Origin of the sequence: Flavobacterium cutihirudinis, assembly GCF_003385895.1 — a bacterium.
GTDB lineage: Bacteria > Bacteroidota > Bacteroidia > Flavobacteriales > Flavobacteriaceae > Flavobacterium > Flavobacterium cutihirudinis.
In genome coordinates this window covers 115,344-173,014 of sequence record NZ_QRDQ01000008.1, presented here as the reverse complement: position 1 = coordinate 173,014, position 57,671 = coordinate 115,344, and the positions used below count along the sequence as shown (strand labels likewise).

The 57,671-nt window shown below is 33.3% G+C and carries 61 protein-coding genes and 3 tRNA genes (2 of these 64 cut by a window edge); 48 read left to right on the top strand and 16 right to left on the bottom strand.

What is annotated here, in order from left to right; genetic code table 11:
- From BD847_RS06620 to BD847_RS06600, 5 genes are all read left to right on the top strand, one after another.
- On the top strand, positions 1–88 hold the end of the coding sequence (locus tag BD847_RS06620) for a GNAT family N-acetyltransferase (RefSeq protein ID WP_115887515.1). The gene continues 362 nt to the left of window position 1, outside the view; the window shows 88 of its 450 coding nt (coding positions 363–450); its start codon lies off the left edge, out of view; it ends in the stop codon at positions 86–88.
- Between the two features lie 16 nt (positions 89–104).
- Positions 105–845 (top strand): LytTR family DNA-binding domain-containing protein, encoded by a 741-nt coding sequence (locus BD847_RS06615; RefSeq protein ID WP_115887514.1) that lies wholly within the window; start codon positions 105–107, stop codon positions 843–845.
- Between the two features lie 101 nt (positions 846–946).
- Positions 947–1,501, top strand: a complete 555-nt coding sequence (locus BD847_RS06610) for a hypothetical protein (RefSeq protein WP_115887513.1) — start codon at positions 947–949, stop codon at positions 1,499–1,501.
- Between the two features lie 52 nt (positions 1,502–1,553).
- Positions 1,554–2,399: a tetratricopeptide repeat protein gene (locus BD847_RS06605; protein WP_115887512.1), complete on the top strand. Its 846-nt coding sequence runs from the start codon at positions 1,554–1,556 to the stop codon at positions 2,397–2,399.
- Positions 2,400–2,414: 15 nt separating this feature from the next.
- On the top strand, positions 2,415–2,786 hold the full coding sequence (locus BD847_RS06600; RefSeq protein ID WP_147298497.1) for a hypothetical protein: 372 nt from the start codon (positions 2,415–2,417) through the stop codon (positions 2,784–2,786).
- A 533-nt stretch (positions 2,787–3,319) separates the two neighbouring features.
- On the opposite strand, the gene BD847_RS06590 is transcribed toward BD847_RS06600, so the two are convergent.
- Complete coding sequence (locus tag BD847_RS06590; RefSeq protein ID WP_115887509.1) at positions 3,320–4,681, bottom strand: hydroxymethylglutaryl-CoA synthase family protein; 1,362 nt, start codon at positions 4,679–4,681, stop codon at positions 3,320–3,322.
- 334 nt (positions 4,682–5,015) lie between these two features.
- On the opposite strand from BD847_RS06590, the gene BD847_RS06585 reads away from it, so the two are divergent.
- From BD847_RS06585 to BD847_RS06565, 5 genes are all read left to right on the top strand, one after another.
- Positions 5,016–5,681 (top strand): succinate dehydrogenase cytochrome b subunit, encoded by a 666-nt coding sequence (locus BD847_RS06585; RefSeq protein ID WP_115887508.1) that lies wholly within the window; start codon positions 5,016–5,018, stop codon positions 5,679–5,681.
- An 11-nt stretch (positions 5,682–5,692) separates the two neighbouring features.
- The gene (locus BD847_RS06580) at positions 5,693–7,693 is read left to right on the top strand and encodes a fumarate reductase/succinate dehydrogenase flavoprotein subunit (protein ID WP_115887507.1); all 2,001 of its coding nucleotides are present in this window, start codon (positions 5,693–5,695) and stop codon (positions 7,691–7,693) included.
- Between the two features lie 95 nt (positions 7,694–7,788).
- Positions 7,789–8,535 (top strand): succinate dehydrogenase/fumarate reductase iron-sulfur subunit, encoded by a 747-nt coding sequence (locus BD847_RS06575; protein ID WP_115887506.1) that lies wholly within the window; start codon positions 7,789–7,791, stop codon positions 8,533–8,535.
- A 123-nt stretch (positions 8,536–8,658) separates the two neighbouring features.
- Positions 8,659–9,429 carry a DeoR/GlpR family DNA-binding transcription regulator gene (locus BD847_RS06570; RefSeq protein WP_115887505.1) on the top strand — a complete coding sequence of 257 codons (771 nt, stop codon included), beginning with the start codon at positions 8,659–8,661 and terminating at the stop codon, positions 9,427–9,429.
- 56 nt (positions 9,430–9,485) lie between these two features.
- On the top strand, positions 9,486–10,253 hold the full coding sequence (locus BD847_RS06565; RefSeq protein WP_115887504.1) for a nitrilase family protein: 768 nt from the start codon (positions 9,486–9,488) through the stop codon (positions 10,251–10,253).
- On the opposite strand, the gene BD847_RS06560 is transcribed toward BD847_RS06565, so the two are convergent.
- The gene (locus BD847_RS06560) at positions 10,250–11,938 is read right to left on the bottom strand and encodes an Ig-like domain-containing protein (RefSeq protein WP_115887503.1); all 1,689 of its coding nucleotides are present in this window, start codon (positions 11,936–11,938) and stop codon (positions 10,250–10,252) included. The genes BD847_RS06565 and BD847_RS06560 overlap by 4 nt on opposite strands.
- A 172-nt stretch (positions 11,939–12,110) precedes the next feature.
- Between BD847_RS06560 and BD847_RS06555 the strand changes: the two genes are divergently transcribed.
- The 14 genes from BD847_RS06555 to BD847_RS06490 all read left to right on the top strand — a co-directional run bounded on the left by BD847_RS06555 (position 12,111) and on the right by BD847_RS06490 (position 26,725).
- Positions 12,111–13,115, top strand: coding sequence for a hypothetical protein (locus tag BD847_RS06555; protein ID WP_115887502.1), 1,005 nt, complete (start codon positions 12,111–12,113; stop codon positions 13,113–13,115).
- A complete protein-coding gene (locus tag BD847_RS06550; protein WP_115887501.1) occupies positions 13,075–15,432 on the top strand; it encodes a hypothetical protein in 2,358 nt (785 codons plus the stop codon). The genes BD847_RS06555 and BD847_RS06550 overlap by 41 nt, the downstream gene beginning before the upstream one ends.
- A gap of 33 nt (positions 15,433–15,465) precedes the next feature.
- On the top strand, positions 15,466–15,870 hold the full coding sequence (gene mce / locus BD847_RS06545) for a methylmalonyl-CoA epimerase (protein WP_115887500.1): 405 nt from the start codon (positions 15,466–15,468) through the stop codon (positions 15,868–15,870).
- A 147-nt stretch (positions 15,871–16,017) separates the two neighbouring features.
- A tRNA-Ile gene (locus BD847_RS06540) sits at positions 16,018–16,091 on the top strand.
- Positions 16,092–16,522: 431 nt separating this feature from the next.
- Entirely contained in the window at positions 16,523–17,041 is a 519-nt protein-coding gene (locus BD847_RS20720; protein WP_167443831.1) for a hypothetical protein, read from the top strand.
- Between the two features lie 176 nt (positions 17,042–17,217).
- Entirely contained in the window at positions 17,218–17,553 is a 336-nt protein-coding gene (locus tag BD847_RS06530) for a helix-turn-helix domain-containing protein (protein ID WP_115887498.1), read from the top strand.
- 94 nt (positions 17,554–17,647) lie between these two features.
- Entirely contained in the window at positions 17,648–18,880 is a 1,233-nt protein-coding gene (locus tag BD847_RS06525) for a DUF5906 domain-containing protein (protein ID WP_115887497.1), read from the top strand.
- A gap of 255 nt (positions 18,881–19,135) precedes the next feature.
- Positions 19,136–20,068 carry a toprim domain-containing protein gene (locus tag BD847_RS06520; protein ID WP_115887496.1) on the top strand — a complete coding sequence of 311 codons (933 nt, stop codon included), beginning with the start codon at positions 19,136–19,138 and terminating at the stop codon, positions 20,066–20,068.
- Positions 20,069–20,191: 123 nt separating this feature from the next.
- A complete protein-coding gene (locus tag BD847_RS06515; protein ID WP_115887495.1) occupies positions 20,192–20,569 on the top strand; it encodes a plasmid mobilization protein in 378 nt (125 codons plus the stop codon).
- Positions 20,566–21,585 (top strand): relaxase/mobilization nuclease domain-containing protein, encoded by a 1,020-nt coding sequence (locus BD847_RS06510; protein ID WP_115887494.1) that lies wholly within the window; start codon positions 20,566–20,568, stop codon positions 21,583–21,585. Before BD847_RS06515 ends, BD847_RS06510 begins: the two co-directional genes overlap by 4 nt.
- Before the next feature lie 19 nt (positions 21,586–21,604).
- The gene (locus BD847_RS06505; RefSeq protein ID WP_115887493.1) at positions 21,605–22,156 is read left to right on the top strand and encodes a hypothetical protein; all 552 of its coding nucleotides are present in this window, start codon (positions 21,605–21,607) and stop codon (positions 22,154–22,156) included.
- 220 nt (positions 22,157–22,376) lie between these two features.
- Entirely contained in the window at positions 22,377–24,377 is a 2,001-nt protein-coding gene (locus BD847_RS06500) for an alkyl/aryl-sulfatase (RefSeq protein ID WP_115887492.1), read from the top strand.
- Positions 24,378–24,765: 388 nt separating this feature from the next.
- Entirely contained in the window at positions 24,766–25,608 is an 843-nt protein-coding gene (locus BD847_RS06495) for a hypothetical protein (RefSeq protein ID WP_208641790.1), read from the top strand.
- A gap of 331 nt (positions 25,609–25,939) precedes the next feature.
- Positions 25,940–26,725, top strand: a complete 786-nt coding sequence (locus BD847_RS06490) for a DUF2490 domain-containing protein (RefSeq protein WP_115887490.1) — start codon at positions 25,940–25,942, stop codon at positions 26,723–26,725.
- 88 nt (positions 26,726–26,813) lie between these two features.
- On the opposite strand, the gene BD847_RS06485 is transcribed toward BD847_RS06490, so the two are convergent.
- Positions 26,814–28,025 (bottom strand): tyrosine-type recombinase/integrase, encoded by a 1,212-nt coding sequence (locus tag BD847_RS06485; protein WP_115887489.1) that lies wholly within the window; start codon positions 28,023–28,025, stop codon positions 26,814–26,816.
- A gap of 118 nt (positions 28,026–28,143) precedes the next feature.
- Here BD847_RS06485 and BD847_RS20815 point away from each other — a divergent pair.
- A tRNA-OTHER gene (locus BD847_RS20815) sits at positions 28,144–28,226 on the top strand.
- A 170-nt stretch (positions 28,227–28,396) separates the two neighbouring features.
- Entirely contained in the window at positions 28,397–28,654 is a 258-nt protein-coding gene (locus tag BD847_RS06480) for a hypothetical protein (RefSeq protein ID WP_115887488.1), read from the top strand.
- Between the two features lie 32 nt (positions 28,655–28,686).
- On the opposite strand, the gene BD847_RS06475 is transcribed toward BD847_RS06480, so the two are convergent.
- Complete coding sequence (locus BD847_RS06475; RefSeq protein ID WP_115887487.1) at positions 28,687–29,277, bottom strand: riboflavin synthase; 591 nt, start codon at positions 29,275–29,277, stop codon at positions 28,687–28,689.
- A 57-nt stretch (positions 29,278–29,334) separates the two neighbouring features.
- Between BD847_RS06475 and pdxA the strand changes: the two genes are divergently transcribed.
- From pdxA to BD847_RS06410, 13 genes are all read left to right on the top strand, one after another.
- Positions 29,335–30,384: a 4-hydroxythreonine-4-phosphate dehydrogenase PdxA gene (pdxA, locus tag BD847_RS06470; RefSeq protein ID WP_115887486.1), complete on the top strand. Its 1,050-nt coding sequence runs from the start codon at positions 29,335–29,337 to the stop codon at positions 30,382–30,384.
- 105 nt (positions 30,385–30,489) lie between these two features.
- Positions 30,490–31,032, top strand: a complete 543-nt coding sequence (locus tag BD847_RS06465; protein ID WP_115887485.1) for a YceD family protein — start codon at positions 30,490–30,492, stop codon at positions 31,030–31,032.
- A gap of 9 nt (positions 31,033–31,041) precedes the next feature.
- A complete protein-coding gene (gene rpmF / locus BD847_RS06460; protein ID WP_008465217.1) occupies positions 31,042–31,236 on the top strand; it encodes a 50S ribosomal protein L32 in 195 nt (64 codons plus the stop codon).
- Positions 31,237–31,409: 173 nt separating this feature from the next.
- Positions 31,410–32,408, top strand: coding sequence for a beta-ketoacyl-ACP synthase III (locus tag BD847_RS06455; RefSeq protein ID WP_115887484.1), 999 nt, complete (start codon positions 31,410–31,412; stop codon positions 32,406–32,408).
- A gap of 23 nt (positions 32,409–32,431) precedes the next feature.
- Positions 32,432–32,917 (top strand): acetyl-CoA carboxylase biotin carboxyl carrier protein, encoded by a 486-nt coding sequence (gene accB, locus BD847_RS06450; RefSeq protein WP_115887483.1) that lies wholly within the window; start codon positions 32,432–32,434, stop codon positions 32,915–32,917.
- 99 nt (positions 32,918–33,016) lie between these two features.
- On the top strand, positions 33,017–34,363 hold the full coding sequence (gene accC / locus BD847_RS06445) for an acetyl-CoA carboxylase biotin carboxylase subunit (RefSeq protein WP_115887482.1): 1,347 nt from the start codon (positions 33,017–33,019) through the stop codon (positions 34,361–34,363).
- A 316-nt stretch (positions 34,364–34,679) separates the two neighbouring features.
- Positions 34,680–34,976: a hypothetical protein gene (locus BD847_RS06440; protein WP_115887481.1), complete on the top strand. Its 297-nt coding sequence runs from the start codon at positions 34,680–34,682 to the stop codon at positions 34,974–34,976.
- 73 nt (positions 34,977–35,049) lie between these two features.
- Positions 35,050–35,346 carry a hypothetical protein gene (locus BD847_RS06435; protein ID WP_115887480.1) on the top strand — a complete coding sequence of 99 codons (297 nt, stop codon included), beginning with the start codon at positions 35,050–35,052 and terminating at the stop codon, positions 35,344–35,346.
- 51 nt (positions 35,347–35,397) lie between these two features.
- Positions 35,398–35,694, top strand: a complete 297-nt coding sequence (locus BD847_RS06430; RefSeq protein WP_115887479.1) for a hypothetical protein — start codon at positions 35,398–35,400, stop codon at positions 35,692–35,694.
- Between the two features lie 27 nt (positions 35,695–35,721).
- The gene (locus tag BD847_RS06425) at positions 35,722–36,009 is read left to right on the top strand and encodes a hypothetical protein (RefSeq protein WP_115887478.1); all 288 of its coding nucleotides are present in this window, start codon (positions 35,722–35,724) and stop codon (positions 36,007–36,009) included.
- An 18-nt stretch (positions 36,010–36,027) separates the two neighbouring features.
- Positions 36,028–36,324, top strand: a complete 297-nt coding sequence (locus BD847_RS06420; RefSeq protein WP_115887477.1) for a PepSY-like domain-containing protein — start codon at positions 36,028–36,030, stop codon at positions 36,322–36,324.
- A gap of 17 nt (positions 36,325–36,341) precedes the next feature.
- Positions 36,342–36,638: a hypothetical protein gene (locus BD847_RS06415; RefSeq protein ID WP_115887476.1), complete on the top strand. Its 297-nt coding sequence runs from the start codon at positions 36,342–36,344 to the stop codon at positions 36,636–36,638.
- A 148-nt stretch (positions 36,639–36,786) separates the two neighbouring features.
- Positions 36,787–38,136 carry a sigma-54-dependent transcriptional regulator gene (locus tag BD847_RS06410; RefSeq protein WP_115887475.1) on the top strand — a complete coding sequence of 450 codons (1,350 nt, stop codon included), beginning with the start codon at positions 36,787–36,789 and terminating at the stop codon, positions 38,134–38,136.
- Here the strand turns inward: BD847_RS06410 and BD847_RS06405 are convergent.
- A complete protein-coding gene (locus tag BD847_RS06405) occupies positions 38,133–40,568 on the bottom strand; it encodes a hybrid sensor histidine kinase/response regulator (protein ID WP_115887474.1) in 2,436 nt (811 codons plus the stop codon). The genes BD847_RS06410 and BD847_RS06405 overlap by 4 nt on opposite strands.
- A gap of 182 nt (positions 40,569–40,750) precedes the next feature.
- Positions 40,751–42,652 (bottom strand): S9 family peptidase, encoded by a 1,902-nt coding sequence (locus tag BD847_RS06400; protein WP_115887473.1) that lies wholly within the window; start codon positions 42,650–42,652, stop codon positions 40,751–40,753.
- A 305-nt stretch (positions 42,653–42,957) separates the two neighbouring features.
- Here BD847_RS06400 and BD847_RS06395 point away from each other — a divergent pair, with 305 nt between their 5' ends.
- The 5 genes from BD847_RS06395 to BD847_RS20810 all read left to right on the top strand — a co-directional run bounded on the left by BD847_RS06395 (position 42,958) and on the right by BD847_RS20810 (position 47,414).
- Positions 42,958–44,070 carry an NAD(P)/FAD-dependent oxidoreductase gene (locus tag BD847_RS06395; RefSeq protein WP_115887472.1) on the top strand — a complete coding sequence of 371 codons (1,113 nt, stop codon included), beginning with the start codon at positions 42,958–42,960 and terminating at the stop codon, positions 44,068–44,070.
- Entirely contained in the window at positions 44,070–44,843 is a 774-nt protein-coding gene (gene mtgA / locus BD847_RS06390; protein WP_115887471.1) for a monofunctional biosynthetic peptidoglycan transglycosylase, read from the top strand. The genes BD847_RS06395 and mtgA overlap by 1 nt, the downstream gene beginning before the upstream one ends.
- Positions 44,833–45,789, top strand: coding sequence for a lipid A deacylase LpxR family protein (locus BD847_RS06385; RefSeq protein WP_115887470.1), 957 nt, complete (start codon positions 44,833–44,835; stop codon positions 45,787–45,789). Before mtgA ends, BD847_RS06385 begins: the two co-directional genes overlap by 11 nt.
- Before the next feature lie 215 nt (positions 45,790–46,004).
- Positions 46,005–47,021: a type I restriction enzyme HsdR N-terminal domain-containing protein gene (locus tag BD847_RS06380; RefSeq protein WP_115887469.1), complete on the top strand. Its 1,017-nt coding sequence runs from the start codon at positions 46,005–46,007 to the stop codon at positions 47,019–47,021.
- A gap of 216 nt (positions 47,022–47,237) precedes the next feature.
- Positions 47,238–47,414, top strand: coding sequence for a hypothetical protein (locus BD847_RS20810; protein ID WP_167443830.1), 177 nt, complete (start codon positions 47,238–47,240; stop codon positions 47,412–47,414).
- Between the two features lie 213 nt (positions 47,415–47,627).
- Here the strand turns inward: BD847_RS20810 and BD847_RS06375 are convergent.
- Positions 47,628–47,701, bottom strand: a tRNA-Ala gene (locus tag BD847_RS06375).
- 104 nt (positions 47,702–47,805) lie between these two features.
- Between BD847_RS06375 and BD847_RS06370 the strand changes: the two genes are divergently transcribed.
- From BD847_RS06370 to BD847_RS06360, 4 genes are all read left to right on the top strand, one after another.
- Entirely contained in the window at positions 47,806–48,570 is a 765-nt protein-coding gene (locus BD847_RS06370; protein ID WP_115887468.1) for an enoyl-CoA hydratase/isomerase family protein, read from the top strand.
- A 110-nt stretch (positions 48,571–48,680) separates the two neighbouring features.
- Positions 48,681–48,857, top strand: coding sequence for a hypothetical protein (locus BD847_RS20805; RefSeq protein ID WP_167443829.1), 177 nt, complete (start codon positions 48,681–48,683; stop codon positions 48,855–48,857).
- 33 nt (positions 48,858–48,890) lie between these two features.
- On the top strand, positions 48,891–49,343 hold the full coding sequence (locus BD847_RS06365) for a 6-pyruvoyl trahydropterin synthase family protein (RefSeq protein WP_115887467.1): 453 nt from the start codon (positions 48,891–48,893) through the stop codon (positions 49,341–49,343).
- Between the two features lie 79 nt (positions 49,344–49,422).
- Positions 49,423–50,166, top strand: coding sequence for a UDP-2,3-diacylglucosamine diphosphatase (locus BD847_RS06360; protein ID WP_115887466.1), 744 nt, complete (start codon positions 49,423–49,425; stop codon positions 50,164–50,166).
- On the opposite strand, the gene BD847_RS06355 is transcribed toward BD847_RS06360, so the two are convergent.
- The 9 genes from BD847_RS06355 to BD847_RS06315 form a co-directional block, all read right to left on the bottom strand.
- Positions 50,163–50,519 (bottom strand): hypothetical protein, encoded by a 357-nt coding sequence (locus tag BD847_RS06355; protein WP_115887465.1) that lies wholly within the window; start codon positions 50,517–50,519, stop codon positions 50,163–50,165. The two genes, BD847_RS06360 and BD847_RS06355, sit on opposite strands and share 4 nt — an antisense overlap.
- A gap of 150 nt (positions 50,520–50,669) precedes the next feature.
- Positions 50,670–51,026 (bottom strand): hypothetical protein, encoded by a 357-nt coding sequence (locus BD847_RS06350; protein WP_115887464.1) that lies wholly within the window; start codon positions 51,024–51,026, stop codon positions 50,670–50,672.
- A gap of 173 nt (positions 51,027–51,199) precedes the next feature.
- On the bottom strand, positions 51,200–52,114 hold the full coding sequence (locus tag BD847_RS06345) for an alpha/beta fold hydrolase (protein WP_115887463.1): 915 nt from the start codon (positions 52,112–52,114) through the stop codon (positions 51,200–51,202).
- Complete coding sequence (locus BD847_RS06340; RefSeq protein ID WP_115887462.1) at positions 52,111–53,394, bottom strand: MFS transporter; 1,284 nt, start codon at positions 53,392–53,394, stop codon at positions 52,111–52,113. The genes BD847_RS06345 and BD847_RS06340 overlap by 4 nt, the downstream gene beginning before the upstream one ends.
- Positions 53,384–55,084: a single-stranded-DNA-specific exonuclease RecJ gene (gene recJ / locus BD847_RS06335; protein ID WP_115887461.1), complete on the bottom strand. Its 1,701-nt coding sequence runs from the start codon at positions 55,082–55,084 to the stop codon at positions 53,384–53,386. The genes BD847_RS06340 and recJ overlap by 11 nt, the downstream gene beginning before the upstream one ends.
- A 298-nt stretch (positions 55,085–55,382) precedes the next feature.
- Positions 55,383–55,727 carry a HopJ type III effector protein gene (locus tag BD847_RS06330; protein WP_115887460.1) on the bottom strand — a complete coding sequence of 115 codons (345 nt, stop codon included), beginning with the start codon at positions 55,725–55,727 and terminating at the stop codon, positions 55,383–55,385.
- Positions 55,728–55,737: 10 nt separating this feature from the next.
- Positions 55,738–56,193 (bottom strand): hypothetical protein, encoded by a 456-nt coding sequence (locus BD847_RS06325; protein ID WP_115887459.1) that lies wholly within the window; start codon positions 56,191–56,193, stop codon positions 55,738–55,740.
- A gap of 27 nt (positions 56,194–56,220) precedes the next feature.
- The gene (rsmI, locus tag BD847_RS06320) at positions 56,221–56,943 is read right to left on the bottom strand and encodes a 16S rRNA (cytidine(1402)-2'-O)-methyltransferase (protein WP_115887458.1); all 723 of its coding nucleotides are present in this window, start codon (positions 56,941–56,943) and stop codon (positions 56,221–56,223) included.
- A 113-nt stretch (positions 56,944–57,056) separates the two neighbouring features.
- Positions 57,057–57,671: the 3' portion of a hypothetical protein gene (locus BD847_RS06315; RefSeq protein ID WP_115887457.1), read on the bottom strand. 387 nt of this gene lie beyond the right edge of the window; the window shows 615 of its 1,002 coding nt (coding positions 388–1,002); the start codon falls outside the window, past its right edge; its stop codon occupies positions 57,057–57,059.

The window sequence follows — 57,671 nt, the reverse complement described above, 5'->3', positions numbered from 1 at the left end:
TTACTCCAAAATGGGATTTATAAAAATTGGAGAGTTCGAAACTTCTATAAAAAATCGTTTCATGCCTATTATGGAAATGAAGCTTTAAAAATCAAATCGAAAAAATGAAACAGCTAAATATTTCCGTAAAACATAATCTTGTAATCGGTTTGTTGATTGGTTTCTGGCTTTTCATTTTTGCCTTCATCATAAAACCTTTTGACGACGGAACTATAAATTTCAAGGCTTGGTTTTTAATCAGTTTTGGCTTTAGTATAATGGCTTTTTTGTGTTATGTTCTTTTAGCTCTTATTCAGAAAAGCTTTCATGAAAGATTGGGGAAGTGGAATGTGAGTTTAGAAATAACAGCTATTTTTCTTTTCCATGTATTGTATTTAATTGGAGTTTACGCTTTTTATAAAAGCCCGATTTTAAATGGCGGATATAGTTTTTCAGAATTCTTTTCGACAATATTTATAAAAGTTGCTTTGATTTTGACTCCGATAATAATTCTCGCAAGAAGATATTTGATGAAATTTATTCCGGTAAAAGATGACGTTTTAATAATCAAAGGTGAGAATAAACTAGATATTCTAAAAATCAAGAAAGCCGATTTGGTTTGTATTTCGAATGCACAGAATTATGTTGAGATTTTTTATACAGAAAACGGAAAACTTCAATCGAAACTAATTCGGTCGTCGCTCAAAAAAGTGCAGGATGATTTCGATTTTTTAGTTCAAATTCATCGTTCACATTTAATAAATCCGATTCATTTTAAATCTTGGAGAAACTCAACCACAATTATTTTGACCCAAATAGAACTTCCGGTTTCCAGAAATTATAAAGACGTTTTATTAGCATTGTAATTTCATACCTAAAACAATGCATTTCGTACCTAAGTCAGTAAAATAAGGCTTTCCAATAAATTTTCATTCTAGTTTTGCTTCATCAATTTTAAAAATAAATTATGAAAACAAAACATCTTTGCCTTCTCGGATTATTATTTTTCCTAATTAGTTATCTATTCTTTTCTAAAATTTTGCCCAATTTTCAAAAACCAATTGACTTTGCGCATTGGTTTAATTTAATTGGCGCTTGTTTGTTATTGTCATTTAATGATGTTTTTCCGAAATCGGAATGGAGTTTTGTGGCTTCCATTGTAACATTTCTAGGTGTTGTTGGGCACATTGGTCTTTGTACCATCGATTTTATAATGTCGAGTTTTGGAAATGATGAAATAGCAAAAGAGGCTTTAAGTCATCAAATAAGTAATTCTGCAGAAATTTTTTATCCTTTTGTCGCAATTGGTCCGTCGTTGCTTTTTATTGGTTTAACCTTGCATGCTTTGCGTTTTGTTAAAACCGATTTTGTTATTGTTTTGCTGATTATTTTGAGTTCAGCATCAATTGGATTTTCATTTTTTGTTTTGAAAGATGGAATTTATATGTTTTTGAGTTGTTTGGTTTTTGTTTTTGGATTGGGATTTTTGCTTTGTAGGAATGATATTAAAAAAGTGAAATGAAATCTATATATTTGACTGGATTTTAATAATTTTATGCCAATCAAATTTAGATATGAATAAGATTTTTACGTTATTAGGTTTGCTTTTTGTATTCAATATTTCTGCACAAAATACTATTCAATTTGATAAAAAGTTTGTTCAAAGTGAAGATAAATGGGTTGCATTTCCGGCTGATAGTGTGGGTGCTTATCCTTATGGATTTATTTATATTGATGCGCAAGCTGGATTGACATTCGATTATGAAGGAACATTTAAAATAGATCTAACAGGTAAGTTTATCCCAAAAAGGAGAGAGATTGATGGGCAGATGAAAGTTCGTTTGCAACCTAATAATAATTTAGTAGCTTTTATTCCGGACTCTAAGTTTGAGGAATTGAAAATAGATAAAGTACCTGATTGGTTGAAGTTTTATAAAGAAGGAGAGAATTCAATTAAAAGGCTTTATGATTGGGGATACATGTATAATGGATGGAACGAATGTCAAAAAGCGCTCGAATATCTTGAAAAAGCTCAAAAAATAGATCCTGAATATAAAGGACTTCGAGTAGAGTTGGCCTATTCTTATAATTGTCTTAGACAATATCAAAAAGCGGTCGATATTTTGAAAATTGCATTAATAAAGGAGCCTCTTGATGCATACACAAATAAGGAATTAATTTATGCAGAGGTAAAGAATGACAATCTTAAGGATGCGGAAAATGTATGCCGTAAAGTTTTTAAAGAATGTCCGGATAAGACTTATAATGCTGAAAACGCATATAATATTTTGCAAGCTTATTATATCAAAAAGGATATTAAAAATTTCAACAATTGGTTTGCAGAAACAAATTCGTATTTAATGAGCAATCAAAAATTGAAGCCTTTGGCAGAACAAATGAAAACGGAACTAAAGCAATAAAATTAAAACCAAAAATTGAATAAACAATTAAAATACCTAATCGCACTCTTTCTCACTTTTGTCGTGATTGCGGGCGATGGTACGTTATATTCTCAATCTAAATCGGCAGAATATTACGAGTCTTCATTTGTAGTTTTAAGAAGAGAATTAAATCTTAAAAGTTCTCGTTTATACAAGTTTGGACAAGTTGTTTCTAGGAACGAAACAGAATTTTCAATTGTTTTGAATTTTCTCAAAACCAAAAATGTTTTTACTCTTCAAATTAAAAAGCTTCTGAAGCTGCAAAATCTGCTTCATCAAAAATTAACTTCATTTATAAATCAGTCGGTTTTTATAAATGAAATAATCACTTCAAAACACTTCGGGAAAAGTTTATACAATGCTTAAGAAATTATTTCTAAGTACAGATGATTCATAATGTCTAATCATTTATCATTTTTAAAATGTATAAACAAAATAAAAACTCTCGCTTGGAGCAATCTAAGCGACCACTTCTTCATTGGATAAAAAGAAAATTTATAATTATAATAACAGCCTTCATGCTAGGAATGGCAAACGGAATGAATGCTGAAGATCGTTCAATAAATGGAAGTTTTGTGCAAACAGAACAGCAGGATAAGAAGGATTGATTTTTTTAATTAGAAAATGTGTCAATTTGATAATTAGAAAATTCTTTTCTTGTCCTCAGACCTTTGTCAAAGTTTTAAACTTTGACAAAGGTTTTTGAGCGCAATCTTGTCATTTCGACTGAAAGGAGAAATCACACTAGAAACTCTACAAAGATTGGCGATTTTGCATATCGAATTACTAGTGTGATTTCTCCTTTCAGTCGAAATGACAAACTGTATGGTATGAAAACAAAAAACCGAAGCATTTGCTTCGGTTTTTTTATTGTTATTTGGGATTTCAAAATTGGAATTTTAATCCACCCATTTATAATATCTCGCTCCAATTAAAACAGGGATTTCTTTTTCGATTCTGTCTAAAACCCATTCGTTTTTTGGAGTTCTCACACTTTGTTTTTGTTCTTTTTTATGAAGGCTTTCATAAGTATTGAAATCAATTTCTACACTTTCGGCCAAATTTTCAAAAAGCTTTACATTTTCTAAAGCCGATTTCCATTCTGGCTGAATTGTTCCTTCGAATACTTTCGATTTCGATCCGCTTCCGTAAGCTAAGAAACCGAATTTAGTTCCGGCAACTTCTTTTTTCGTATCATAAAAATGAGCCAAAGTCGATAATAATCCCATGAAAATGGAACCCGTATACAGATTTCCAATTAATGAAGAAGCCAATTCAGCAGGCTGTAATTTCTCTGTTACAAAACTTCTGTAATTATCAGATTTTGCTACTTCTTTAATTTTTGTTTGATAATCTGCAGGTGCAATATCATCGGCAATAATTTTTTCGGCACTATCTAAAGCATAAATTTCAGACAACATTCTTCTTCCTTGGAAAGAATAAGGCAAGTGCATTACAATGCTGTGCCAAGTATTGTATAAAGTTTCGGTTGTATTTTTTAATTTCTTGAATGAAAAGTAAGCATTTCGTGTACGATCCATATAACATTGGTTTGAATATTGTCCGTCAAAAACCGGTTGATCTTTATGGATTTCGATTTCAGCTTCTAAATTGTCAAACCAAGAATCGTTGTTGGTATTTTTTGTGATTTCTTCTTTAGAAATAGTTCTGTATGGTTTAAAGAAGTCGAAAACACCTTTTGTACTTGTTGCCCAATTTTCATCAAAAGCAATAATTTTAGGATTTACAGTTACCAACATCGCAACAGCTCCGGCACCTTGCGTATATTCTCCACCTGAATTTAAATCGTATTTCGCAAAATCAGTCGCAACAACAATTGCTTTTTTGGTTGGATTCAATTTTACAAAATCAAGGCAGTTTTGCAAAGCGTCAACACCGCCAATACAAGCAAAAGTAAAATCGACAACATCGCATTCTGTTAATGAATCTTCGCCAAATTTTTGCTCCATTAAATTAATTAAATAAGAAGCAATTGGTTTTGAACTGTCGATCCCGCTTTCGGTACCAACATAAATTCGGCTTATTTCTTTTAAGTCAATTTTATTATCAGTGATAAGCTTGGTTAAAGCATTTGCGCCAAAAACAACAGCATCCTGATGAACGTCCGGGAAAGTCATTTTTAGCAATCCAAGACCTTTTTCTAATTTTTCTGGTTCAATATTTCTGGCAAGAGCCAAAGTTTTTATGGGTAAATGTATGTTTGCTACATCAAAAGAGATAGCATCAATTCCTGTTTTCATTCTTATTTTTTTGAGCCGCTAAAGGTAAAACTATGTTATGGAATGACAATTTTTTGCTTTGATAAAATTAAGTACAGTTGGCACTTTTGAAGAAAACAAATCAAAACTTTGAATAAAATAACAATATGATAAATTTTTAGTAATCTGAATACCTACTAAACCAAAGGGAAAGAGACTGTAAAGCAATTTCTTAGATTTTCTATACTGAATTATACGTAAAAATACGTATACGTAGTCTATTTTAAAATGATTATAAATAACAACGAAATGGTTGTAGTTCTTTTGTATTTGAGTTATTTTTGTGTAATTTTTTAAAACAAACTACTTAACACTTATGGCACAATCTGCACAGTTGAATGCTTCCATCTTAAAGAAAGTGGCTATGGCTCTTTCGGGAATATTCTTAATCACGTTTTTAGCGCTGCATGTTTCCTTAAATTTTATTTCTATTATTAGTGAAGATGTTTTCAATGAAGCTTCTCACTTTATGGGATACAATCCGCTGATTCAGTATGTAATGCAGCCAGTTTTGGCATTTGGGGTAATTTTCCACTTTGTAATGGGATTTGTACTTACAGCTCAAAATAGCGCAGCACGACCAATTGCGTATGCAAAATACAATGGAGCGGCAAATGCTTCATGGAGTTCTAGAAATATGATTATTTCTGGATTAGTTATTTTAGCATTCTTAGGATTGCATTTTTATGATTTTTGGTTTCCTGAAGTTACCTATAAGTACATTGCAGGAACGGCGCCAGATGCTACAAGGTATTATGGAGAGTTAGTTCATAAATTCCACGATCCAATTCGTACAGGATTGTATTGTGTGGCTTTTGTGCTTTTAGGATTCCACTTATGGCACGGGTTTGCATCTTCTCTTCAATCTGTAGGGATGCACAATAAATACTCTAGATTTTTAAGTAAAGTTGGTTACTGGTTTGCAGTTGTTGTGCCAGGGCTTTTCATAATTATCGCTTTATTTCATCATTTCAATAATTAATATCAATTATAATGGCATTAGATTCAAAAATTCCAAATGGTCCTATAGCGGACAAATGGACAAATTATAAAGATCATATTAATTTAGTAAACCCTGCTAACAAACGTAATTTAGATATTATCGTAGTTGGTACAGGTTTAGCTGGAGGTTCTGCAGCTGCTACTTTAGCTGAGTTAGGATATAACGTAAAAGCATTCTGCTTCCAAGATTCTCCACGTCGTGCGCACTCTATTGCAGCACAAGGAGGTATCAACGCAGCAAAAAACTATAAAGGTGATGGTGACTCTACTTACAGATTATTTTATGATACTGTAAAAGGTGGTGATTACCGCGCACGTGAGGCAAACGTTTATCGTTTGGCTGAAGTTTCTGCAAATATTATTGACCAATGTGTGGCTCAAGGTGTACCGTTGGCTCGTGAATATGGCGGACTTTTAGATAACCGTTCTTTTGGAGGAACTTTGGTTTCTCGTACATTCTACGCACAAGGACAAACTGGACAGCAATTATTGTTGGGAGCTTATTCTGCAATGAACCGTCAGATTGGTCGTGGAAAAATCAAAATGTACAACCGTCACGAAATGCTTGACATTGTAATCGTGAACGGAAAAGCGAGAGGTATTATCGCTCGTAACTTAATAACTGGAGAAATAGAAAGACATTCTGCTCACGCCGTAGTAGTTGGTTCTGGAGGATACGGAAACGTATTTTTCCTTTCAACAAATGCTATGGGAAGTAACGCAACAGCAGCTTGGAAAATTCATAAAAAAGGAGCGTTTTTTGCAAATCCTTGTTATACACAAATTCACCCAACATGTATTCCGGTTTCAGGAGATCACCAGTCAAAATTGACTTTGATGTCTGAATCTTTACGTAATGACGGTCGTATTTGGGTTCCAAAAAATTTGGAAGATGCAAAAGCAATCCGTGAAGGAAAGAAAAAAGCAATTGATTTATCTGAAGCAGAAAGAGATTATTTCTTAGAAAGAAGATATCCTGCTTTTGGTAACTTAGTGCCTCGTGACGTTGCGTCTCGTGCAGCTAAAGAAAGATGTGATGCTGGTTTTGGTGTTAATAAAACGGGCGAAGCAGTTTATCTTGATTTTGCGGCCGCTATCGAACGTTACGGAAAAGAAGCTGCTCACGTAAAAGGATTGAATGAAAATGACAAAGCTTTAGTTACTAAATTAGGAACTGATATCGTAAAAAGTAAATACGGAAACTTATTCCAAATGTACTTGAAAATTGTTGACGAAGATCCTTATGTAACACCAATGATGATTTACCCTGCAGTTCACTACACAATGGGTGGAACTTGGGTTGATTATAACTTAATGACTACAATTCCTGGATGTTTCTCAATTGGAGAATCTAACTTCTCTGATCACGGAGCAAACAGACTTGGAGCTTCTGCTTTGATGCAAGGTTTAGCTGATGGATATTTTGTATTGCCATATACTATCGGAGATTATTTAGCTCCGGATATTAAAATGGGACCAATTTCTACAGACTTACCAGAATTCGTTGAAGCTGAAAAAGCAGTTGTAGATCAAATCAATAAATTTATCAATAATAACGGAACACATTCTGTAGATTATTTCCACAAAAAACTTGGAAAAATCATGTGGGATAAAGTAGGTATGGCTCGTAATGCTAAAGGTTTAACTGAAGCTATCGAAGAAATTGCTGCTTTACGTGAAGAGTTTTATAAAGATGTAAAAGTTCCTGGAAGTGCTAACGAATTTAATCAGGAATTAGAAAAAGCAACTCGTGTTGCCGATTTCTTAGAATTAGGAGAATTGTTCGCGAAAGATGCTTTACACCGTAACGAATCTTGTGGAGGTCACTTCCGTGAGGAGTACCAAACAGAAGAAGGAGAAGCGCTTCGTGATGATGATAACTTTGCATACGTTGCAGCTTGGGAATACAAAGGAAAACCAAGTGATGCCGTATTACACAAAGAACCTCTTAATTACGAAAACATTAAATTAGTTCAAAGAAGTTATAAATAAGAATTTGGTCGAAAGCCCAAAGTCTTAAAGTCAAAAGGCAAAATGTGCCAAGCGACTTTCGACTTTCGACTTTATGACTTTCAAACGAAAAAGGTATGAAACTTACATTAAAAATATGGCGTCAAAAAAACGCTCAAGATAAAGGAGGGATTGTAGAATATCCTATCGATGGAATCGAACCAGATATGTCTTTCCTTGAAATGTTAGACGTTCTTAACGAAGGTTTAATCAATAAAGGAGAAGAGCCTGTAGCATTTGATCACGATTGTCGTGAAGGAATCTGCGGAATGTGTTCTTTATTCATCAACGGTGAAGCGCACGGACCAGACAGAGGTGTTACAACTTGTCAGTTACACATGCGTATGTTTAAAGATGGTGATACGATTTTTATCGAGCCATTTAGAGCAAAAGCTTTCCCTGTAATTAAAGATTTAGTTGTTGACAGAAGTTCTTTTGACAGAATTCAACACGCTGGAGGATTTATCTCGGTAAATACTTCAGGAAATACAATCGATGCGAATACTATTCCAATCAACAAAGACGACGCAGACAAATCATTTGATGCTGCTGCTTGTATTGGTTGTGGAGCTTGTGTTGCAACTTGTAAAAACTCTTCAGCAATGTTATTCGTTTCTGCAAAAGTTTCTCAATATGCATTATTGCCTCAAGGTAAAGTTGAAGCAGTTGACCGTGTATTAAACATGGTTCACCAAATGGATTTGGAAGGTTTTGGAAACTGTACAAATACTGGAGCTTGCGAAGTAGAGTGTCCTAAAGGAATTTCTCTTGAAAATATTGCACGCATGAACCGTGAGTATTTAGCGGCAAGTTTAAAAGGATAATAAAATCTGAATATAGGTAAAAAAAAGCATTCATTAATTTGGATGCTTTTTTTTGTCTTATACTTGCTATTTAATTGTTTTGTACGAATTACGTACATTTGTGATAACTAAAATGCATTTTACATGGACAATGGTAATGAAGTACTAAATTATACAAAGGAAGAGCGTAAAAATCATATTTTAAAGGAAATTAATCTTCATACTCGCGTCAGTTTTGAAACTTTGTCTGCCAAACTTGGTGTTTCTGAAGATACTGTAAGACGTGATATTAATGAGCTGGAATCTGAATCCCTTTTGATTAAAGTAAAAGGAGGTGCAATGACAAAAGGATATCATTACTCTTCTTCGAATCAAACGTATGCTGTCGAAGCAAAACAGGTCATTGCTGAGAAAACGGCCGGTCTTCTTCATGACGGAATGGTATTGTTAATTGACGGAGGAACTACTATCAGAGAGTTTATACGTTTAATCCCGAATGATTTAAATCTTACTGTTTTTACTATTACTGCCCTTTCGGCTGTTCAGCTTTTGGATAAGCCAAATATAAAAACGATTATGATTGGTGGTAGTATTTCTTCTTACAGTCAAATGTGTGTTAGTGGAGATGTATTCCATCAGTTAGCAAACATCAAAGCTGATTTGTTGGTTTTTGGTACAAATGCACTTGATGTTGAAGGTGGATATTCGGATTCGGATTGGGAAACGGTTCAGGTAAAAAAAGCAATGATAAAAGCCTCAAGAAAGACCGCTATTTTAACGATTTCAGAAAAGCTGAATACTGTCTTGAAAATGAAAATCGCAAACCTTTCTGAAGTCGATTATATTATTACCGAATTAAATCCAGACGATAAAAAACTTCAGCCTTATAAAACGCCTGACTTGGTTATTATCTAAGATTGTCTCTTTAAGCTTAATTCAATATTTGGTAGCAAAATTTTAATTCCTGAAATATGAAAATTGCATTAATACAATCGGATCTTTATTGGGAAAACCCTTCGGAAAACAGAAAACAATTTGAATTAAAGATAAATCAGATTGAGGCGGATGTAAACTTAATTGTACTTCCGGAAATGTTTTCAACCGGATTTACGATGAATGCAGCTGCAGTTGCAGAGGAAATGCAAGGCGAAACAATCCAGTGGATGCAGTCTGTTGCCAAAAACAGAAAATGTGCGCTTACAGGTAGCTTAATAATCGCAGAAAACGGAAAATTCTATAATAGAATGGTTTTTGTTTTTCCTACGGGAGAATTAAAATGGTACAATAAGCGTCATTTGTTTTCATTAGCGGGAGAAAATGAATTTTACACTGCTGGAACTGAAAAAGTAATTGTTGATTATCTAGAGTGGAAAATATGCCTTCAAATTTGTTATGACTTGAGGTTTCCGGTTTTTGTTCGCAATGTCGAAAACTATGATTTGCTTTTGTATGTTGCCAATTGGCCAAAAGTGCGCACCAATGCCTGGGATGCTTTGCTAAAAGCACGCGCGATTGAAAATTTGAGTTTTGTTGTTGGTGTAAATAGAATTGGCCAGGATGATAATAATTATGAGCATATTGGTCACTCGCAAGTAATTGATTTTTTAGGCAATTACGTTCTTGAACCACAAGAAATAGAAGCTATTTTTGTGGTTGAATTGGACAAACAAAAAATGTTGGAAACCCGAAAGAAACTCGATTTTCTAAGTGATAAAGATACTTTCGAAATTAAAATTTAAAACGCTTTCCGGTTTTTCTCCGCGTCTTTTTTCTTCTTTAAATCTGCTTTCTTTTCTACTTCGGGATTATACGGAATGCTTAAATCAATAGGTTGGTCAACATCCCAGTTTTCCCGTACATCAACAGGTTTTTGAAAATAAAAGACTTCCTCAGAGTAGGTTTTACTTAAATAATTACCTGTGTCGTAAATCTTGTTTTTATTATCGTCATAAATAATACGAACACTAAATTCTTCTGGTACGAGTAAATTGAACTCAATTTTTGTTTTTCCTTCGGAATATTCTGTTGCTAGAACATTGTCTCCTTTTTTATTGGTTATTTCTACAATGATCGGAAATCGTTTTACATTTTGTAAATTAAGGACTAAGTTACCGTAATTCTCAAGTTCTTTGGTGTTTAACTTATAGATTAAAGTATCATTTACCTTATCGTAAAAATCGGTTAAAGCACCTGGAAAAAAGGTGACTTTGTATTTTTCAGAAGGTTCTTTTTTGAAATCAAGATAAAACTTTTGCTCAAATTCATTATAATCTGTAGTAAAATCTACAGCAACTGAATCTTTGTTGATTAACCTTATTTTAGATTTGTCAAATTTAACCAACGGTGTTGCTGATTCTAATGTAAGTTTGTCTCTGAAATTAAGCACGCCGTTTTGAAGTGCAGTAATGTTTAACGTGTCCTTTTTTTGGTCTTTAATTTTAACAGTATACTTTTTATCGTAATTTGGAGCATTCACTTCCAGTGACAAAGAATCAACTTTTATTGGTTTAAACCAAACCTGCAAAGAATCTTTCTTAGGGAACTGTGTAACAATTGTTTCTAAAACTTCAGAATTGTTTTTGAGTGTTATTTTGGGTTTAGAAAGCTTGAAATTTTGTTTCCCATCATAAGGCAAATAAAGTCTGTTACCTGAAGCTTGTATTGGCTTGAATGTTTTTAAAGGCAAAATTTCCTTGAACAATTCCAATTCGAAAATAGTGTCATTTGGTATTGTGATAGGATGTTTGATAAAACCGATTTTATCTTCTTTAGGATTGAATCTGTTATTGTTATTTTTGTCTTTTAAGGCAACCAAAAGATATTTTCCGGCTTTTAGATTTTCAAGTTTAAAAGTTCGCAAACTGTCCAAAGTGTTGGTGATGTATCTTGGAGATTCTTTTAAAATTACAGAATCCTTGAATTTTTCATTCACTTCATACAACATTACAGATACGAAATTATCAACGTTTTTCTCGTATGAATCTTTTATAGTTCCACTAATAGACAACGAATCTATATACGAACCTGTCGAGAATATATATTTAAATTGATTAATAGGATTTCCTTCATTATTGTCGGCAATACTTTGACCAAAATTTAAACTGTAAGTAGTATTTGGCTGCAATGTATCTTTAATTTTTATGCTGATAAATTTGCTTGCAGTAGTTGGTAATATCAACGGCTCATATTTCATTGGAGGCGAAATAATAAGTTGCTTACGAATATCTTTTAGTTTTACGTATTCATCAAATGTCAAAATAATTTCATTTGCCTTAAAGTCTGTACTAAAATTTTTAGGAACGGCTGATCTTAAAACCGGAGCCAGAGTGTCTTTTAATCCGCCAGTGATACTGCCTCTTTTGGCGCAGCTCATCATTAGTAATGCTAATAAAAATGAAATGTATTTTAGTTTGCTTTTGAACATAGCGGTCTTTAAATTTGATTGCACAAAATAACAATTATATTTGCTTTAATTGAAACTTTTTATCCATTTATTAGGAATTTCTAATTTGATGTTTTTGTTGTTTTTTATGAGTGAGAGCAATAAATGCGATATAAATTCTTACTTTTGGATTCAAATGTAATTTCTTCAGGTTTTGATTAAGCGAATTTTTGTGGGCTTGTTTTTTGTTCTGCTGGTTGCCTGCAGTAAAAATAGCGATGTACATACTTCTTTTTATTATTGGAAAACAAATGTGAAATTTTCTCAAAGGGAAAGAGAAACTTTAAAAGAAAATAATGTTCATAAGCTTTATATCAGATATTTTGATATTGGCCTGCATCCTGAAAATGAGGAACCTTTTCCGATAAGCAAAGTACATTTTGCTGAAAAACTCAACGAATTTGAAATCGTTCCGGTAGTTTTTATTCAAAACAAAGTCATGCTTAAGGCCAACGTTGATATTGAGGATTTGGCTGAAAGAACATATCATTTAATTAATGACATTAACGGCAAAAATCAAATTTCCTGCTCTGAAGTTCAAATTGACTGCGACTGGACACTTAAAAGCAAAGATCATTATTTGAAGTTTATAGAATGTTTTAAAAAGCTTTCAAAAAAGAAACTTTCAGCGACAATAAGACTGCATCAAGTGAAGTATTTCGAAAAAACCAAAATCCCAAATGTAGATTCCGGCGTATTGATGTTTTATAACATGGGAAATATAGCTCCCGATTCATTAAACTCAATTTATAGTAGAAAAATTTCAGAACGATATCTCAAAAGTTTAAAGAAATACCCATTGCATCTCGATTTTGCATTGCCAATTTATTCTTGGGCAATTCATATTCGAAATCAAAAAGTTTTGGGGCTTCGCTCTAAATTAAACTTATCCGAGCTGAAAAAAGATAAGAATTTCGAACAAATCAATGCAACTTTTTTTAAAGTCAGACAATCCAATTATAAAAATGGAGTTTTCTATGAAGAAGATGATTTGCTGAAAATCGAAGCGATTTCTTCTTCAGATTTAGTAGAAATGGCAAAAGATTTGAATGAAAATTCAGTTCAGAAACCAAACGAAATTATATTTTACGATTTAGACGAATTCAATATAAATAATTATGAAAAGAATATTTTTGAACAAGTTGTTTCTTGTTTCTAGTGTTGCATTATTTTCTGTTTACGGAATAATTTACGCTTGTGCTGGCGGAGATGATTGGGATTTTTTCGGATACAATTCAAATTTTACACCAGAAACTTTTGCAGATAAATCATACTCTCCGCTTTTTTTGTCGGGTTCTATTTTTTATGGAATTGGTTTTGATACAGAACACAATTCCCGATTTAATAATAACATAAAAGAAGACTGGGCTTCCTACTTAAAGGGAAAAGTAGATACAACATCTGTGAATTATTTTCTAATTGGAAATGAAAGCCGAAGATATTATTCTGATGATAAAAATGTGATTAAGAATAAAGAAGAAATTGAAGATCTTCATGTTTTTTATAAGAATAAAAAGGAGAATAAAACCTCTCAAAAATGGAGCAAAAAGCTTAATTTGAAAGATGAGAAAATTAAAAACTTTGTCGAGTTTTTGTATTTGGCACAAAAAATAGAAACCGTTTCAATTGGTGAAGAGAATTGGAGCTACGAGCCAGTTATAGCAAAAACTTTCAAAGATGCAAAAATGATTCAGTCAATCGAAAATGTGTACAATACTTTGTCAGATCCATTTTTGAAAAACCGTTATTGGTTTCTTACCATGAAAGCTCGCTTTTATAGTAATGATAAACAAAAAGCGATTGATTTTTTTAATAAAACAGAAAGTTCAGTTCCTAAAAACACATTGTATTACAGAGCGCTTTCGTATGTTGCGGGAATTAATTACAAGCAAAAGAAATATGCGGTTTCTAATTATTTATACGCCAAAGTTTTTGATAAATGCCCAGAATTAAGAGTTGTAACAGCTTACAGTTTTCGCCCAAAAAATGATACTGATTGGAACAAGGCGCTATTGATGGCCAAGAATAATGATGAAAAAGCTGCGCTTTGGGCAATTCACGGTTATTATAAAGATGAAAAACAGGCAATTGAAAAAATTTATGAATTAAATCCGAAAAGCGAACATTTAAATTATCTCGCAACCAGATTAGTGAATGGACTTGAGCAGTCTATAAATAATTCATTTCAGCAGGATACAGGGGATAATCAGCCAAGAAAAAAACTTACTTTAGCAGAAAGCAAAACCGAAAATCAAGCTAAAGTTGATAAAAAAGCATTGGATTTAATCGCTAAAATTTCGGCAGCTGGAAACACAGACAGACCTTATCTTTGGGATTTATCTTTAGGGTATTTGCAGACTTTAAAAGGAGATTATGCAAATGCTGACAAGAATTTTGACAAAGCTGTAAAAACACTTCCAAAAACGGAATTGGCAGGAATGCAGCTTCGTTTATTGCGTTTTGTAAATAACTTGAGTAAAATTGATAAACTTACAGACAAGAACGAAAAAACAATTCTGGCTGATTTGAATTGGCTGTATTATGAGCTTCCTAAAACTTATAAAGGACAGGAATTTCGTTATCAAAATGCTTCTTCATGGAGTAAAAGTTATTTGTCGACTCTTTATCGTGAAAAAGGAGATTTGGTAATGACTGAAATTTTTGGTGAATCACGTTATAGTTATTGGAACGACGGAAATTCGTTTTATGACAATGAAAAAGTTTTATTAGACATGAAAGCTTTTTTAGAGAAGTCAAACAAAACCGAAATTGAGAAAATTGGAGCTGGGATTTATAGTCTGAAGCTAAAAGATATAAATAATTTTCAGGCAGTTCAGTCAACTTTCAAAAATAAAATTCCGGAAGCTATCGCTTTTATGCAGCAAACAGATTCGGTTCAGTATTATAAATTTTTAGGAAATCCGTTTAACGGAAATATTAAAGATTGCCATGATTGTGAGCATGCTGCTTATCAAAAAAAGAAATACACGCAGCTTGATTTTTTAAACACAATTAAAGCAATGCAGGACAAGCTGGCGCAAAAAGAAGATGTTTATACGAACAGTTTGTTGCTTGGAAATGCTTTTTATAATATTACTCATTTTGGAAACGGGCGTACATTCTATGAAATCAGTATTATAGGTTACGGTTCAAGTCCATATTCGTTTAGGGACACAATGAAAAAGATGATTACGAATTGTGATGTTTCTAAAATGTATTATCAAAAAGCATTAGAAGCAGCTAGTACTAGAGAGCAAAAAGCAAAATGTATTTATCTGATTTCAAAGTGCGAGCGAAATGAATATTATAATAGTAAATACAATAATGTAAATAGCTGGTGGGAGATTCAGGATGATAAAATTAATTTTATTGCCTGGAACGGATTTAAAACATTGAAAAAGGATTATTCGGATACAAAATATTATCAGGATGTAATTGCGGAGTGTGGTTATTTTAGGACTTATGTAAATCAGTAGTTTTAATATCTTTGTAATGTATAAAATAAGACAATGGTAAATAAAATTGAGCACATAGGAATTGCGGTGAAAAACATGGAAGATGCTAATATTTTGTTCGAAAAACTATTAGGAGTTCCTTCATACAAGTCTGAAGAAGTAGAAAGCGAAGGGGTTTTGACTTCATTTTTTCAAACAGGAGAAAGCAAAATAGAGCTTTTAATGGCGACTAAAGAAGAAAGTCCGATTGCAAAGTTTATAGAGAAAAAAGGAGAAGGAATTCATCATATTGCTTTTGACGTTGATGATATTCAGGTTGAGATTTCGCGTTTGAAAGCAGAAGGTTTTGTATTGATTAATGAAGCTCCCAAAAAAGGTGCGGATAATAAATTGGTTGTTTTCTTGCATCCAAAAGGAACAAATGGAGTTTTGGTAGAGCTTTGTCAGGAAATTAAATAAAAAAAGTTCTGTTTTTCTTTTTAGATAATCTGTTGAAAATCAATCGCAACCCTTATAGCAACAGTACTTAATTTGAATTTAATAGAAATCAGGTCATAAAATATTTGGAGTGAACGAAATTAAGTAGTAATATTGCATCCTCAAACCGGTCCTATAGCTCAGCTGGTTAGAGCACCTGACTCATAATCAGGTGGTCCCTGGTTCGAGCCCAGGTGGGACCACTAGTAAAATCAAGCCTTTGCAGAAATGTAAAGGCTTTTTTATTTTTTCTGACGAACATTTGACGAACATCAAAGGTTTTATAATCAATTAGTTTTGTTTACTTTTATATGAATTAATTGATTGTAATATGACTATTTATATCTACATTTTGTCATGTATTCTAATTTTTGCAAAAATTGTTGTACCTCTATATCTTCTTTTTAGATTGTTTTTCATAGTTAAACCTTTATTTGTAAATCTATATTTTGAGGAGAAATTTAATTATTATAAAGGAATAAGCAAAAACAGATTATTAATTTTATTACTGCTTTGTTTTTTATCATTTTTTATTGGAACCTTTCTAGGTAAAGAAGTTTTGAGTTTTTCAAATACTTATAAAATCATACTTTATATTTTTTTACTTGTTCTTACCCAATTTGTCTTGTTTTATATGTTTGAGGTGAAAACTCCAAGAAGTATATTTAAAATAGTACGAGATTGTATTGAAAACCCTAAGGAAATATTTAAGCAAAGAGAAGTCGTTTTTGAAGAAAGTAAAGTAATAGGATCAATAAATACAAATGGCGTGAATTTTAAGGATGCCGTAAATTTGACAAATGGAGATATTATTAAACAGATTAATCGAAGAGAATTCGATCTGGTTATAGAGAAATACCGTAATGTCTTTCGAGATAATTCCTCAATCGAAAATCTTTATAAGTTAAGCAATGGGATGGAAATAAAAGACAGATCGATTTCAATAAAAATAGACAATAAAAGACATTCAAAACAGAACATAATTGAAATATTGACGTCCCTTTTCAATATTCAAAAAAATTGGAATTCTCAGATTAAAGATAAAACAAATACCAAAATAATTGATTTTTTGAATAAATATATCATAATAAATGATGGAGATAAATCTCTACACATTAATGATTTTACACGATTATTTGAAAAACTGACTTGATCGCTATGTAAAATTCGATTACTCAAATATGTTTTTAAAAGATAAAATAAACTAAAGTGATTTATTCCTTCCGATAATTCTTATTCTCAATTATTTTAAATGTGTAAATTGTTTTTACACGATTTTTTACATAACCAAACCTCCGTAAACTTGTTTCATAATTTAAAATTAGAAACATGGATACAAATAATTTTACTTCCAAAATTGATCGATTGGAGTTGATCGTAATGGAACTAGCAAAGAAACAAGATGCGTTTATTAAAAAGGCATTAATGAAACTATCTTTAAATAGTAAAGATGTTTATTCCTCTGAAGAAGCTGCTGAGTTTTTATCTATAGAGGTCAAATACATTTATCAGCTTACCCACCAACGAAAAATTAGATATTCCAAGAAAAAAGGTCAAAAGAAAATCTATTTTAGAAAAGCAGATCTTCTTGATTATTTAAACGGAGAGATTATTAGTACTACTGAAGATCTTGAGAACACAAATGCTACTTTGTGGAAAAAATAAGGCGTTTAACTTCCGTAAAATGAACGCATAAAAATCCTTTTTTTTTTTAATCAAATTCTTATGACAAGATTGTAAGGATTATAATTTGAATCTTATGGACTTAGATATTCCTTATATCAGAGTAGGAACTTCCTATTTCAAAATTATTGATAAACCTTTAATATCTGGCGATAAAGTAAAAGTAATGGTTCGGTGGAATCGTGAAACAATCATTTCAGATCATGGAAAATCGTTTTTAAACGATATATCCAAATTAGATGGTTTTTGCTGTATTCCGAATCATTTTGGTTACCAGCAAATTGTAGATGATTTCTATAATACCTATCATGAACTGCCTAACCAACCAATAGCTAAGGATTTTTCAATTCATGAGCTCGAAAAATTGATTCCAAATTCATTGCAATTTATTCAACATATTTTTGGAGACCAAACGCAATTAGGCTTAGACTATATAAAACTTTTATATGAAAAACCTACGCAAACATTGCCAATTCTTTGTTTGGTAAGCAAAGAGCGATCGACCGGAAAAAGCTCTTTTATAAAGTGGTTGAAAGCAATTTTTGGAATGAATATGACTTACATAAAAGGCGATTCATTTGGGTCGCAGTTTAATTCTGATTGGGCGAGTATGTTACTTGTAGCGATTGATGAAGTGTTTTTTGATAAAAAAGAAATTACAGAACGTTTAAAGTACCTTTCTACGACTGACAAAGATAAAGTAGAAGCAAAAGGAAAGGATCGACAAGAAATTGAATTCTTTGCAAAATTTATTCTTTGTTCTAATAATGAAGATAATTTTATTCAAATAGACGAGGAGGAAATCCGTTTTTGGATTCGTAAAATTCGCACTATAAATACAGAAGATGTATTCTTTCTTAAAAAACTGAACAAAGAAATTCCGTATTTCTTAAAGTACCTGCAAGTGAGAAATTATTTTTCCGAGCAAAAAACCAGAATGTGGTTTAAACCCGAACAAATTATGACGGCTTCCTTGTTAAAGCTTGTAAATCGAAATAAAGAAGAAATTCTGATGGTTGAATTGATACATGAGTGTTTTGAAAAAATGGAAGAGGATGAGTTGAAATTAGCTCCTAATGATATTTATATTTTACTGAGGAAACAAAATAACAGAATAAATATTTCTGCTAGTGAAATAAGAAATATCCTAAAGCGATGGGGTTTTACACCCGAAGACAATACAAAGTCTTATTGTGGAATTGAATTATTGTCGCACGGTGAATATGTGAAAGTCGATAGAAGAGGACGTTTCTATACTATCAAAAAGATTTTGTTTTATAAAGTATTTGATGCTTTGATGCAAAATTAGTGTAAAGTCTTGTAATTGAAGTAAACAGATCTGCATCAAACCTTGCATCAAACTAAAAAACAATCTTTTTTGATGCAAAACTGATGCAGGGCAAAAATAAAGTGATGCACTGATGTAGCTATTGATGCAATGTAATACTAAGTTAATCAATGTGTTATACTGGATTTGCATCAAAACATCAAAAAAATATTTTTTTTTCATCAGCAAATGAACAGACTTGTGCCAAATAAAATAGAAGATTAAAAAAAAATAATTATGGAAAAGTTCAATTGTAAAATTGCAAATCAAATTGATTTAGTCAATTATCTTGAAACATTAGGGCATGAGCCATCAAAAATAAAAAATCAGGATTATTGGTATCTATCGCCATTTCGAAATGAAAACACACCTTCTTTTAAAGTGAATCAGAAATTAAATTTTTGGTATGACCATGGATTAGGCAAGGGAGGAAATGTAGTTGATTTTGGAATTGAATATTTTAGATGTACTGTTTCGGAATTTTTACAACTTTTAAATGGTAATAGTATTTCCTCCAGGATAAGTTTATCACTTAAAAATGACAATCAACAGTCTTCAAATCTAATAATTGCAAATGAAAAGAAAGATAATCCACTTGATAAAATTGTCATTGTTGATATACGCACATTGGAAAATAAATCCCTTCTTCATTATTTAGAAAACAGGAGCATTCCAGAAGAACTGGCAAAAGAACACTGCAAAGAAATTGATTTTTCATTGAAAGGCAGAAAACACACTGCAATTGGATTTCAAAATATTTCAGGAGGATACGAACTCCGAAATGAAAATTTTAAGGGCAGCAGCTCACCAAAAGATATCACTTTCATAGATGCCCAAGCAAAATCAGTAGTTGTTTTTGAAGGCTTTTTTGACTACCTCTCTTATAAAATGATGAATCAAAAATCGGTTAACCTACAAACAAATTCCTTGATACTTAATTCACTATCTTTTTTTAACAAGTCGGTACAGTTAATGGAAAAACACGAGAGGGTAGATCTCTATTTAGACAGAGATATAGGAGGCATAAAATGTACTTATGAAGCCCTGCAAAGAGATTCTGCAAAATATACCGATCAGAGTTTTTTATATGAGCAAAAGAAAGATTTAAATGAATGGTTAAACCAGGTACAGCAAGTTAAACAAGGTCGTAGTTTTAGGCGATCTATATAACGTCTCGGTGGTAGCCAGCTATGTTTTGGTAAAACCAAAACGCTGGCTCCCCTCATGCATCCGCATTCGATGAGAAGAATTTTTTTCATGCATCCGCATTCAAAAAATAAATGATAAGAGACAATGGAAGAGAAAGAAATAAAAAAGAACAGGGGAGGAAGACCCAAAAAGGCTGTAAAAAGAGATCAGCTTATGGCAATTAAATGTACGCTCTACGAGCGTAAAATAATTGAAGCCAAAGCTAAAAAAGTAAATCTTACCGTTTCCGAATACCTTCGTGAAATTGGATTAACGGCAAAGATTGATTACAGAAATAAAGCCCTTCCGAAAGAAATTCTAAGCTTTATAGGAGTGCTCAACCATATGGCAGCCAATCTGAACCAAATCGCTAAAAAGAGAAATAGCAATGATGAATTAAGTCCGCTTGAACGGGCAGAATTAAAAGTGCAGTCAGGTCAGGTTAAAGATCTTGCTGTCCACATTAAAAATTATATGTCATGATAGGTCATGTAAGCATAGGCAGCTCTTTTTACCATTGCATTAGCTACTGTCTGGAAGATAAGAGAGAATTGTCCGAAGAGAAAAAGCTTGCACTTGCAATGCAAGATCATTTACAGCATAAAGAGCGTGCAGAAGTATTAGAATACAATAAATGCTTCGGAAACAAATATGAGCTTACTGGGCAGTTTAAGGATGTAAGGAGATTAAGCAGACGTGTTGAAAAACCAATGTTGCATCTGACGCTACGTTTAGCCCCGGAAGACACATTGACCAAAGAACAATTGAGAGAAGTTGGCAGAGAGTGCGCTAAAGAGTTCGGCATAGCAGACAACCAATACATCTGTGTACTGCATAAAGACACTAAGGAGCAGCATATCCATATTGCAGCCAATCGAGTGGGCTTTAATGGCAAGGTAGCAAATGATAGTAATAGCTATAAACGGATGGCAGAACTTTGTCGACGGCTTGAAAAGAAATACGGTCTTCAAGAAGTATTAAGTCCAAGAGCATTCCTTTCTCCTAAAGACAGGTTATTGCCTCGTCATGACAGTAGAAAAGAAAAACTAAAAGCAGATATCCAACAGACATTAAAGTATGCCAGTTCCTATTTAGCATTTGAAAGACATATGCGAGAGTTGGGTTATAAAGTTCTTAAGGGCAGGGGAATTTCTTTTATAGATGATAAAAAAGTAAAAATAAAAGGAAGCGAAGTTGGTTTTTCATTGATGAAAATTGAAAAGATATTACATCAGAAACAACAGTATGCCGGGAAAAATGTTGGTGAAGAAAAAAATCATGACAGAGATAGTCGGTCAATATCTAATTCTTTCAATACTGGAAAGCAAAACGAAGAAAAGCAAAGCTGCAACTCAGGTCGGATAGGAGAAGAAGTTGTTAAAGAGATTTTAGGGTTTACAGGTCAGCTAATGAATTCTGAATATGAACCGGATTATATTGATCCTGAATTAAAGAGAAAACTCCAAAAGAAAAAAAAGAGACCATCATTAAGGAGATAATATTTAAAAAAATAGTAGTATGGAAACAGATGCAAACCAAGAGCATATAGAACGAGAGACATTACAATTAGTTTTGGAGGAATTTACACAGGAACAGAAAACAAATAATCAGCATATTGAGGCGCTTATTATTGCCATAAATAACATAGGGAATAAAATCGATGTATCTATAAAGGAGCATAAACCCGCAAAAAATGTTTTGGAACCATTGGATATTAAACCAATAGAGGCTATCCTGCAAAAAAGCTTCCTGGATATTAAATTTATGATTGGCAGGCAGCCAAAAAGTATCGTTAGGAAATTTCAGATTTTGTTATTTCCGGAACAGGATGCAAAACTGTTTTACAAAATTGTTTTTGGAAGATGGTTTTTATGGCTTGCTATAATGATAGCCTTAAACAATCTTTACAGTTGGGGAATACATTCTAGCGACAATAACAAAGAAATTGAAATGCAGCAAGTTCGAAATGATAGGATAAATAAAGCATGGCAATATATGTATCAAAATAATGATAAAGAAGTTAAGGTTATTATGCAAAAAGCCTATATAAATGCAGTAGAGAATAAATAACGCTTAAAATCACGATAAATATTTTTATAGTACAATTTAAGTCTGGGGGGAGATTTAGAAGAAAGATGTTGCAAAATCAGATATTAGGTTGCAAATTATAATTTGCAACAGATTTTAGCTTTGCGAATTTTCTCTCTTTTCTTTTTACAGTTAATTTTAGATAAGATTATAAACAAAAGGTCTACAATTTTGTAATGGAATTAACTAAAAACTATAACAGATGAAAAGAGTATCGAAAGTAACAGCTGGATTTTTATTACTGATGAGCTTATTAGTACTAACGGAAACATATTCCCAAAAGATACAAACAGACAAAAATCAAAAGGAAGCAACTAGTTTTACACAGAAAGCAAACAATGACTTGTTGTCCTATTTGCCTTTTGCAGACAAAACAGATTATGAAAATGCAAAAAGAGGTCTCATCGCTACAATTCCGGAAGGAAATATAAAAGACGCGAAAGGAAATGTGGTTTACGATATGAAGCAGTATGATTTTATAAAAGGTACTGCGCCCGCAACCACAAACCCAAGTTTATGGCGCCAAAGCGAATTAAACAGTATCAATGGTTTATTTGAAGTTAAAAAAGGTTCCATTTATCAAATCAGGGGATTTGACCTAGCTAATATGACTTTAATCGTCGGTAAAACAGGATGGATTATTATTGATCCTCTTTTATCTCCGGAAACGTCTAAAGCGGGATTAGCATTAGCTAATGAAAAGATAGGGAAGAGACCGGTTGCTGCAATAATAATTACACACAGTCACATTGATCACTTTGGTGGAATAAGAGGGGTTGTTGATGAAAAGGATGTTAAAAGCGGTAAAATCCCAATTTATGTTCCTGAGGGATTCTTCGATCATTCAATTAGTGAGAATGTAATGGGAGGAAATACCATGGGAAGAAGAGCTTCTTATATGTACGGAAATTTACTTCCAAAAGATGCAAAAGGAACATTAGGTACAGGTCTAGGACAAACAACTTCTACTGGTTTAGCCGGGATTTTGGATGGTACTGTTAAGATTAGTAAACTTTCTGGTGAGCAAAAAACGGTAGATGGTTTAAAAGTAGAGTTTATTTATACTCCTGAATCTGAGGCGCCTGCCGAAATGATGTTTTATTTCCCTGAGCTAAAAGCATTTTGCCAGTCAGAAGATTTGACACATACGCTTCATAACCTGTACACCTTAAGAGGTGCACAAGTACGTAATGGTCAAAAATGGAGTGCTTATATTGATTTGGCACTTGCCAAATGGGGCGATGATGTAGAGTTTTCTTTTGCTTCTCATCACTGGCCAACCTGGGACAATAAAAACATAAAGCCTTATTGGGAGAAACAACGTGATTTATATCGTTTTATTCATGACCAAACTTTAAGACTGGCTAATGAAGGTTATACTCCAATTGAGATTGCAGAAATGCTGAAACTTCCGGAATCATTAGACAAGGAATTTTTTAGCCGTGGCTATTATGGAACTTTAAGCCATAACGTGCGTGCGCAGTATCAATTGTATTTTGGCTGGTTTGATGGAAATCCTTCAAATTTGAATAAACTGACACCTGAAGATGCCGGTAAAAAATATGTTGAATTTATGGGAGGGGCAGATAATTTGCTGTCTAATGCTAAAAAATCGTATGACAAAGGCGAATACCGCTGGGTGGCTGAAGTGGTGAGCCATTTGGTTTTTGCAGACCCAAAAAATCAGGATGGAAGAAATCTTTTGGCAGATGCCTACGAACAATTGGGTTATGCAGCTGAATCTGGCCCATGGAGAAACTTTTATTTATCAGGAGCAACAGAGTTAAGAAATGGCGTTAAGGTATTGCCTTCACCAGATACGGCAGGTCCGGATATGGTTCGTGGTATGAGTACTGATTTATTCTTTAATTTTCTTGCTATGAAATTTAAAGGAACGGAAGCCGATGCCGCAGCTATGAAATACAATTTTAATATTGTTCTTCCCGATGTAAATGAAAAAGTGGCTTTAATTGTAGAAAATGGAGTTGTAAACCCCCGAATTGGAGGAAGTGTAAAAGACAATGTTACAGCCACAATAACAATCAATAGAAGTGATTTGAATAAAGTAAGTTTGAAAGAAGCCTCTTTTGCTGATTTATTAAAATCAAAATCAATAAAAATTGAAGGAGATCAAAATGCTTTTACTTCATTTCTAGGAAAAATAGACAGTTTCAATTTCTGGTTTAATATTGTTGAACCTTAACATTAAAAATAAACCAGTGCAGTCTGGAGCTGCTGCCCAATTAGGGATACCCTGCTGAAAGTAGTAAAAGTTTGCTCAGATGCAAGAGCATTTCAGCGGGGTATCCTTATTTATCAGTTAGCATCAGGTATGATACCTCAACAGAAAATTTTTTCACGACATTTTTAAAGAGTGTTTTTCTCATATGATGGGCAATTGGCTCTACTTTGGTACTGCCCAATTGTAATTCATGCCGGCAGATTTAATCGGCGGCTATAAAAACAAAAAAAACTGCAGCCATGTGTAAGTTTGAGATTACTTGCCGGGAAGTAAAATGTCAGATAACAGGTGGTAAAAAAAACTTCCATCTGCCCTTACTGATTTTATATTTTCTGTCAAATGCCCCTAAATGAAAAAGCGACACTTTAAAAATGTAATTAATACTAAAGTTATGAATCAGATATCAAGCACAAAAATTTTAGTCTGTATTTTATTTTTCTCTATCATGAGTCTTCATGCACAGGATGATGCTGCGGAACTGGCCAAGAAACTGGCCAATCCGATTGCCAGCTTGATCAGTGTGCCTTTTCAGAACAACAGTGATTATGGTATTGGCGATTTAAAAGGAAGCCGCAATACGATGAACTTTCAGCCTGTCATCCCCATAAGCATAAACGAAAACTTAAATATGATCGGAAGGGTTGTATTGCCCATAGTTACACAAAACAATATTACGGGAATCGGCGAAAAACAGAGCGGATTAAGCGATGCGGTACTCAGCGCTTTTTTCAGCCCTAAAAATACTAAAAACGGTTTCACATGGGGAGCAGGGCCCGCTTTTCTAATCCCTACTGGGACTGATGATTTCCTTACCAACAAAAAGTTTGGTATAGGTCCGACTGCTGTGGCCCTGAAGCAAACCAACGGATGGACCTTAGGCGCACTAGTGAATCAATTGTGGAGTGTAGCGGGAAGCGATGACCGACCTGATGTAAGCCAAATGTTTGTACAGCCTTTTATAACCCACAATTGGAAAAGCGGAGCCGGTATAGGGCTGGTAGGGGAATGGACACAGAATTGGGAAGCCCGAACCACTTCAGTATGGCTGATCCCCAATGTCAGCGGTGTGACCAGCATCGGTACGCAAAAAATTTCGCTGGCTATTGGGCCCCGTGTGCACCTTATTGCACCTGAAAGCATGAGAGCCGACTGGGGATGGAGAGCTATGGTTATTTTTCTTTTTCCTAAGTGATTTAAATATCATATTACACATAGTTATCCTCTGTTTTTAAGCCAGCGGTAAAGAAGTGTAATGATCTTAATTTTTATCTTGAGAAAGGTACTTTTAAAATCAGAATCTGCTTTTAAGCTGTGTTGGGATTTTTGTGATTTCTGCAAAAATGATATTTGTAATGACTATAGTTAAATTTCTTGAATTTTTGCAATTTCAGATACGTTCCTTTATGCTGCGCACTCATTTTTTTAATTTTAATAATCCAATTCAAATATCAATAGCCATATGTGAGCAGCAGCATCGACTACGGTTTTTTATGTAAATATGAACGATTTTCCATCAAGTCACTATGCTGAAATATATTTACCTTTCTTTTTTTTATTTTGTGGTTGTAGTTTCCTCTGCGCAGACAGATCATTTAAATCAATTTTGGAACCAATATGATTTTACAAAAGATTTAAGTCAAAATTGGGTGCTCGAAGCAGATTCCGGATTTGTTTCAAGCAGTACCCCAGATGATTCTAATATGTTTCACGGCATAACACAATATTACTTACGCGGATGGGTACATTATTATCCATTTGAAAAATGGAAATTTTCTGTTTTTATTTCTAACTATTCAAATAAAAACGTTCCTGAATTAAATCAAAAAGAATCACGGGAATTTAGAACTGCCTTGCAGACAACTTATAATGTATTTCAGTCTCCAGCCGTTAAAATTAACTTACGAGCCAGATTCGAGGACAGGCATCTGCAAACTGATGAGAATTATATGGAAGCTGTAGAACGCGTGAGATTTCAGGTTAAGGGCGTGTGTCCACTTTCAACTTTAGGGATAAAATTAAAAAAAACATATATTTTTGCTTCCGATGAACTGTTTTTTAAAACTAAAAGTCAGGTAAGCGGCCCGGATGTATTTGACCGCAACAGAGCTATGATAGGTTGTGGATTTGCTTTTTCTGATGATTTTAAAATTGAAGCGGCATATGCAAATGAGATCATGCCACGCAGTGGAACAGATAAACTAGTAAATGCATTTCAAGTCAAAGGAATTTTTAATAATTTATTCTACCATTTAAGTAAGCCATTTAAAAGGGAAAAAAACGCTGTGGATCAGGGAGAAGGAGATTTATAATTTTTATGTTTTTCGAGGGATAATTGTCTTGATTTTTTAATTGACTAGATTTAAGATGGAAATTACTTTTATATCATGGGATTTACTATCAAATAATAATATCTTCAATCATTTTGTCTAAAGTGTCACTTGGTAGTGTGTTTAAATAAGACATTGTAGATTTGATGTCCTTGTGACCTAAGGCTTCTTTGATAATATCTATTGAAATATTATTAAATTTCAAAATGGTTGCAAATGAATGCCTTGCACAGTAGTATGTGATTTTCTTTTTAATACCCAGATCAGTAATAATTTTTTTAAGCGGTTTGTTTATAAAAATCTTAAGATATTTATCTTTTTTGTTGTTTATATAGATTTCAGAGTTCTGATTATTATGAATAATGTTAAATAGATAAAACGAATCGGGTGATGAAGCATAATTTATAATTTTATCTTTCCAGAAATGGTTTAATTTAAAATTTACGATTACTTCAGTTTTGCTTCTTTTATATGTAATTGTTTCTTTATATAAATCAGTTTTTTTTAATTGTATTAAGTCTATGAAATTAATTCCTCTTCCATAAAAACTTAACAAAAACATATCTCTTGCAAAAATGTCATTTTTTTTATGTAAAACAGCGTTTTTCAATAATGTAATTTCTTCTTCTGATAGATATTCTTTTTTGCCACTTTCTTTAATTTTTGATACCTTGAATTTGTTAAAGGGATATATGGTCGCTGGAACTATTTCGCGATTGATAGCTTTATTGAAAACTGCTCTTAAAGTACGAACCCTTATTCCAATAGTACTTTGGCTGTTATTGTTCCCGTTTAAGAAAGATTGATATTTATAAATTGCATCTACAGATAAATCCTTAAATGTAATTTCGTTTCTGTTAAAAAATCGTTGGATAGATTTTAAGGTGTCTCTCTCAATGTTGTAAGTTGACAATTTTCCTGCATTTTTAATTTCATCTATCAAACTTTCGTGAAAAGCGGTGTAGCTGATGGCTTGCTGTTTTCCTGAGTTTTTTTTGAATTTGTTTACAACATCCTGTAAAGTAAATGGAGTTTCATCTATTTCAAGTTCATGAATAATAGTACTAACACGACTTGAATATTTTTCAATCAGATTGTTAATTTGTTTGTGTTCTTTGTGTGATTTTTTAAGACGCTCTGTTTCGAAAGACCAATCTTCATATTTGCATTTTTTTTTGATTGATAGACTAGTATTTATTCTGTCTTTAATTAAGACAAGATTAATGAAATACTCTCCTTGTGTATTTCCTGTTGACTTTAATGTGAATTTATATGATACCATTATTGAAAAATATAACTTAAAAACTGACGAACATTTGACGAGCAAAAGTACAATTAAAATAAGAAATAATGATTTATTTTTTATTTTTAAAATTATAAATACTTGATTATCAGATATAATAATTTATTGTAAGGAATACTAAAAATATATTGCACCTGACTCATAATCAGGTGGTCCCTGGTTCGAGCCCAGGTGGGACCACAAAAAGCTTCATAATTTTTATGAAGCTTTTTTTATTTATAAAGTTGTAATTCTCCAAAAATCTTCTACATTTGTCACGTGAAGTCTTTGTTTATAAGGCTTTTGTACGAAATTTCCATAAAGACCCCAAGTCTAATTTAATACATATCTGCTATGGCAGATTTAAAGTTATGAAGATAAGTAAAGCTATTTTTCTAGTGTTTTTTTTAACGGCAATAACTGGTTTCAATGTTTTTGCAGGTGTAGAAACGCCATCTCCACCGGCAACAGATGCTCATGGTGTTGCTACTACAAATAGTGTGGATCCTGCTCCTCCAGATCCTAATGCGCCAATTGATCAAAATTTAGAAATCTTGCTTTTAGGCGGATTAATATTAGGAGGTGTCTTTATATACAAGGATAAAATCAAAAAAAAGCTTCAGTTTTAACTGAAGCTTTTTTTGTGAAATGACTCTAAGGCTTATTTGTTAATTGAATATAATCGTGCGATATATTTTCCTACAACGTCAAATTCAAGATTGATTTTGGTTCCTATTTTGAAGTTTTTAAAATTAGTGTTTTCAAAAGTATAAGGAATAATCGAAACGCTAAATTCGTTTGTTTTGGAATTTACAACTGTTAAGCTGACTCCGTTAACAGTAATCGATCCTTTAGGGATTGTAATGTTATTTAAATCCTTATTATATTCGAAGGTGTAGTTCCAGCTTCCGTTGGCTTCTTCGATATTTATACAGGTTCCGGTTTGGTCTACATGTCCTTGTACAATGTGTCCGTCAAGGCGATCGCTAAGTTTCATTCCTCTTTCAAGGTTTACAATGTCTCCTTGCTGCCATTCTCCAATGTTGGTTTTTAGAATTGTTTCTTCTATCGCTGTAACGGTATATAAAGAATCTTTTATTTCGACAACAGTCAGGCAGATTCCGTTGTGAGATACACTTTGGTCTACTTTTAATTCGTTTGTGATTGAAGAGTCAACTGTTATGTGAAGATTGTTTTGATCTTTTCTTATTTCGTGAATCCTTCCAAGGGTTTCTATAATTCCTGTGAACATTATGGTTTTATTTTACTAAATTTGCACATCAAAATTAGTAATAAATAAGCTGAGCTCATGAATAAAAAAGCAGAAAATATAATTGTTGGAATTTCGATAGGGGATTTAAACGGTATTGGAAGCGAAGTTGTGCTGAAAACATTTGAGGATTCCCGCATGTTGGAAATGTGCACGCCAGTTATTTTTGCAAATGCTAAAATACTTTCTTTTGTTAAAAAAAGTTTTACTTCCACGGTTCAGTTTCATGGAGTTGATAAGTTGGAGCAGGTTTTGCCTGGAAAAGTAAATGTCTTTAATTTATGGAAGGAAGGGATTGATATTAATTTAGGGAAAAATGATAATAAAATTGGAGAGTATGCTATAAAATCTTTTGTGGCAGCAACCAAAGCTTTGAAAGAAGGTTTGATTGATGTTTTAGTCACGGCTCCAATTAATAAATACAATATCCAGTCAGAAGAATTTAAGTTTCCGGGACATACTGATTATTTAAATCAGGAATTGGAAGGAGATGCATTGATGATGATGGTGCAGGATAATTTGAGAGTTGGGTTGCTAACAGATCATGTGCCTTTGAATGAAGTTTCTTCTCATTTGACAGAAGAATTGATTACAAGAAAAATAGAAACAATAAGAAAATCGCTGATTCAGGATTTTAGTATTGTAAAGCCAAAAATTGCAGTTTTAGGATTAAATCCGCATGCTGGAGATGGCGGTGTGATTGGTAAAGAAGACGATTTGGTTTTAAAACCGACTTTAAAGAAAATATTTGATGCAGGAACAATGGTTTTTGGTCCATTTCCGGCAGATGGTTTTTTTGGAAGTGGTCAATATGAAAAATATGATGCGATTGTAGCAACCTATCATGATCAGGGTTTGATTCCGTTTAAAACTTTGTCTTTTGGAAAAGGAGTGAATTATACAGCGGGATTAAATAAGATAAGAACCTCTCCGGATCACGGTACGGCCTACGATATTGCCGGAAAAGACATGGCAGATTTTAATTCGTTTAAAGAAGCGGTTTATCTTGCGATCGATATTTTTCGCTCGCGTAATCAGTATGAGGAGATTAGCCAAAAACCTCTTAAAATAAAAGAAAAACAGTTATAAACAAAAAAAGGTGAATAAGATTATTAGATTTGTAATAATTTTATATCTTTGCACCCCAATTCAGATATCTGTTTAGAGATGTGAATTGTTCAAATTGATGTTGACATGAGCAAAACAAAAGAATTTTTAATTCCTTTCGTAGGATTAAAACTAGGAAAACACCATTTTGAGTATCAAGTAAATAACAAGTTCTTTGAGAACTTTGATTATAACGAATTTCAAAGTTCGGATATCAAAGTTAATTTAGTTTTAGATAAGAAAAGCACTATGCTTGAGTTGGATTTTAAACACAAAGGAACTGTGAATGTGCCTTGCGATCTAACAGGCGAAGATTTTGATTTACCTATAAAAGGGAAAATGAAGTTAATCGTTCGTTTTGGAGAGGAGTTTAATAATGACAATGAAGAATTGCTGATTTTGCCGCATGGAGAGTTTGAAATAGATGTTATACAATACATTTATGAAATGATCGCCCTGTCGGTTCCTCTAAAACGAGTTCATCCAGGAGTGAAAGACGGAAGTTTACAAACCGAAGCTTTAAACAAACTGAATGAATTAAGAGTCAAAGAAGAGAAAGTTGAGAATAAACAAGAAGAAGATATTGACCCGCGTTGGGAAAAATTAAAGAAACTATTAACGGATAAATAATATAGTAAAATGGCACATCCTAAGAGAAAAACCTCGAAAACAAGAAGAGATAAAAGAAGAACACATTATAAAGCTACTGTAGCTCAGATCGCTACATGTCCAATTACTGGAGAAGCGCATTTATACCACAGAGCTTACTGGCATGAAGGTAAAATGTACTACAGAGGGCAAGTTGTTATCGATAAATCTGAAGCGGTTGCTTAATACGTTTTTGTAAATTATACTAGAACTCTCACATAGTGAGAGTTTTTTTTGTTGGTTATAATTTTTGTTTTTTGGGAAAATACACACAAAATCGTTTCGTTTTTTTTTGTAATTTTCAAGTCTTTTAAAAATTTTTCAAATACCTCGTATTTGAAAGGAAATAATAGAATATAATGAATACAATCACAGCCGCAATTACCGCTGTTGGAGGATACGTTCCAGACTTTGTACTTTCAAACAAAGTTTTAGAAACAATGGTTGAAACCAATGATGAGTGGATTACCACGCGTACCGGAATAAAAGAAAGAAGAATTCTTAAAGATGCTGATAAAGGAACATCATATCTTGCAATAAAAGCAGCACAAGACTTAATTGCAAAAGCAAATATTGATCCGTTAGAGATTGATATGGTTATAATGGCAACAGCAACACCTGATATGATGGTGGCTTCTACAGGAGTGTATGTTGCAACAGAAATTGGGGCAACAAATGCTTTTGCATACGATTTGCAGGCCGCATGTTCAAGTTTCTTATACGGAATGTCTACTGCTGCTGCATATGTGCAATCCGGACGTTATAAAAAAGTGCTTTTAATTGGTGCCGATAAAATGTCATCAATTGTAGATTATACAGATAGAGCAACTTGTATCATTTTTGGAGATGGAGCAGGAGCTGTTCTTTTTGAACCAAATTATGAAGGTTTAGGTCTGCAGGATGAATATTTAAGAAGTGATGGTGTTGGACGCGATTTTCTTAAAATTCCAGCAGGAGGTTCTTTGATTCCGCCAACAGAAGAAACTGTAAAAAACAGACAGCACAATATTATGCAGGACGGAAAAACTGTTTTCAAATATGCTGTAACAAATATGGCTGATGCCAGCGAATTAATTCTTCAAAGAAATAATTTGACAAATGAGGATGTTGATTGGTTGGTGCCGCACCAGGCTAATAAACGTATTATTGATGCTACTGCAGGTAGATTAGATTTAGATGAATCTAAAGTGTTGGTAAATATCGAAAGATATGGTAATACGACTTCAGGAACTTTACCATTGGTATTAGCCGATTTTGAAGATAAGCTGAAAAAAGGAGATAATGTTATTTTTGCCGCTTTTGGTGGTGGATTCACTTGGGGATCTATTTACCTGAAATGGGCATACGATAAGAAATAAATTAAAACTAAAAACGAATCATTATGGATTTAAAAGAAATTCAAAACCTAATCAAATTTGTAGCAAATTCGGGAGTTGCTGAAGTAAAGTTAGAAATGGATGATGTAAAAATCACCATTAGAACAACTTTGGAAACAAATGTAACAGAAGCTACTTATGTACAGCAATTGCCAGCTCAGGCTGCATTGCCTCAAGCTGCTGCTCCACAGGTTGCTGCTCCAGTTGTTGTAAATGTAACTCCAGAAGCACCAGCTGCTAACGATTCTAAATTCATAACTATAAAATCTCCAATTATTGGAACATTCTATAGAAAACCATCTCCAGACAAACCAGTTTTTACTGAAGTAGGAAGCACTATCGCAAAAGGAGATGTTCTTTGTGTAATTGAAGCAATGAAATTATTCAACGAAATCGAATCAGAAGTGTCAGGTAAAATTGTAAAAATTCTTGTTGACGATATGTCTCCTGTAGAATTTGACCAACCTTTATTCTTAGTTGATCCATCATAAATAAATTTAGATTTTAGATTTTAGATTTTAGAATGGTTCACTTTTAATCATCTAAAATTATCTAATTATCAAATTGTCTAATTATCTAATTAAAATAAGATGTTTAAAAAAATATTAATTGCGAATAGAGGAGAAATTGCACTTCGTGTAATTCGTACTTGCAAGGAAATGGGAATTAAAACTGTTGCAGTTTACTCTACAGCAGATGCAGAAAGCTTGCATGTTAAATTTGCTGATGAAGCGGTTTGTATTGGTCCCCCTCCAAGTAACTTATCGTACTTAAAAATGTCAAATATTATTGCTGCTGCAGAAATTACAAATGCAGACGCAATACACCCAGGATACGGTTTCCTTTCTGAAAATGCTAAATTCTCAAAAATTTGCCAAGAGCACGGAATCAAATTTATTGGTGCTGCTCCGGAAATGATCGATAGAATGGGAGATAAAGCTTCTGCAAAAGCTACAATGAAAGCGGCAGGAGTTCCTTGTGTGCCAGGTTCAGACGGATTATTAGAATCTTATGAGCATGCGCAAAAAATAGCTAAAGAAATTGGTTATCCAGTTATGATGAAAGCTACTGCTGGTGGTGGTGGAAAAGGAATGCGTGCTATCTGGAAAGAAGATGAGCTTTTGAAAGCTTGGGAAAGCGCACGTCAGGAAGCTGCTGCAGCATTTGGAAATGACGGAATGTACATGGAGAAACTTATTGAAGAGCCACGTCATATCGAAATTCAGGTTGTTGGAGACTCATACGGAAAAGCATGTCACCTTTCTGAAAGAGATTGTTCTGTACAACGTCGTCACCAAAAACTAACTGAAGAAACTCCTTCACCATTCATGACAGACGAGTTACGTGCTAAAATGGGAGAGGCTGCTGTAAAAGCTGCTGAATTCATTAAATACGAAGGAGCTGGAACTGTAGAATTTCTTGTTGATAAACACAGAAATTTCTATTTCATGGAAATGAATACTCGTATTCAGGTTGAGCACCCAATTACTGAACAAGTTATTGATTATGATTTGATCCGTGAGCAAATTATGGTAGCGGCCGGAATCCCAATTTCTGGTAAAAACTATCTTCCACAATTACATGCTATTGAAGTTCGTATTAATGCTGAAGATCCTTACAACGATTTTCGTCCTTCACCAGGAAAAATTACTACGCTTCATATGCCAGGAGGACATGGAGTACGTTTAGATACTCACGTATATTCTGGTTACAGCATTCCACCAAACTACGATTCAATGATTGCTAAGTTGATCACAACGGCACAATCTCGTGAAGAAGCTATCAGCAAAATGCGAAGAGCTTTGGATGAATTCGTAATCGAAGGTGTGAAAACTACAATACCTTTCCACAGACAATTAATGGATGATCCAAAATATATTGCAGGAGATTATACTACTGCATTTATGGATACATTTAAAATGAATAGTCCAGAATAAATAAAAGACCGTCAGTATTGGCGGTCTTTTTTGTTTAATATCGTTTTTAAATCCAAGGAATTATAAAAAGATTTCGGGATTATGGTTTTAGTGATTTAGTGTTTACAGCCTCAGTAAACACAAAAAGTGTATACTTTTTACACACTGTTTTGTTGTTTTATACACTTTTCTACAAGTGTTATTTTTTATTGATTTTGATATAAAGCCCTTTAAAATAAGGTGTTTAAAGCGTTTTTGCTCATATGTATTCATTTACGGCACAATAGTTTCTTTATTCTTAGCGTAGACAACTATTAAAAACTTAAATACATACATTATGAAAAAATTATTTCTATCTGCCGCTATTGTTTTGGGAAGTTTAACTTCATTTGCTTCGACTACACCCTTAACAAATTCTACTCTAAAAACAATTTCACTTCAGGACGAATACACTGAAATTAAGTTAGAAGAATTACCTGCTCCAATTACAGAAGCTTTAAAAAAAGCTTATCCAAATGCAGTAGTTTCTAAAGCATATAAAAATGCAAAATCAGAGTATAAATTAGATGTTACTGTTGGTGAAAAAGTTGGGAATCTTTTTGCTAATGCAGACGGAACCTGGATTCAAAAGTAATCAATTTGAGTACTCGTGAAAATCCAGTTTCAGAATACTAAAATCAAATTAACAATATTAAAATATCACTATCATGAAAAATTTATTTTTATCAGCCGCAATCGTTTTGGGAGGTTTAACATCATTTGCTTCAACTTCTTCAATTACAAATCCAATCGTAAAAACAGTTTCAGTTCAGGACGAATATACTGAAATTAAAGTGGTAGAAGTTCCAACAGCAGTTACTGATGCGCTTAAAAAAGCTTACCCGGACGCAGTACTTACAAAAGCTTACAAAAATACAGCATCTCAATATAAACTGGAAGTAGCAGTTGGAGATAAAGTGGGTTCTTTATATGCAAATGCAGACGGAACCTGGATTAAAAAATAATCCCTTTTTGTTCCAATCAAATTATTATTAAACACTATTAAAATTACTATCATGAAAAAATTATTTATATCAGCCGCAATCGTTCTGGGAGGTTTAACATCATTTGCTTCAACTTCGCCAATAACAAGTTCAATCGTAAAATCAATTTCTATTCAGGACGAATACACAGAAATTAAAACCGAAGAAGTTCCGTCAGCAGTTACTGATGCACTTAAAAAAGCATATCCTGACGCAGTTCTTAACAAAGCTTACAAAAACACAGCTTCTCAATACAAGCTTGAGATTACAGTAGGCGACAAAGTAGGTTCATTATATGCAAATGCAGATGGATCTTGGATTAAAAAATAATTAGTTAACACTAAAAAAAATATTATTATGAAAAAGTTAATCTTATCGGCAGCAATCCTATTAGGAGGGTTGTCAACACAAGCAAGTACTATTGATGTGAATTCAGTAACTCCAGTAGTAAAATTTCAAGACGAGTATAAAGAAGTTGATGCTGTTCCGGCAGCAGTAAAAACAGGTTTGGATAATGCTTATCCTGGAGTAAAATTGGAAAAAGCTTTTGTCAATGACAAAAAAGAGTATAAAGTTGAAATCACTGTAAGAGGTGAAAAGTCAACTGTTTATACTGATGAAAAAGGAAACATCATTAAAAAATAACTATAAAACCACTACATTATGAAAAAGCTAATCTTTTCGGCAGCCATCGTTTTCGCGAGTTTGTCAATGCACGCAGCACCAGTTGTTGCAGTAACTGAAACAGGAATTTCAGTAAATGTTCAGGACGAATATACTGAGGTTGCAGCAGATGCTGTTCCGGCAGCAGTAAAATCGACTATTGAAAAATCTTTTCCAGGAACGAAGCTTGTAAAAGCGTACAAAAACGAAAAGAATGAATACAAGCTTGAAATAGCTAGTGGTGAAAAAAAGTATACTGTATTTACAGATGCTTCAGGAAATATTATTAAAAAATAATTTTAAATAAGAGCAATATGAAAAAGTTAGTTTGTGCAACAGCTATTATTTTGGGTAGTTTGTCTTTTACTGCAACAGCAGCGACAACTCAAAATAAAATAGAAGTTTCCATTTCTGTTCAGACAGAATACACTGAAGTTACTGCAGATGCTGTTCCAGCTGCTGTAAAAACGGCTCTGCAAACTGCTTATCCAAATGCAAAACTGGAAAAAGCGTTTGTAAATGAAAAAAAAGAATACAAATTAGAAATATCAGTTAAGGACCAGAAGGCTACTGTTTATTCAGATGTCAATGGCAATTGGCTGAAAATATAATAAATATATTATAAATATAATTAGGTGAATTAGATTTATGTTTTTGGTGAAAAAGAGATTGCTTCCGGCAATCTCTTTTTTTTTTGCATAATTTTGTGAGAATACAACTTTAATAGTATTATTTTAGCAAAAAAGTCCCTAAAAACAGATGTCAAAAATATTATTGATAGAAGATGATATTTCGTTTTGTAAATTATTAGAGAAGTTTCTAATAAAAAAAGCATACGATGTAACAATAGCATTCTCTGCTGCCGAAGCCAGATTAGCAATCAAAAACGAATCATTTGATTTGATTTTGACTGATCTTCGTTTGCCGGATTCTGATGGTATTGGACTAATGTCAGAATTTAAAAATGATTATCCTCAAATTCCTGTCGTTCTTATGACAGGTTACTCGGATGTAAATACTGCGGTGAAAGCCATTAAAAATGGTGCAGCCGATTATATTTCCAAACCCTTCAATCCGGATGAGGTTTTGCTTGTTATTACAAATGCACTTCAAACTTTTGAAGAAGAAATCCCTTCTAAGGAAAATAAAAAACCGGTTAAAAAGCAAACTTCAACAGAAAATGAATTTGTAAAAGGAATTTCTGTAGCTTCCAAAAAATTATTAGATCATATTCAATTGGTAAGTCCAACGGATATGTCAGTTTTGATTATCGGCGAAAGCGGAACAGGAAAAGAAATTATTGCCAAAAGCATTCATCAGCAAAGCAACAGAAAGAATAATAATTTTATTGCCGTTGACTGTGGCGCAATTCCGAAAGAATTGGCAGCAAGTGAATTTTTTGGTCATTTGAAAGGTTCTTTTACCGGCGCGATCAGTGATAAAATGGGTTATTTTGAAGCGGCTAACGGCGGAACTTTATTTTTGGACGAAATAGGGAATCTATCTTATGAAAATCAAATTCAGTTATTGCGAGCGCTTCAGGAACGAAAAATAAAACCTGTTGGAAGCAATAAGGAAATAAACGTCGATATCCGCATTATTACAGCAACAAATGAAGATTTGCGTGAAGCAGTAAAAAATGGCGATTTTAGAGAAGATTTATACCATAGAATCAATGAGTTTTCAATTCTTTCTCCATCGTTAAAAGATAGAGAAGAAGATTTAATGGTTTTTGCCGATTATTTTTTAGAAAAAGCCAATCAGCAGTTGAATAAAGATGTTATCGGGTTTTCTCCGGAAGTGGTAGCTATTTTTCAAAATTACAATTGGCCGGGAAACTTGCGTGAATTGCAGAATTGTGTAAAACGCGCAACACTTTTATCTCGCGGAAATTATATAGAAAGCGATGTTTTACCAGCTGAGTTTTTTCAGGTTCAAAAACAGGATAATGCTGACACTGTAAGTAATTTTTCTTTGTCTGAGAATGAAAAGGAAACTATTATTCACGCATTGTCAAAAACGCAGAATAATAAATCTGAAGCAGCAAAATTGCTTAAAATTACCAGAAAGACACTTTACAATAAATTAAAGCAATACAACATCGATTAAACGATTTCTTGCTCTAATGCTTTAAAGAGAGAACCAATTCTTTGCTCTAAATCGGTGTGTATATCTTGTACTGCTATCATTTCAAAATCATTGCTTTCTAAAGTTTTTAGAATTTCACCAATTTCATAAGCTTCAATTTGCTTGAACATGGGTGCGATTCGATGAGCAATAGCATTTATTTCGGCAACATTTTTGTCGGTAATGGCATTTTTCAGATAAACAAGATTTTCATTGGTACTTTCGATAAAAGATCGTAAGACATCATTTAATGCATTTTGATCGTTGCCCAAAAACTCTTTTAGCGTATCTAAAGAATAGATTTTAGAAGATTTCTTTTCGATTTCTTTTAAATCTGCTTTTGGCAATAATTCATTTCCTAAAATAATTCGGATAGTATCCAGCAATATTTTCGGCGAATAAGGTTTTTTAACCACAGTCGTAAAACCGGCATCTGTATAAACAGAAATTTCTAAATCGGTTCGGCCGGTAAGTGCAATAACAGGCTGATTAACATATACTGAGCTCTTTCTTAGTTTTTCAAGAAACATAAAACCATCCATTTCAGGCATTTGAATATCAGTAATAACAAAATCAAAATTGGTTTTCTGAATCGCTTCCAAAGCTTTGCTGGCATTGGTAAACGATAAAACCTGATGTTTTTCTTGTTTTAATACACCGCTGGTTAAATTCAGAAGATTTATGTCGTCATCAACTACAATAAAAGTTTGTGTTTTAGTATTTTGAACCACAGATTTTTTTAATTCAGTCACAGGATTTGCGACACTTTGATCCAATAATAACGGAAGTTTGATCTCGAAAGTACTTCCTTTTCCAAAAGTGCTTTCAAGATTTAGGGTTCCTCCTAAAATCGAAATGATTTTTTGGCAAATAGAAAGACCTAAACCAGTTCCGCCATATTTTTTTTCGATGTTTTCATTTGCCTGTGCAAACTCCTCAAAAACTAATTTTTGATTTCCTTTCTCAATTCCAATTCCGGTATCTTCTATTGTGATTACAAAAAAACGAGAATCTTCATCCGGATAAGCGCTGATTCTAATGTAACCTTCTTCCGTAAATTTATAAGCATTTCCGATGATGTTGCTCAAAATTTGTTTCAGTCGAAAGGGATCTCCAACAATTTTTCCGTTTAGTTTTTCATCGGTATTAATGATTAAATCGATGTTTTTGTGTTTGTAAACCGTCTGAATGCTTTTGCCAACTTCGTCAATAATCTCCGAAAGTGAAAATGGAACTTTTTCAATCGTAATTTTTCCGGCTTCTATTTGGGAGAAATCCAGTAAGTCCTGAACCAGTTGTGTAATATATTCCGAAGAATTTTTAATGTTTTTAATAAAATAAGACTGCTTCGTATTGACATCAGAATTGCCCAAAAGCTCAGAATAACCAACAATGGTACTCAAAGGCGTTTTTAAATCGTGACTGACAGTTGAAATTAATTGTTCACGGCTTTTCAATAAATTTTTGGTTTTAAAATTCGCAATTTCAAGCTGCTTTTTATAAACCTGAGATTTAGAATAATCGCTCACAATTAAAATAGAAAAGAATAACGTAAGAACTAGTCCAATTATAGCGGATGCCGTAACAATTTCATTGACCTTTTTAAGTGATTTTTCTTTTAAAGAATTGTTTTTTATCGAATTGATAATGATTTCTCTTTCGATAATTCGAAGTACTTTTCGGAGCTGTTCAGAAATGGCAATTTCATTTTTCAGCAATTTATTTTCCTCAAAATTTAAGGATTCTTTTTTCTTTTCGGCTCTTAATTTTACAGAGCTTAACAGCTTTTTAGAATTAGCCAAAATAGAATCAGAAGCTTTTTTGCTCAGCGTATTGGTACTGTCATCCGGAATATTCTGATTTAGATAATCGACATATTTCTGAAGGACATTTTTTTGATAACTTCCAAGCTGATTTGGATTTTTAGTAAAATCCTGAAGTTCGAGTTTACGAAGTTTGAACTCCATTTTGGTAATTTCATCAATCGCCGTATTTACCGAAACTTCATCGTCCGCTTTGTTTTTTATCGTTTTTAATTGCTGGATATTTTTGGTTTTTTCAGCCAATAAATACGTTACACTGTCAAGCAGTACTTTTTGATATTCTGTAGTAACAATTTGTTTCAAAGTATCGATTCTCGCACGTAAAGAATCCGTTTCAATAACATAACTTTTGAAGTCTTTTTCAGAGTTGGTCTGAATCGTTTTTCGTGCTAAACTTTCCGTTTTATAAACATTCGAAAAAAGTTTGCTGACTCTTAAAATCTTGGTTTTTTCGAAGGCAATTTTATCCTCCAGTTTGTTATAAACCACATTTTCCGAATATAAAAACCAGCCAACCGTAACAACAAGAGCCAATAATGCAACGTAGCTAAAGAGCACTTTAAGGGCTGTGTAACTTTTTTTGCTCTCCATAGATTGTTATTGTTGAGATTGGGAAGTTTTAAAATTTGAATTCACTGCAATTTATCTAAAAAAATCTGTTTTTAAAAGAGAAATTAAGATCAAAGTGTTACATAATTCAAAGGTTCTTAAAGCAAAATAGCCACAGATTATGTAAAAATCTGTGGCTATTAAATGCGTTTTAAAAACTTATATTATAATGTTTCGTTCAACCATTTAAAAAATTCACCTTGCCAAACTTGTGCATTTTGCGGTTTTAACACCCAGTGATTTTCATCTGGAAAATAAACAAAACGGCTTTTGATTCCTCTTAATTGAGCAGCCTGAAAAGCTTCTTGTCCTTGCCCGATTGGCACACGGAAATCTTTTCCTCCCTGGAAAATCAAAATTGGCTTATTCCATTTTTCAACCATTGTTGCAGGGTTAAATGTAGTATACGCTTTTTGAGCAACAGCATTGTCTTTTTCCCAGTAAGCACCACCAAAATCCCAGTTGTTAAAGAAAACCTCTTCAGTAGTTCCTAACATACTTACAGTATTAAATACTCCGTCGTGAGCAATAAAAGTTTTGAAACGGTTGTTGTGAATTCCAGCTAAGTAAAATACAGAATATCCTCCGTAACTTGCACCAACACATCCTAAACGGCTTTTGTCAACATAACTTTCTTTCGCTACATCATCAATTGCAGAAAGGTAATCGTCCATAACTTGTCCGCCCCAATCTTTACTAATTTGTTCGTTCCATTCAACACCGTGTCCTGGCATTCCGCGACGGTTTGGCGCTACAACTACATAGCCTTTAGCAGCCATTAAAGAGAAATTCCAACGGAAAGAATACGATTGTGTCAATGCACTTTGTGGACCACCTTGACAGAATAATAATGTTGGGTATTTTTTTGTAGCATCAAAATTTGGAGGTAAGATTACCCAAACCAACATTTTTTTACCGTCAGTTGTTGTTACATAACGTTTTTCTGTTTTGCTTAACGCTAATGTTTTGTACGTTTCTGTATTTACATTAGAAAGTTGTTTCCAGCTGTTTTTCTTTAAGTTGAAAGAATAAATTTCCGGAGCGTGATTCATATCATTTCTTGTAACGATAATTTCGTCACCTGCAAAACCTACTAAATCATTTACATCAAAATCGCCTTTCGTAATTTGACGAACCTGAATAGCAATTTTAGTCAATCCAGGAAAGTTCACCACAAATAATTGTTTTGTACCATCTACAGGCGCAACAAAATAAACGTTTCTACCATCTTTACTCCAGATAAAATTATCTACAGTTCCGTCCCAATTTGCAGTAAGATTAATTTTCATTCCTTTAAAATCAACAATAATGTCATTTTTATCGGCTTCGTAACCATCACGTTTCATTTGCAACCACGTTAGATTTCCTGTTGGAGAAAATTGTGGAGCGGTATCGTAACCTAAATTACCTTCAGTTCTGTTAATCGTTTTTTGAGTCTCTAAATTGTACTCATAAATATCAGTATTTGTCGAAATTGCATAAGCAGTTCCGGCTTTTTTCTTGCAAACATACAAGATGCTTTTTCCGTCAGGAGACCAGATATAATCTTCGTCACCACCAAAAGGTTTTTGCGGAGAATCAAAAGTTTCACCTTTCAAAATGTCAATTCCTGCAGCACCGTCTTTGTTTTCTTTGTAAAAAACGTGGTTAAATTTACCTTCATTCCAAGTGTCCCAGTGACGGTAATCTAAACCATCATAAATTTGAGCTTCAGACTTGTCTAGTTTTGGATAAAAATCTTTTCCTAAAACTTTGTCAATTTTTACTTCATCGTTGTAAACTAAAAATTTTCCGTCTGGCGAAATATTTTTATCATTTAAAACCTCTTTCGTGTCTTTGATTTCAGTTGCATTTCCGCCATTTACAGGAATGGTGTAAAATTTAGAATGCGATTTGTTTTCTTCTACAGAAGGTGTAGAAACTTTAAAAACAACATTTTTTTCGTCTTTTGAAAGTCCAAGCGCACTAACTCGGCCCAATTTCCATAATAATTCCGGAGACATTACATTTTGTCCAATAGCGTTTAAACTCATCATTATTAATGTTGTTACTACTACTTTTTTCATAATAAAAAATTCTTTTTTTTGAGGTGCTAAAAATACAACATTTAAATTCCAATATGTGAAATTCCGGATTCCAATTTATTGTTAAAGTTTAGAAGTAAATTTCAATTTTTCAAATTCCAATTTTTATTTTTTACAACTTATAATATTGTATTTCCACCCTGAGCGTTCCGAGACTTCGGGAGAAGGGCGCACAGTGAATGGCTTCTCCCGAAGTCTCGGAACGCTCAGCCTGACAAAGAATTTAAATGAACTTATATTACTTATATGGTTCAAAAAAATCATTATTTTTATAAAAAACTCTGAAAATGGAACTTAGCTATTGGGAATTAAAAAATTGGTTCACAAATGTCGACTACACTATTGTTGGGAGCGGCATTGTTGGTCTGCATACGGCATTACGCTTACGCGAAAGATTTCCAGAAGCTAAAATTCTGGTTTTAGAAAGAGGAATGTTGCCTCAAGGCGCGAGTACAAAAAATGCCGGTTTTGCCTGTTTCGGAAGTCTTTCTGAAATTATGGAAGATTTAAAAACGCATTCGGAAGATGATGTTGTAAATCTGATCGAAAAACGTTGGAAAGGTTTGCAGTTATTACGAAAGCGATTAGGAGATTCGGCTATTGATTTTAAGCCTCATGGCGGTTACGAATTATTTCTAAAAGAAGATGAATTGGGATTTAGTGAATACATTTCGAAAATTCCTTTTGTGAATGAGGTTTTGAAACCGCTTTTTAAAGCCGATGTTTTTTCAAAAGAAATAGATCGTTTTGGGTTTGAAAACATTCAGGAGTATCTCATTTTTAATCCGTTTGAAGGGCAAATTGATACAGGGAATATGATGCAGGCGTTATTGAAACATGCGATTTCAGCCGATGTTTTAATACTTAACCAACAGACAGTAAATTCATATCTCGATGCCGGAAACCATGTTGAAGTTGTAGTAAATGATTTTAGTTTTAAAACCAAAAAATTACTTTTTACAACAAACGGTTTTGCCAATTCTCTAACAAAGGGAGCCGTAAAACCCGCTCGGGCACAGGTTTTAATTACTGAACCTATTCATAATTTAGACATCAAAGGCACGTTTCATTTAGATCGCGGTTATTATTATTTTAGAAATATCGATAATCGTATTTTACTCGGCGGAGGCCGAAATCTTGATTTTGAGCAAGAAACTACTACAGAATTTGGGCAGACGAAAATTGTTCAAAATAAATTGGAAGATTTGCTGAAAAATGTAATTTTACCAAATCAGGATTTCCAAATTTCGCATCGTTGGAGTGGAATTATGGGAGTCGGGAACAGTAAGAGTCCGATTGTTTCTCAACTTTCTGAAAATGTGTACTGTGGAGTACGTTTGGGCGGAATGGGAGTGGCAATAGGAAGTTTAGTAGGAACAGAATTAGCAGATTTAATATAATGGCAGTAACCAAAAAACCAGCACCAAAAAAACCGGCCGCGGGAAAAGCGAAACCAGCAGCGAAGAAAAAAAGCAATCGAACTTTTGGAGAAAAAGTAAAATGGTTTTTTATCAAATTAATGCTTTGGTTTTTCGGACTTTCTATAGGATCGGTGATATTTTTTAAATATGTTCCGGTGCCGTTTACACCTTTAATGATCATTCGTGCAATTGAAAATAAATGGGCAGGAAAAGAAGTTTATTTTGATCACGATTGGGAACCAATTGATAAAATTTCGATGAATCTTCAGAAAGCAGTAATTGCCAGTGAAGACGGAACTTTTCTATCGCACAATGGTTTTGATTTTAAAGCGCTTCAAAAGGCTTATAAAAGTAATGAGCGCGGACGCCGAATTCGTGGCGGAAGTACGATTTCGCAGCAAACAGCTAAAAACGTCTTTTTGTGGCAAGGAAAAAGTTATCTACGTAAAGGTCTTGAAGCTTATTTTACTGTTTTGATTGAAATAATTTGGGGCAAAGAAAGAATTATGGAGGTTTATTTGAACAGTATCGAAATGGGCGATGGTGTTTATGGCGCTTATGCCGCGACTGAACATTGGTACAGACGCGATGCTTCGAGCTTAACGCCAATGCAAGCCGCTGGAATTGCTGCAATTTTGCCAAATCCGAGAAAATTTAAAGCGACTGGTTCGTCAAGTTATATCAACAGAAGAAAAGAGCGAATTGTTCGCGAAATGCGTTATGTTGGAAAAATAAATTATAATGGGAAATAAAAACGCCTTATTTGCGGTCTTCCTATTGGCAACAACTTTAGTTTTCGGACAGGCAAACACAAAAGAATTCGGATTTATTTCTGATAATGATTTATATACTTCGTCTAAAAACGATATGTATTATACAAACGGTCTGGAGTTTTTCTACCGGTATTTATCAAAAAATGAAAATCCGAAAATCAATAAAAAAATTACTGAATTTCGTTTCGGACAATATCTGTATAATCCGCGTTTTATTAACAAGGAAGCAGTTCATAAAAATGACCGCCCTTTTACAGGTTATCTTTTTGCCGAAGCAGGCCGAAGCTTTTTTTATCAAAGCGAATCGGTTTTAAAAACAGATTTTCAATTGGGTTATATGGGGCCAAACGCTTTTGGACGCCAAACTCAGGAAAGTTTTCATGAACTAATTGGCTATAAAAAAGTGTATGGTTGGGAAAACCAGCTTCATAATGCTTTGGCCGTTCAGGCTCACATACTTTATTCTAAGGAAATGTTTCCGTCGGAGCATAGTGATTATGCCGATATTCATTTTCAGTCCGAAGCTAATTTAGGAACCATTTTCTCTGGTATTTCGACTGGAGTTATGGTAAGATTGGGATTCAAAGAACTGATTCCTCTTTATGACTCCAATTTACACGATGCTTCGGTAAGTGCCAACGAGCAATTGAATATGAGGGAATTTTATTTTTACTTCATGCCGAGCATCAATTATCAGTTTTACGACGCAACGATTGAAGGAAGTATGTTCAGCAATACAAGTCCAGTGACTTTTGAATTGGAGCCTTTTCGTTTCAACTTCGAAGCTGGTTTAAAATACCGTCATAACAAGTTCAATATGTCGTATTCTTTTATTTACCGTGGAAGAGAATTAAAAGATCCTAAATTTGATACTAATTCTGGTTACTTTTTTGGAAGTATTCGAATGGGGTTTTTGTTGAGGTAGGTTTTCTTACTCGCAAAGTCGCGAATGCGCAAAGTTTAATTTTTCGGGTAAATAATAATACCAAATCAGGTATTAATACTTAATATCTTGTTCTGTTAAAAGGTTAATTTTGGTTGAGAGAGACATTAATTTGTAATGCTAATTTTTTAAATTATTAATTTTTAAGATATTAGTGTTTTGTTTCTTGAAATTTGTCTAACTAACCACCATCAAAAATGACCACAAACATCCCTAAACAGTCAATTAATCAATTAAAAAAAACATTAGAAAATTTCAAAATTAACGATGCAATAGAATTGTGCACAAATGAAGCCCAAACTCGTAAATTTTTGATAGAACCTTTTTTTCATCTTCTTAATTATATTTCTAATGATTTAATACCTGAGTTTAATGCTGATTTTGGGGATAGAGTAAGTCAAAAAATTGATTATGCTATTCTACTCAATAAAAAAGAAACTATTTTAATTGAAGCAAAAAAGTATAACAGCAGGCTAAGTGATAAAGAAGCTGGACAACTTAATGGATACTTTAATAATACTAAAAGTTCTCGAATTGCAGTTTTAACCAACGGAATTGAATATAGGTTTTATTCGGATATATTATTGCCTAATGTTATTGATTCAAAACCCTTTTTTGTATTTAATTTGACTAATTATTCGGATAAAGATTTAGAAACTTTAATCAAATTCGATAAAAGATATGTAGTCATAAATGAGATAATTAAAACAGCTCAAGAATGTGTTTTTGTAGAAGATTTTGAAGCAAGTCTGTTAAAAGAATTTATAGCACCTTCTAAGGATTTGTTGAAAATTATTCATAGAAATATGAATTTCAAAACAAAGTTTACTGAAGAAACGCAAGGCAAAATGATCAATTTGATTAATTCGGCTTTGTTAAAGTCTTTATATGATAAAAAAGTTATTTCTGAATCTAATTCAAACACGGGAGGAATTATAACAACCGAAACAGAAATTCAAGCTTATCATACCATAAGAACTTTATTGATTCAGAATAAAAAGATACCAAGTCAAAGAATTTTCTTTAAAGATTTTAAAAGTTTTTTTAATATCAGTGTTGATGATAATTTAAAAAAAGTGATTTGTAAATTGATTTTTAGTGATTCAAAATTGAAGATTGTTATCGAAAACAATGAATATTTATTAAGCAGTGTTGATGATGTTTTGAAGTATAAAAATGAATTGATTAACAGGACACTTTTATTATTAGAATAGAATATAAAAACAAAACCTTCTAATTTAGCCCCGATCGAAACGATATCCTTTTGTGGCGGTGTTCGCCATAAAAGATATAGTGTAGAGCGGGACGAGTGTTGTTTTGAAAACTGAATTTTCTGCTTATAATTAAAAAAAAACTACACGATGAACTCTTAACATTTTGATAATACGCGATTTAGTTTAAATTTTTTACATTTAATTAAAATTTAAATTATGGATGTTAATTGGAATATAATAGGAGTAGTGGCAATTTTGGTCGTTGTTTTGGTCGTTTTAACAATCAGAAAAAATCTTAAAGAGAAAAAGAAATTGGAAAATTTGCTGAATAACGATTTCAAAAAAGCAAAAAAAGATAGAATTGATGCCGACGATTCGGCAAATGAAAAATAAGTAAAAGTTATTTCAAAATACAGATTTTTTTGGTCTTAACTATGCAGTTTGTCATTTCGAGGAACGAGAAATCTCCACGAGAAGCTCTACAAAGATTGGATTTACGGTACGGAGTCACTTGCGGAGATTTCTCGTTCCTCGAAATGACAAGATTGTGAGATTATAGAAAAATAAACCCTTGTAAATTTATTTTTACAAGGGTTTTTAATTTTGTGGAGAATACCGGATTCGAACCGGTCGCCTCTACGCTGCCAGCGTAGCGCTCTAGCCAAATGAGCTAATCCCCCAAAGCGTTAGCAAATAAAGACAATAAATTTTCAAAAAACAAATTTCGAGAAGATTCAGGAGAATTATTTTTCAAAAGCGTAACTTTACGTTTAAATCTATTTTTATGAGTTCAGAAAGTGTAAAAGGAAGTTTAGAAACTTCTTTTCAGGGTACGATTGCAACTGTTGAATTTGGGCATCCGGCGAGTAATTCTTTTCCGCGTCAATTATTAGATCGTCTTACGGCAGAAATTAATTTGCTAAGCAGAGATGAAAATGTTTCGGTTATCATTCTGAAAAGTGAAGGAGCAAGGGCTTTTTGTTCTGGCGCTTCTTTTGACGAGCTTTTGGAAATAGAAAATGAAGAACAAGGAACAGAATTCTTTTCCGGTTTCGCTCATTTGCTTAATGCGATGCGCAACTGTAATAAATTAATTATTGGCCGTGTACAAGGAAAAGCTGTTGGTGGCGGTGTCGGAATTATTGCGGCTTGTGATTATGTTTTTGCAACTCCTGAAAGTGATGTGAAATTATCAGAATTGGCAATTGGAATTGGACCTTTTGTAATCGAACCGGCTGTTTCGCGAAAAATAGGAAAAACGGCAATGACAGAAATGACGCTGGCTGCAAATGAATGGAAATCCGCAGAATGGGCGTTTCAAAAAGGACTTTTCTCTGTGGTTTGCGAATCATTTAGTCTGGATCTTAAAATTGATGATTTTGCAAAAAGAATAAGTTCTTATAATCCGGAAGCATTGCGGGAAATGAAGAAAATTATTTGGGAAAATACAGAAAATTGGGAATCACTTCTTTTTGAAAGAGCCGCAATTACCGGAAAACTGGTTTTATCTGATTTTAGCAGAAACGCGTTGCTTCAGTTTAAAAAATAAGAAATACGAATAATTTAAACACATAGAAACTTAGTTTTCTAGTTTTGACTAAGAAGGCGTTTCACTTGCATTAAAAAACATTGCTATGCGTTTAGAACAAATTTTTAAATATGCATATTATTTCATTACTACAAAAAGTAGATGTCGCAGAGAAAATTAAGAGTGCACCAGACAGCGGTTATCAAATTGGCGTTGTAATCGGATCTTTCATTCCGTTTGTCATTTTAATAGGAATTGCGTACTGGATGTATAACCGTGCTAAAAAAAGAGACGAAAACGGTTATTAATTTGTAAATTTGCAAGCTTAAAATTAAACATCGATGAGTAATATCAGAATTACAAAACAATTTAGTTTCGAAACCGGCCACGCTTTGTACGGCTACGACGGAAAATGTAAGAACGTTCACGGACACAGTTATAAATTGTCGGTAACAGTTATTGGCTCGCCAATTACGGATCGATCGAATGTGAAATTCGGAATGGTGATTGACTTTTCGGACCTAAAAAAAATTGTAAAAGAAGAAATCGTCGATCAGTTTGATCATGCTACTGTTTTTAATCAGACTACGCCACATATCGAATTGGCAAACGAACTGAAAAACCGTGGGCACCACGTAATTTTGGTAGATTATCAGCCAACAAGCGAAAATATGGTTGTTGATTTTGCCGAAAGAATTATCGGAAGACTTCCTGCCGGAATTTCTCTTTTCTCACTTAAACTTCAGGAAACAGAGTCGTCATTCGCAGAATGGTATGCATCGGATAATTTGTAAAAAAAGTTCAAAGTTCAAAGTTCAAAGATTTTTCTTAGTTGTCTAAAAATCTAAGAAGTCTAACAATCTAATAATCTAAATGAAAAAAATATATTTTGCTTCAGATCAGCATTTTGGTGCGCCAACTCCTGAGTTGAGTTTGCCGCGCGAAAAGAAATTTGTGGCGTGGCTAGATGAGGTTAAAGAAGATGCTGAAGCTATTTTTTTATTGGGTGATTTGTTTGATTTTTGGTTCGAATATAAAACGGTTGTTCCAAAAGGTTTTGTTCGTATTTTAGGCAAACTGGCTGAAATTCGCGACAGCGGTATTCCGATTTACTTTTTTGTTGGAAATCATGATTTGTGGATGAATGATTACTTCCAAACTGAACTGAATATTCCGGTTTATCATGATAACAAAGAATTTACTTTTAACGGAAAAACGTTTCTAATTGGCCACGGTGACGGAAAAGGTCCTGGCGATAAAGGATATAAAAGAATGAAAAAGGTATTTACGAATCCGTTTTCAAAATGGCTTTTTCGTTGGTTGCATCCGGATGTGGGTGTAAGTTTGGCTCAATATTTATCGGTTAAAAACAAACTGATTTCTGGTGATGAAGATGTAAAATTCTTGGGTGAAGAAAACGAATGGCTGGTTTTATACGCCAAACGTAAACTGGAAACCAAGCATTATAATTACTTCATTTTTGGGCATCGTCATTTACCTATGATTATTCCTGTTGGCGAAGATTCCAATTATGTAAATCTGGGCGATTGGATCGGCTATTTTACCTATGGTGTTTTTGACGGTGAAAATTTCGAACTTAAGAAATTCGAATCTTAATTCATTCCGGGTCCGTAAACATATTCATCTAATTCGATTTTGAATAGCGATCCTTCAACTAAATCTTTAATCGATTTTAATTCCGTCATATTAACCGCTAAATCTATAGAAGAACAAGGTGTTTTTAATAAGAATTTGTGACAGGAATATTTTAATTCGCAAGCTTCGCAGCAATTGTTTTCGATTAAACTATCTTCAATCAAATCGCAAAACATATTCAATTCAGAAATGGTAAAATAAAATCCCGTTTCCTTAAAAACCAATTGTACTTTGTCCAGAATGGTCTGGTTATTTTGTTTCCAGTAAAATGCTATGCCAAAATTATTATGGTAGATTTGTTGTATTTCTCTCATCGTAAATCCTTTTATTCAGACAAATATAAATATTATTTATATTAATTCTAAATAAAAAAATCATAAAAGTTTTAAAAAAATCTTTTTTCAGCTAGCACATTGTGCTAAAGTAAAAGCGGGGATTTTCTAGGTGAGATAGTTAGAAATGTCTTAGTTCATGCCAGAACCGTAAATATATTCATTTAGATTAAGTCGGAATAATGAACCGTCAACCAAATCTTTTATGGAATTTAATTCAATCGGTGATATTTCTAAATCTATTGCAACATAAGGTGTTTTCAATAAAAATTTATCAAAGACGCGTTTCACACCGCTTGTATCATAATCATTTTGGTCTGTAACACAGTCTTCAATTAAATCGTGAAATTCATTTAATTCCTGAACTGAAAAATAAAATCCCATTTGTTTAAAAAGCAACTGAATTTTATCTGCTATGATTTCGTTGCCTTCTTTCCAATAAAATGAAATTCCAAAATCGTTTCGGTAAATTTGCTCAATGTCTTTCATGGCAATTTTTTTTTAGGCCACAAAGGTACAGACTGTTTGTATTAATATTTGACTAAATAAAGCATAAAAAAAAGCTAAAAAATCTTGTTAATAATTGATTTTTAATTGTTTAGTGTGGTTTCTAGAAGTTCGCTTTTTTAATACACCAATATCTCTTAATGTGTCTAACTACATTATTTCAACCAATTTTTTAGGTTAGAAAGAAATATTGCCTGTTGGTCTACAAATAAATAATGTGAACAATTGTCTAGAAAAGTAAAGTGTTTTTCTCCAGTTATAGCTTTCAAAGATTTAATTTGTGCTGATGAAAAAATGCCATCCTGTTTTCCATAAATTCCAAAAATAGGAACACCCAAAGCTTTGATCTGTTTTAAAATTGGTCGAGTATCTATATTGTTTTGTTTTTCATTTTGATAAAAAAGCAAGGGCGCATTTTTGTTCCGAATATTAGTTTTGAAAAATTCGCCCGCTTCATAATCCGCATATAACCTTTTAGAATCCGAAGTTGGATTTGGCATTTTAAAAAAGCCGTTTTCCCCTGCAAGATCAAAACATCCTTTTCTATATTCGGCTGAGCTTTTGCTTAGATTTTCTACAATACTTATTTTCTTTAGTTGTTCAGAATCCGTATTGTATTTCTGTTTTAAAGTATCCAAAATATGATTGTAAGTCTCTTGTTGAGAAAATAATGCTCCAGCTAAAACCAACGCGCTAACATTCTGTGGATATTTATTGGTGTAAAGTGTAGCAACTAAACCGCCAAAACTATGACTGAGCAAAATGGCTTTTTTAAAATGATATGTTTTATAAATGGAATTTAAATCCTGAAAAGCTTCTTCATAAGTAAATTTCGCATCAGGATCTGCAGATCTCCCTTCACCTCTTCGATCATAAGCAATAACATAAAACCCAAGATTAGCTAGATTTTGTGCTGTTGTTCCTTCAAATAAAGTTGCATTTCCACTTGGTCCTCCGTGAATGAAAATTAATGGTTTGTCCTTTTTATTTCCGTAGGCTTTGATATAAAGATTTTGTCCATTTGCAAAAATCGAAAATGAGAGGAATATTGAAAGAAAAAAGGCTTTCATTGTTCTATTTTCCTATGATCGTCCATATCTTTTTGAAGATCTAAATTTCTAAAGGTTGGCGATATAAAGCCAAAACCCAAAACAGTCAAAAGCGTGACACTTCCTCCAAAAACTACCGAAGTAACAGCGCCCATTAATTTGGCTGTTGCACCACTTTCAAAAGCACCTAATTCATTAGAAGATCCAACAAAAATTGAATTTACTGATCCAACTCTTCCACGCATATGATCAGGAGTTTTAAGCTGTAAAATCGTTTGGCGAATTACAACAGAAATTCCATCGGCCAATCCGCTCAAAAATAAAGCGAAAACAGAAAGCCAGAAATAAGTAGAAAGACCAAATAAGATGATAGATAATCCGAAAACAAATATGGCCGCCAGAAGTTTTTTTCCTGCATTTTTGTATAAAGGCACATAAGCAGAAATGATCATAGTAATAAAAGACCCAACTGCCGGCGCGGCTCTTAAAATACCAAAGCCTTCAGAACCAACTTTTAAAATGTCCTGAGCAAAAACGGGCAATAATGCAACTGCACCTCCAAAAAGTACAGCAATCATATCAAGGGATAAGGCGCCTAAAACAATTTGATTTTTAAAGACAAAAGTCAAGCCTTCTGTAAGACTATCTTTTATTGATTCTCCAATCTTCGGATTTACGATTGGTTTTTTGCTGATTTGTGATAAGGCAATTAAGGCGAGAATCGAGAATCCAAAAACCATGCACATTGACCAGTGAACGCCAATCCAGTTAATTGAAAAACCTGCAAGAGCAGGCCCCATAACGGCTCCAATTTGCCAAACCGAACTGCTCCATGTAGAAGCATTTGGATATACTTTTTTTGGAATAATCAACGATTGAAGAGAGAAAGTAGTCGGGCCTAAAAATGCTCTAACTATTCCGCCAAGAAAAACCAAAAAATAAATAGAATATAAGATTGAATTGGTTGGCCATCCGCTGACAATCTTTGGCCAAGTCAATAAAAACAATCCAAAACTAATTACTGAAAATCCTAGAATGCATTTTACCAATAATCCTTTTTTCTCTCTTTGGTCAACAATATGTCCTGCAAATAGTGCCATCGAGACTGCAGGAATAACTTCCATTAAACCAATAATTCCTAACGAAAGTGGATTTTTAGTTAAACTGTAAACTTCCCACTCAATCACAATAAACTGCATTGCCCATGCAAAAACCATACAGAAACGAAGTAATAAAAATACATTGAATTCTCTATAACGAAGTGCCTGATACGGATCTGGCTTGTTTGATTTATCTGTCATTTGTTCTAATATCTTTCAGCATAAGCTGTGTTGAAATGTTTCCGTTCCACTCATTTTCAGCAATTGTATAAGCGAGCTGAAAGGTGTTTTGATTTTTTGTAATATCTATTTTTTTTCCGAGTCCAAAACCAATTGCGGCGATTCCTTCCGAGTTGGATTGTTTTGCGAAGAGTCTTAAATGTTCATCTTCTGAACCTAAAGTTTTGGCATAACCGGTATCTTTTACATCCGAAGTCATAAAAACAGGCGTCATATTCTGCGGACCAAAAGGCTCAAATTGTTTTAAAATCCGAATGAGTTTTGGTGTTATGTCTGAGAAATTAATTTCAGCATCAATTTCAATTTCCGGAGTTCGCATTTCCGGTAAAATGGTAGCTGAAACTTGTTTTTCAAAAGCTTCTTTAAAAGTAGAATAATTTTCAGCTTTTAAAGTCATTCCGGCTGCATACATATGTCCTCCAAATTGCTCCAAATGTTCTGCGCAGGCATCTAATGCATTATAAACATCAAAACCTTTTACAGAACGTGCAGAAGCTGCATATTTATCTCCACTTTTGGTAAAAACCAAAGTCGGACGATAATAGGTTTCAATTAATCTTGAAGCTACAATTCCGATAACGCCCTTGTGCCAGTCTTCCTGAAAAACAACAGTCGAGAAACGCTCAACTTCATTATTGTCGTGAATTTGCTGAAAAGCTTCTTTAGTGATTTTTTTATCTAAATCTTTTCTGTCTGCGTTGTATTGTTCTATTTCTGAAGCAAATTGTTGTGCTTGTTCAAAATCAAATTCGGTTAATAATTCGACAGCATGGTTTCCGTGTTTAATTCTTCCTGCGGCATTAATTCTTGGCGAAATAATGAAAACAACATCGGTAATATCGAGCACTTTCTTTTTTACCTGATGAACTAAAGCTTTAATTCCGGGTCTTGGTTCGCTATTAATTACCTGTAATCCGAAATAAGCCAGAACACGATTTTCTCCCGTTATCGGAACAATATCTGCTGCAATTGCTGTGGCAACCAAATCTAAATACGGAACCAAATCTTCAATCGTTTCATTTCGATTTTGGCCTAAAGCCTGAATCAATTTAAAACCAACACCACAACCACATAATTCATCATACGGATATTGGCAGTCTTCTCTTTTTGGATCCAAAACCGCAATAGCATTCGGGAGAAATTCTCCAGGGCGGTGGTGATCGCAAACAATAAAGTCGATGTTTTTTGCTTTCGCGTAAGCAATATGATCAATTGATTTGATACCGCAATCGAGCGCAATGATTAAGGAAATTCCGTTATCGTCCGCATAATCGATTCCTTTATATGAAATTCCATAACCTTCGTCATAACGATCCGGAATATAAGTGGCAATATTTGGATAATGTGATTTTAAATAAGAAGAAACCAAAGAAACCGCAGTTGTTCCGTCGACATCATAATCGCCAAAAACCAGAATGTTTTCCTGATTTTCGATGGCGCGTTCTATTCTCGCAACGGCTTTGTCCATATCTTTCATCAAATATGGATCGTGAAGATGTTCTAATGAAGGGCGAAAGAAATTCTTGGCATCTTCAAAAGTTTCAATGCCACGCTGAATCAAAAGTGTTGCTACAAAATCTTCTACATTTAAGGCGTTCGCTAAATGTTTGATTTTATCTTCAGAAGGTTTTGGTTTTAATGTCCAACGCATGGTTGATTTTAGATTTTAGATTTTAGACTTCTGATTTTTGAAATCGTTTAATCTGATTGTGATTTTTTTTAAACACATAGAATCATAGCTCATTGGAAACTTAAAAAGGCGTTTCACTTGCATAAATTCACATAGTTTTCTATGTGTTAGAAACGGGTTTCTTTCTAATTTCTTTTATTCAGAAACAAAAATCTATGTTTCTATGTGTTTGATTTTTTCTCATGCAGATTTGCTTCGCCTGTTCGCTATTGCTCGGGTTGCAGATGCAGCTTTAATCTGTGGCAGAATATATTTTGTATTATTTTGCTTCTAAAGCATTTCCTTCAAACTGAATTCCATCCCAACCTAAGTTGATGAAATTTCTAATATTTTGGTGATTTGTCCCATTTGGATCTCCTAAAACTTCTTCAAAATAGAATGCTCCAAAACACGCCAAAGTTTCTTCTTTACTTAAGTTTTGTAATTTCGCGAAAGAAAATAATTTACAAGAACCTGAATTTTCTCCGGCTGCATTACGTTGTGTTCCGTTTTGAAAAGCTGTTGGTGTAAAATTGTAATTTTCCTCGATTACTGCAATAGTTTCTGGAAATGTGATTTGTGTTGGTGTTTGTTTTACTTTTTCTAAAAAGGCTTGAATGCTCATGATTTTGATCTTATTTTTTTATGTTAAATACCATTGAGTTTTGTATGGTAATAATTTTTCCTTCATAAGGTATTTTTACTAACAGATGCATTTTGTTATCGTTTATTGATTTCGGGATAAAGTTGTAGTTAAATCTTGTTTGATTGTTATCACCAATTTTAATTTCTTTTTTCCCTTCAATCTTATAAATTTCATATTTAGGTAATTTTTTATCGAATGTTTGAAATAACATGACAATATTGTTGTTTTTTCCAACTTTAATGGTTTCGACATCAGGAACCCCGATTAATATTTGAGAATTCAAAAAATCACGCTCATTTTTTGATAGTGAATCTTTTAAGCTTTTATTCTCATTTTCGAGCTGTGAAATTTTATCAAATAAAGCTTTTTCTTCGTTTGAACTATATTTTGAATTATTACAACTAGATAATATAATACAGGTAATTAGTAAAATTACTTTTTTCATTAATTAGGATTGTTTTCTAAATGAGGTTTACTTTTCTTCTTCGTCCTTAGAATACTTACTTTTCTTAGCTTCTTTTTCTATTGTTTTCCCCGCAACGACCACGACAATTTCGCCGCGTGGTGCTGTTTTTTCAAAATGTGCTAAAACTTCTTTTGCAGTTCCGCGTACATTTTCTTCGTGCATTTTCGATAATTCTCTCGAAACACAAACTTGTCGGTCTTCTCCAAAATATTGTACAAATTCAGATAAAGTTTTAACGAGTTTATGTGGAGAAACGTATAAAATCATCGTTCGGGTTTCTTCGGCTAAAGCCAAAAATCGAGTCTGACGTCCTTTTTTATCAGGTAGAAAACCTTCAAAAACAAATTTGTCATTTGGTAGTCCGCTGTTTACAAGCGCGGGAACAAAAGCTGTTGCGCCCGGAAGACATTCAACTTCGATTTTATTTTCGACACAAGCACGGGTCAATAGAAATCCGGGATCAGAAATCGCCGGAGTTCCTGCATCTGAAATCAAAGCGATGGTTTCGCCGGCTTTCAAACGTGCAATTAAATTTTCGGTGGTTTTATGCTCATTGTGCATGTGATGGCTGTGCATATGCGTGCCAATTTCAAAATGCTTCAAGAGTTTTCCGCTTGTTCGGGTATCTTCCGCCAAAATCAAATCAACTTCTTTCAAAACCCGAATGGCTCTGAAAGTCATGTCTTCAAGATTGCCAATTGGCGTTGGAACGATGTATAATTTTGACATAATTTAGTTTAATATTTAAACACAGATTGCACGAATTAACACGAATGATTGAAGTGCTAAAATTTCACAAAGAAAAAATTTGTGCCAATTCGTGAAATTCGTGTTTTGTTTTTTTAAGAGAATTTCTTCTCAATAATTCCTAGAAAACGTTCCGCGTAATCGTCTTTTCCTTCCCAGTTATTATAATCTGGTTTCACCATGTTTTCAATAAACTCATGTGCTTCGCTGTAACTGTCGAAAGTCAGTAACTGATTTAAAACACGGCTGTAATCTTCTGTATTGTTTCCGAAAAGGTTTTTAGTAAAAGCAATTCGGTCATTTAAATCAATATGAAAACCTTTTGCCAGTTTTTCGTTTAGCGTTACGGCTTTTGGTTCTGCTGGTGTTTCTAGAACGGCAGTTTCAATTATTGTCTCTTGAGGTTCATTAAGTGATGGAAAAGGAGTGGAAGGAACCGCTTCAAAACTATCTACTTTTACAAACTGAGCATCAGCATAGTTTACGCCGAAATCTTCAAATAAAATTGTAGGTTTTGATGAGGTTTCAGCTTTTGGTTCTTCTTTAACAATCTCTTTGATTTCTTCAGTTTGTAATTCGAAAGCTGGTTTGAAATCAGGAATAGGATTGAAATCACTTACAGTTGTGAAAGACAATTCTTCAACAGCTTTTTTCGGTTCTTCCGCTGTTTCAACTTCTTGCTCTGTTTCAGTTTCCGGTTCTTCTGTAGT

Coding starts and splice junctions, on each gene's coding strand:
- BD847_RS06350 (WP_115887464.1), bottom strand. CDS start 51,026: ATGAAAGACATTGAGCAAATTTACCGAAACGATTTTGGAATTTCATTT.
- mtgA (WP_115887471.1), top strand. CDS start 44,070: ATGGCAGTAACCAAAAAACCAGCACCAAAAAAACCGGCCGCGGGAAAA.
- BD847_RS06560 (WP_115887503.1), bottom strand. CDS start 11,938: ATGTTCAAAAGCAAACTAAAATACATTTCATTTTTATTAGCATTACTA.
- BD847_RS06425 (WP_115887478.1), top strand. CDS start 35,722: ATGAAAAAGTTAATCTTATCGGCAGCAATCCTATTAGGAGGGTTGTCA.
- BD847_RS06475 (WP_115887487.1), bottom strand. CDS start 29,277: ATGTTCACAGGAATTATAGAAACCCTTGGAAGGATTCACGAAATAAGA.
- BD847_RS06420 (WP_115887477.1), top strand. CDS start 36,028: ATGAAAAAGCTAATCTTTTCGGCAGCCATCGTTTTCGCGAGTTTGTCA.
- BD847_RS06570 (WP_115887505.1), top strand. CDS start 8,659: ATGGACAATGGTAATGAAGTACTAAATTATACAAAGGAAGAGCGTAAA.
- BD847_RS06360 (WP_115887466.1), top strand. CDS start 49,423: ATGAAAAAAATATATTTTGCTTCAGATCAGCATTTTGGTGCGCCAACT.
- BD847_RS20805 (WP_167443829.1), top strand. CDS start 48,681: ATGCATATTATTTCATTACTACAAAAAGTAGATGTCGCAGAGAAAATT.
- BD847_RS06435 (WP_115887480.1), top strand. CDS start 35,050: ATGAAAAATTTATTTTTATCAGCCGCAATCGTTTTGGGAGGTTTAACA.
- BD847_RS06440 (WP_115887481.1), top strand. CDS start 34,680: ATGAAAAAATTATTTCTATCTGCCGCTATTGTTTTGGGAAGTTTAACT.
- BD847_RS06370 (WP_115887468.1), top strand. CDS start 47,806: ATGAGTTCAGAAAGTGTAAAAGGAAGTTTAGAAACTTCTTTTCAGGGT.
- accB (WP_115887483.1), top strand. CDS start 32,432: ATGGATTTAAAAGAAATTCAAAACCTAATCAAATTTGTAGCAAATTCG.
- BD847_RS06575 (WP_115887506.1), top strand. CDS start 7,789: ATGAAACTTACATTAAAAATATGGCGTCAAAAAAACGCTCAAGATAAA.
- BD847_RS06490 (WP_115887490.1), top strand. CDS start 25,940: ATGCTGAAATATATTTACCTTTCTTTTTTTTATTTTGTGGTTGTAGTT.
- BD847_RS06500 (WP_115887492.1), top strand. CDS start 22,377: ATGAAAAGAGTATCGAAAGTAACAGCTGGATTTTTATTACTGATGAGC.
- mce (WP_115887500.1), top strand. CDS start 15,466: ATGGTAAATAAAATTGAGCACATAGGAATTGCGGTGAAAAACATGGAA.
- BD847_RS06480 (WP_115887488.1), top strand. CDS start 28,397: ATGAAGATAAGTAAAGCTATTTTTCTAGTGTTTTTTTTAACGGCAATA.
- BD847_RS06395 (WP_115887472.1), top strand. CDS start 42,958: ATGGAACTTAGCTATTGGGAATTAAAAAATTGGTTCACAAATGTCGAC.
- BD847_RS06505 (WP_115887493.1), top strand. CDS start 21,605: ATGGAAACAGATGCAAACCAAGAGCATATAGAACGAGAGACATTACAA.
- BD847_RS06615 (WP_115887514.1), top strand. CDS start 105: ATGAAACAGCTAAATATTTCCGTAAAACATAATCTTGTAATCGGTTTG.
- BD847_RS06430 (WP_115887479.1), top strand. CDS start 35,398: ATGAAAAAATTATTTATATCAGCCGCAATCGTTCTGGGAGGTTTAACA.
- BD847_RS20720 (WP_167443831.1), top strand. CDS start 16,523: ATGTTTGAGGTGAAAACTCCAAGAAGTATATTTAAAATAGTACGAGAT.
- BD847_RS06400 (WP_115887473.1), bottom strand. CDS start 42,652: ATGAAAAAAGTAGTAGTAACAACATTAATAATGATGAGTTTAAACGCT.
- BD847_RS06510 (WP_115887494.1), top strand. CDS start 20,566: ATGATAGGTCATGTAAGCATAGGCAGCTCTTTTTACCATTGCATTAGC.
- recJ (WP_115887461.1), bottom strand. CDS start 55,084: ATGCGTTGGACATTAAAACCAAAACCTTCTGAAGATAAAATCAAACAT.
- BD847_RS20810 (WP_167443830.1), top strand. CDS start 47,238: ATGGATGTTAATTGGAATATAATAGGAGTAGTGGCAATTTTGGTCGTT.
- BD847_RS06605 (WP_115887512.1), top strand. CDS start 1,554: ATGAATAAGATTTTTACGTTATTAGGTTTGCTTTTTGTATTCAATATT.
- BD847_RS06550 (WP_115887501.1), top strand. CDS start 13,075: ATGAAAAGAATATTTTTGAACAAGTTGTTTCTTGTTTCTAGTGTTGCA.
- BD847_RS06340 (WP_115887462.1), bottom strand. CDS start 53,394: ATGACAGATAAATCAAACAAGCCAGATCCGTATCAGGCACTTCGTTAT.
- BD847_RS06515 (WP_115887495.1), top strand. CDS start 20,192: ATGGAAGAGAAAGAAATAAAAAAGAACAGGGGAGGAAGACCCAAAAAG.
- BD847_RS06405 (WP_115887474.1), bottom strand. CDS start 40,568: ATGGAGAGCAAAAAAAGTTACACAGCCCTTAAAGTGCTCTTTAGCTAC.
- BD847_RS06380 (WP_115887469.1), top strand. CDS start 46,005: ATGACCACAAACATCCCTAAACAGTCAATTAATCAATTAAAAAAAACA.
- BD847_RS06355 (WP_115887465.1), bottom strand. CDS start 50,519: ATGAGAGAAATACAACAAATCTACCATAATAATTTTGGCATAGCATTT.
- BD847_RS06495 (WP_208641790.1), top strand. CDS start 24,766: ATGAAAAAGCGACACTTTAAAAATGTAATTAATACTAAAGTTATGAAT.
- BD847_RS06610 (WP_115887513.1), top strand. CDS start 947: ATGAAAACAAAACATCTTTGCCTTCTCGGATTATTATTTTTCCTAATT.
- BD847_RS06590 (WP_115887509.1), bottom strand. CDS start 4,681: ATGAAAACAGGAATTGATGCTATCTCTTTTGATGTAGCAAACATACAT.
- pdxA (WP_115887486.1), top strand. CDS start 29,335: ATGAATAAAAAAGCAGAAAATATAATTGTTGGAATTTCGATAGGGGAT.
- BD847_RS06330 (WP_115887460.1), bottom strand. CDS start 55,727: ATGAGCATTCAAGCCTTTTTAGAAAAAGTAAAACAAACACCAACACAA.
- rpmF (WP_008465217.1), top strand. CDS start 31,042: ATGGCACATCCTAAGAGAAAAACCTCGAAAACAAGAAGAGATAAAAGA.
- BD847_RS06530 (WP_115887498.1), top strand. CDS start 17,218: ATGGATACAAATAATTTTACTTCCAAAATTGATCGATTGGAGTTGATC.
- BD847_RS06410 (WP_115887475.1), top strand. CDS start 36,787: ATGTCAAAAATATTATTGATAGAAGATGATATTTCGTTTTGTAAATTA.
- BD847_RS06415 (WP_115887476.1), top strand. CDS start 36,342: ATGAAAAAGTTAGTTTGTGCAACAGCTATTATTTTGGGTAGTTTGTCT.
- rsmI (WP_115887458.1), bottom strand. CDS start 56,943: ATGTCAAAATTATACATCGTTCCAACGCCAATTGGCAATCTTGAAGAC.
- BD847_RS06465 (WP_115887485.1), top strand. CDS start 30,490: ATGAGCAAAACAAAAGAATTTTTAATTCCTTTCGTAGGATTAAAACTA.
- BD847_RS06455 (WP_115887484.1), top strand. CDS start 31,410: ATGAATACAATCACAGCCGCAATTACCGCTGTTGGAGGATACGTTCCA.
- BD847_RS06565 (WP_115887504.1), top strand. CDS start 9,486: ATGAAAATTGCATTAATACAATCGGATCTTTATTGGGAAAACCCTTCG.
- BD847_RS06485 (WP_115887489.1), bottom strand. CDS start 28,025: ATGGTATCATATAAATTCACATTAAAGTCAACAGGAAATACACAAGGA.
- BD847_RS06520 (WP_115887496.1), top strand. CDS start 19,136: ATGGAAAAGTTCAATTGTAAAATTGCAAATCAAATTGATTTAGTCAAT.
- BD847_RS06345 (WP_115887463.1), bottom strand. CDS start 52,114: ATGAAAGCCTTTTTTCTTTCAATATTCCTCTCATTTTCGATTTTTGCA.
- BD847_RS06385 (WP_115887470.1), top strand. CDS start 44,833: ATGGGAAATAAAAACGCCTTATTTGCGGTCTTCCTATTGGCAACAACT.
- BD847_RS06325 (WP_115887459.1), bottom strand. CDS start 56,193: ATGAAAAAAGTAATTTTACTAATTACCTGTATTATATTATCTAGTTGT.
- BD847_RS06365 (WP_115887467.1), top strand. CDS start 48,891: ATGAGTAATATCAGAATTACAAAACAATTTAGTTTCGAAACCGGCCAC.
- BD847_RS06585 (WP_115887508.1), top strand. CDS start 5,016: ATGGCACAATCTGCACAGTTGAATGCTTCCATCTTAAAGAAAGTGGCT.
- BD847_RS06580 (WP_115887507.1), top strand. CDS start 5,693: ATGGCATTAGATTCAAAAATTCCAAATGGTCCTATAGCGGACAAATGG.
- BD847_RS06525 (WP_115887497.1), top strand. CDS start 17,648: ATGGACTTAGATATTCCTTATATCAGAGTAGGAACTTCCTATTTCAAA.
- accC (WP_115887482.1), top strand. CDS start 33,017: ATGTTTAAAAAAATATTAATTGCGAATAGAGGAGAAATTGCACTTCGT.